Below are 57322 nucleotides of genomic sequence, written 5' to 3' on the forward strand. Positions count from 1 at the left end.
TTCCGTCTGATTCCCCCGGACCGGGCCGTCGGCGCCGCCGACGCGACCGGTCGGGAGCGGCTGGAGGACCGGGTCCACGGACGCACGCGGTAGGCGGCAGCCCCGGGCCGCCGGCGGTACGGGCCCGGCTGCGCCGCCTGGCTGGGCGGGACGCGGGGCGTCGAGCGGCGATACGACGACGGCACGCTCGACGCGGCACGGCTGGACGCCACCGACGCCGTGGTGACCGGGTGCGCCCTGGCCGTCGCCGAGACCGGGACGATCGTGCTGGACGCGGGCGAGGGCCAGGGCCGCCGGATCCTCACCCTCGTACCCGATCTGCACATCTGCGTGGTGCGGGCGCCGGACCAGGTGGTCGCCTCCGTACCGCTGGCCATGCCGCTCCTCGATCCGACCCGGCCGCTGACCTGGATCTCGGGGCCGTCCGCGACCAGCGACATCGAACTCGACCGGGTGGAGGGCGTCCACGGCCCGCGCACCCTCCACGTGGTGCTGGCCGACTCGGCGCGGCACCGGGCGAAGGGCCGTCCTCCGGTCACAGGGCGACGGCCTTCAACGTCCCCTTCGTCGTGATGAGCGCTTCCCCCTCGCCCAGCCGGCGCAGGGCGCCGATCCGCCCGGCCGCGCGGGCCCGGTCCATGACCGTGCCGTCCGCGCGCACCCGCAGGAGCAGGCCGTTCTCCCCGGCGACGACGAACTCGCCGCCGGAATCGACCACTCCGTCCGCCGCCGGCCGTCCCGTGTCCACCCGCCCCAGCTCCGTCCCGTCGGCGGGGTCCAGGACGACATGGCCCCCGCGCGCGACCCGCGGCCACACGGCGCCGCCGACGAACCGGGCGGCCTCCGGGAGCAGATCGGCGTCGTGGCGTACGAACTCCTCCACCCCGCCGGAGGACCGGTGGAGGACCGACAGCGCGCGGGGGCCGCTCCGCACCAGACATCGATCGGGGCCGATCGGGGTGAAGGCCGGGGCGAGTCCTGGTGGGCCAGGGGTTCGGGGAGCCGTCGGCGGGCCGTTTCCGCTCCGTCGCGCGGGTCGATCAGCCGGATGTCCCGGCCGTGTCCCGTCAGCACCTCCGGCGACGAGGCGTCCCACACCTCCGGCAGCGCCGTGTGCACCGGCGCCGGCGTCCGCCACAGCGGCCGTCCGCCGTCGAGCCCGAACGCGGCCTGCGGGGTGAGGCCGCGCCGGCCGCCGACGAGGACGGTGTCCCCGGCGACCGTGAGATGACCGGTGTACGGGGCGACCGGGGCGCGCCACACCTCGGCTCCCGTGCCGAGATCGAGGCAGAGCAGCGCGGTCTCGCGGCCGTGCGCCAGCAGCGGACAGCGATCGCCCGTCACGACCAGACCTCTCGGCCACGCGCGCAGTGCGACGTCCCAGCGAAGGAAGCCGTCGCTCCGGTCGAGGCAGACGAGACGGGACCGGCGCTCGTGCACCACGACGCGGTCCTCGGCCACCGCGAAGCCCGAGGCCGAACCGCGCTGGTGGAGCGGGCGCTCCCAGAGTCTTCGGACCGTCATCGGCCCATTCGACCACCCGGCGGCGACGCCTCCGGGACCGGGTCGGCGGGCCCCGTCGGCCCTCCGTCGGACGCCCGACGGACTCGGTCGCTCCCCCGCGAGCGGCCCGCCGGTACGAGGCGGCGCGCCCGGGCCTCGGGGCGGTTCGGCCGACGGCTCCGGGCGGGCCGGGGCGGGGTCAACGGCACTCGCCCCAGGGCGTGATGGCCCCGGCGTCTAGGGTGGACCGCATGACGCGACAGCATCCCTCCGCCGAGGTTCTCCGCTGGGCGGGGTCCGTCGCCGGCTCCCCCGTCGTCGCGGTCACGGGGCTGCGCGAGGGGGCGGGACCGTGGCTGCTCCGGCTGGGCGGCCCGCGCGGTCCGGCGGCCGCCGTGCTCAGGACCGGGTCGGGGCCGGGCGGGCGGCGGGCGCTGGAGACCGAGGCGGCGGCGCTGGAGTCGGCCGCCGGGCGCGGGATCGCGGCCCCCCGGCTTCTCGGCCGCGCGCTCGACGGGGAGCCGGGCGACGGGTCGGCGGCGGTCCTGACGACGGTGGTCCCCGGGAACAGCCGGATGCCGGAGCGGGTGCGTCCGGAGCGGATGCGGGCGCTCGGCGCGGCCGTGGCCGCGCTGCACGCCGTGCCGTCGCCCCCTCGGCCGGGGCTCCCCCGCCGGTCGCGACCGCTGGCGGACGTGGACTTCGCCGCCCTGCGGCGGGCCCGCGGACGGTCGTCGCTGTTCGAGGAGGCCGAGCGGGCGGTCGCGGAGTTCGCCCTGCCCGGCGAGGAGCCCGTACTGGTCCACGGCGATCTGTGGCAGGGCAACACGATGTGGTCCGGGGACACGCTGACGGGCATCGTCGACTGGGACTCGGCGGGATCCGGGCACTACGGGGTCGATCTGGGCTCCCTGCGCTGCGACGCGGCGGTCATCCACGGCGCGTGGACGGCTGGCTCCGGGCGTCGGGACGCCGCCCGGACGGACGGGTCGTCGCCTTCTGGGACGTGACCGCCGCGCTCAGCACCCCGCCCGATCTGGCCGCCTGGGTCCCGACCCTTCGCGAGCAGGGGGCCGTCCTCCCCGACCCGGCGGAGGTCACCGCCCGCCGGGACGCCTTCCTCCGTACGGCCCTGGACCGGCTGGCCGCCGACGGGGCGGGGTGACCGCGCGGCGGGGAGCCCCGGCACGTGCGCGGGTCAGCCCACGGGGAGGCCCCGGGGCTCGACGCGGAAGTCGAAGGGGACGGAGCCGGGGTCCAGGGCGGTCACACCGCTGTCGACCGTGAGGACCGCGCCGTTGACGAAGGACGCGGCCGGGGACAGCAGCCAGACGATGGCCTCGGCGACCTCGCCCGGCTCGGCGGGGCGGCCGGCGGGGAGCAGCCGGGCGGCCTCGGCGTATCCGGCGTCGGCGCCCCCGCCGCCGAGGTCGTGCTCCTCGGCGAAGCTCTCCATCCGGCGGTCGGCCATCTCGCTCCGCACCCAGCTGGGGCAGACGCTGTTCGCCCGCAGGCCGTGCGGCCCGTAGTCGACGGCGAGGGAGCCGCAGAGCCGGACCAGGGCGGCTTTGGAGGCGGCGTACGCGGCGTTGCCCCGGCCGTTGCGGAGCGCGGCGACGGAGGCGACCGCGACGACCGAGCCCCGGGTCTCCAGCAGACGCGGGAGCGCGGCGCGCAGCAGCCGGAAGGGGCCGGTGACGTTGACTCGCATCACGGTCTCCCAGTCCTCGCCGGTCAGATCGCCGACAGCGCCGCCGCGCACGACGCCCGCGTTGAGGACGAGACCGTCGAGCCGGCCGTACGCGCTCACGGTCGCGTCGACGAGTTCGCCGACGGCGTCGGGGTCGCCGATGTCCGAGGGGCGGGCCAGCGCGCCGGTCTCCCGGGCGACGGCCTCCAGCGGTCCGGGCCGCCGCCCGGAGGCGACCACATGGTGTCCGGCCCCGGCCAGCTGTCGCACCGTGGCGGCGCCGATGCCGGTCCCTCCCCCGGTGACGAGGTAAACCTTCTGGTCAGCCATGGCGGTTCAGCCTCCGAAGCGGTCGTGTCCTCGTGCCCTCGCACTCTTGGGATATGTCCGTGTGATCCTATTCGTCCTGGTCCCGGGTTCGGCCGACCCCGGCGAGGTGTGTCCCGGGGCGGCCGGGGCCCGTGCGGAGGCCGCCGGCCGTGACGGCGGTCAGCTCACCCGGCGCCGGATCCGCCACCCGGCGAACGCGGTGAGGAGCCCGGCGAGCGCCAGGTAGATCGCGGTCTCCAGCCATTGGAACGTCCAGTAGCGGTCCACGGGGTGATAGCGGACGTCGACATGGAGGTCGTGTCCGGCGAGGCAGACCGCGGTGTCGCCGAAGGTGCCGCCCGCGCCGGTCCTGGGCGGGCTGTCGAGGCAGGCGCTGAACTCGGCCCCGCCGAGGGTCTCGCCGTCGGCGGTGCGCAGCGGACTGGTCTCGGCGATCCACGCGTCGGGCGCGCCGGGGATCCTCACTCCGCCGATGACGGAGCCGCCGCCGATGCCGCCCAGGTTCCGCGCCCCGTTGACGGCTTCGGCCGTCATCGCCAGCGTGGCCCGCTCCGGCGGCACGAGGCCGGGCCGGACCACATTGGGGAAGAGGAACTGGAAGGCGAGGAACACCACGAGCGTGAGCGCCATCGCGGGCAGGGTCCTGCGCAGCAGGAGCCCGAGGACGGCGCCGAGGGTGAGGGCGAGCGCCGCGTGGCCGATCGGGACGATGTGGCGCGCGCCGAAGACGAAGGCGCCGAACTGCTCCTTGACGACGTCGTCGAAGGGGCGGGCCGCCCAGGTGAGCAGGGCGGCGGCCGTGCCGGTCACGATCACGGCGGCCAGGCCGACGAGCAGCATCTTGCCGAGGAGCCAGCGGGTGCGGGTGACGCTCTGGTTCCACACGAGCCGGTGGGTGCCGTTCTCCAGTTCCCGGGCGATCAGGGGCGCGCCCCAGAAGGCGCCGAGGAGGGCCGGGATCAGGAAGAGTCCGGCGGCGAGGAAGAGCAGGGTGTTCTGGTACTCGCCGCGGAACCTGCTCGTCGCCGGGGCGCAGTCGGCCGGGTCGCCGCAGACGGCCCGGAGTGCGTCGCGGGCGTCGCGGACGTCCCCGCCGAGATACACCGTGTACGCGGCGATCACGGCCAGCGCGCCGAGGGCGATCAGCGCCTGGACGCGGAACTGACGCCAATTCAGCCACATCATCGCTGGGTCCTCCGGGCGGTGGGGGCGGCGGCGGCCCGGGTCATGTAGCCGAGGACGAGTTCCTCCAGGGTGACGGGCTCGGTCCGATGGGGCAGGGCTTCGGTCGCGGTTCGGGAACGGGTGAGGGTGCCGGTGCCGGTTTCGGCTTCGGCTTCGGTGCGGACGAGGGCGCTGCCGTGTCCGCCGTCGTGGTCCACCGAGATCACCTCGATGCCGAGGGCGGGCAGTCGGTCCAACTCGGCGCGCGGCGCGGTGATCCGGGCGTGTCCGGCCAGCAGTTCCCGGGTGTCTCCGGCGATCTGGACCCGTGCGTCGCACAGCACGATGAGGTAGTCGCAGACCTGCTCGATGTCGCCGAGCAGATGGGAGGAGAGCACGGCGCCCGCGCCGAGTTCGCGTACGAACTCCGTGAGGTTCCGCAGAAAGCCCTGGCGGGCCAGCGGATCGAGCGCCGCGGCGGGCTCGTCGAAGATGAGCAGTTCGGGCCGCTTGGCCGCCGCGACGGTCAGCGCCAGCTGTGCTCGCTGTCCGCCGGAGAGCCGCCCCGCCTTCTGCGCGGGGTCGAGGCCCAGCAGGCCGATGCGCCGTTCGGCCAGGCCGGGGTCCCACGCCGGGTTCATTCTCGCGCCGAGCGTCAGATGTTCGGCGACGGTGAACGAGTCGTACACGGGGGTGTTCTGGGCGACGAATCCCACCCGGGCCAGATGCGCGGCGTTCGCCGCCGGACGGGACCCCAGCACGGTCAGCGAACCGGCCGTCGGCTCGATCAGCCCGCAGGTCAGATGCAGCAGGGTCGATTTTCCGGCCCCGTTCGGGCCGACGAGGCCGATGACGCGGCCGGCGGGGACGGTGAGGTCGACGCGGTCGAGGGCGAGCCTGCCGCGACGGCCGTATCTCTTGGTCAATCCCGCCGCGTGGAACGTCGGCGGGGAGTCTGTGCGGTGCATGCGGCCCATCCTGGGATTCCGCGTCCGTCGCGGCACCGGCCGAAAGCACGGTTCCGGCCGGTGTCGGCCGTACTTCCGGCCGGTGGGGCCGCGCCCTCGTACTCCGGTCAGCCCGTGCTCCCGTGTGCGGCGTGCCCCTTGTACGCCCGTACTCCTGCGGGCCCGTGTGCGTGTACACCCGGCCCCCGTGTGCGCCGCAACCGGGCGCGCCGTGTGCGTCGTACACGCGATGAGTCGTACGCCGTACGCCCGGCACCGTGCGCCAGGGCACGCCGTACCTCCAGCGCCGTCGCCGTACCTCCCTACACCGGGGCCGGAGTCGGGCCGTGCGGCGCGGCCCTGCCCGTACCGGGACCGTTCGAAAGCACGGTTCCGGCACGGCTGTTCCGTACTTTCGGCCGGTTCGCTAAGCGCGCCGCCTTTCTAGCCTGGGCGGCATGGATAGAGGGGATCGGCCGGCGGGACCGGCCGACAGGATGTTCACCGTGGGGCTCGGCGGAGTGTTCGCCCTGGGGATCGCCTTCACGGCGTTCATGTTCATGACCAGTTGGGGCGGCGTCTCCTGGGTGTTCGGCTCCGCCGTCTCGACCGTCGTGGGCTGCCTCGCGCTGACGCGCGGGCGGCGCGGGATACCGATCGTGTGCGCGGGACTGGCCGTGACGTCGCTCGCCGTCGCGGTGTCGCTGATCGCGGGGGACGAGCTGCCCCGGGAGCCCGCGCCCGTCACGGCGCTGGCGCTGTCGGTGCTGGTCGGCTCCGCGATCAGGGCGCTGCCGGCCGGACCGGCCGCCGGAATCGCCGCGGGCGGCGTCGCGGTGGCCGGGGCCGGCTGGCTGGAGGGGCCGAGCGGTGTCGCGATCCTGGCCACGGCGGGGATGACCGCCGCCCTGGTGACGGGGGCGGCGCTGCGCGCCTTCGACCGGGGCGGGCGCGCCGACGCCCCGGCGGCGCACGGCTCCCGGTCCGATCGGCCGTGATCGTAGTGCGACCGGATCTACGGCGGCATCGGTGAGCGCGGCCGGCCCCGCCGCCGCGAACGCGTCCGGGGAACCGTCCGTGGAGGCGTCCGAATCCCGGCACTCGGACCCTTCGAACGGGGCAGCGCACGGGCGGGTGTTCGGTAGCCTGATCCCTGTGATCGTTCCGGACCGATGGGCCAGGGTCGTCCCCGCCGTCGGGCTCGGCGTCGTCTTTCTGACGGCGATCGCCGTCCAGGCCCTCGCTCTCGCGCAGACCTGGGGCTCCTCGTCCTGGGCGCCCGGAGCCGTCGCCTCGGCGGCGGTGTGCGGCCTCGCGCTGATACGCGGCCGGGCGCGGACCTGGACGGCGGTCGCGGGGCTCGCCGTCGCGGCGGCGGCGGTCCTCGTACCGCTGGCGCCCGGCGTCCGGCTGCCCGCCGGGCTCGGCCCCTCCATGGCCCTGGGTCTGGCGGTGCTCATCGCGTCCGCGGTCAGGGCGCTGCCGCCGGTGCGGGCCGGGGCCGTCGCGGGCGGCGGGATGCTGGTGATCGCCGCACAGTCGGCCGTCCGGCCCGGGTCGGCCGTGGCGGCCATCGCCGCCGCGGCCTGGCTGGCCGCCGTCGCGTCGGGGCTGTCGCTGCGTCTGCTCGACGGCCGGGCGAAGGCCGCCGCCGAACGGGTGCGCCGGGCCGAACGGCTGGAGCTGGCCCGGGAGCTGCACGACATCGTGGCGCACCACATCACGGGCATGCTGATCCAGTCGCAGGCCGCCCGGATCGTCGCGCGACGCGACCCCGGGAGCGTGCCGGACTCGCTGGCCGAGATCGAGGCCGCCGGGACCGAGGCCATGGCGGCGATGCGCCGCGTCGTCGGGCTGTTGCGCGACGGCGACGACACCGACGGCACCGCCCCCGCCCCGCCCGGGCCCGAGGGGCTGGGCGCGCTGGTCGAACGCTTCGGCCGCCGGGGCCCCTCGGTGCGCCTGAACGTCTCCGACGACGGCGCGCAGTGGCCGCCGGAGGTGGCCGGCACCGTGTACCGCGTCGTCCAGGAGGCGCTGACGAATGTGCTGCGGCACGCGCGGCACGCCCGTTCCGTCGAGATCACCGTCGGCCGCGACCCGGACGGCGTCACCGTCGAGATCGCCGACGACGCCCCGCCGAACGCGGCCCGGCCCCAGCACCGGGGCGGATACGGTCTGATCGGTATGCGCGAACGCGTCCAGACGCTCGGCGGCTCACTGCGCGCCGGGCCCCGGCCCGACGGCGGCTGGTCCGTGCGGGCGACCCTCCCCGTCCCCGCCGGAGAACCCCTGTGACCATCGAGGTTCTGCTCGCCGACGACCAGGCGATGATCCGCCGCGGACTGCGGCTGATCCTGGAGGACCAGCCCGACATCGCCGTCGTCGGGGAGGCGGCGGACGGCGTGGAGGCGATCGCGCTGGCCCGACGGCTCCGGCCGGACGTGTGCCTGGTGGACATCAGGATGCCCCGGCTCGACGGCCTCGACGTCACCCGCGCGCTGGCCGGACCGGGGGCGGTCGACCCGCTGCGGGTCGTCGTGGTCACCACCTTCGACCTCGACGAGTACGTGTACGGGGCGCTGCGCGGCGGCGCCGCGGGCTTCGTCCTCAAGGACGCCGGGCCCGCCCTGCTCGTCGAGGCCGTCCGCGCCGCCCACAACGGCGAGGCGCTGGTCTCGCCGTCGGTCACCCTGCGGCTGCTGAAGCATCTCAACGAGAGCGGTACGAGGCCCCGGCCCCGCGCCGGGCGGTCGCCGCAGCTGTCCGGACGGGCGCTGGAGGTGGTGCGGGCCATCGCGCGCGGCCGCACCAATCAGGAGATCGCCGCCGAGCTGTTCATCTCCCTCAGCACGGTCAAGAGCCATCTGTCGGGGATCCAGACCAGGCTCGGGGTGCGCAATCGGACCGAGATCGCCGTCTGGGCCTGGGAGAACGGCGTCGTGGCGAGCACCTCCGAGTAGTGCGGCCCGCTCGCGCCGGAGCGTGCCGCCGCGGACGGCCGCACGGTCGGGGGCCGGACGGCCGTGGCGGCCGTGGCGGCCATGGCGGCCATGGCGGCCATGGCGGCGGTCAGCCGGCGGCGGCCGGTACGGAGGTGTCGACGGCGAGCGACACGGCCAGCGCCCCGAGCACCGTGCCCATCAGATAGCGCTGCGCCTTCAGCCAGACGGGACGGCGGGCGAGGAAGACGGCGATCGAGCCGGCCGCGAGCACGATGGAGAGATTGACGGAGACGGCCACCACGATCTGGCAGGCGCCGAGCAGAAAGCCCTGGAGGAGGACGTGACCGGCGTCGAGATCGACGAACTGCGGGATGAGGGAGAGATACATGATGGCGATCTTCGGGTTGAGCAGATTCGTCATCAGCCCCATCGTGAACAGCTTGCGCGGGGAGTCGTGCGGGATGTCCTGGGGGGCGAAGACGGAGGCCCCGCCGGGCCTGAGCGCGTTCCAGGCCAGATATCCGAGGTAGAGCGCACCGGCCAGTTTGATGACGGTGTACAGCTCGGGCACGGCGACGAAGAGCACCGACAGACCGAGGTTGGTGGTGAGCAGATAGACCATGAAGCCGACGGCGACGCCGCCGAGGGAGACGACTCCGGCCCGCCGTCCCTGGGTGATGCTGCGGGAGACCAGATAGATCATGTTCGGGCCCGGGGTGAGGACCATCCCCAGGGCGATCGTCACCACACCGAGCACCGCGCTCGTCTCAACCATGGAAGCCTCGCTTTCGCCCCAGCGCGCCGCGCCGCGCCCGCGCGGGGTGCGCGACGACGGGGCGGTCGTCCCGCAGCACCTCGCGGAGGTCGTGCGCGATGTCGTGGAGAAGGTGACGGGTGAAGAAGCCGACGGAGAGCCGGTCGTCGGCGAACCGGTGGTCGGCGCGGGCCCAGTCGTCGGCGGTGAGCGTGTCGAGGCGGTCGGCGAGGGAGCCGGCGGCGCGGCCCAGTTCGGCGGCGACCCGCCGGGCGTCCTCCTCGCCGACGGACTGCCGCGCGCATCCCTCGCCGGTGACCCGCGGCGCGGGCCCCTCGCCGACGGACTGCCTCATGCCCTCCTCGCCGACGGACTGCCGTACGCCCTCCTCGCGCGCCGCGCCCGGCGGCCCCTGGCCGCCGTCAGGCAGTCCCTGGCCGCCGTCAGGCCGCCCGGGAGGGAGCGCGCCGGCGCCCAGCGTGGCGTCCAGGCCCTGCTGGAAGACCAGACACATGTCCCGTATGTGGCGGCCGTGTTCCAGGGGCGACCAGGAGAGCGCCCCGACGCCCCGGTCCGGGGTGCCCGGATCCGTCAGCGCCCGCTGCCACTGGGCGGCGTACTCCCGGAGCAGCTCCGCCGCGGTCTCCCGGCGGAATCCCCGCCAGAGGGCATTGCACCGATTGCACGGAGGGAGGGTGAGCAGAGCGTCGGTCCAGCGAGTCGTCGCGGTCGTACCCATCGACCGGTTCCTTTCCGCGCGTTCACGCGTCTCACTCAGGCCGCGCAGAGCCGGGGCCGGAGCATTGCCGAGTGTAAATCAGGCTATCGGCTCGGGGCAATCTCCAGTATTGCCCTCGGTGCAATCTCGTGCTTGGATGCCCTACGGGGACGAGGACGTCCAGCCGCGGTCGGGCGGCCGCCCGCTCCGCCGCGAGGAGGAACGCCATGAGTGACTACCGACGCGTCGCCGACACGGTGGCCGAGGAGATCCGCTCCGGACGGCTGCGGGCGGGCGACCGGCTGCCCCCGCAGCGGGAGTTCGCCCGCCGGCACGCCATCGCCAACTCCACCGCCACCCGCGTGTACCAGGAGCTGGCCCGCCGCGGGCTCACCGTCGGCGAGGTCGGCCGCGGCACCTTCGTACGCGCCGCCGACCGGCCGGCCGCCTCCCCGCTCACCGAACCCTCCGGCACCCGGGTCGACCTGGAGCTGAACTACCCCGAGGCGCCGGGGCAGTCCGCGCTGCTGGCCGCCGGGCTCGGTGAGCTGCTGCGCCCCGGCGCCCTGGAGTCCGCGCTGCGGCCGGTGGGCGCGGCCGGCACCCCCGCCGCGCGGGACACCGCGGCCGATCTGCTCGCCCGCGGCGGCTGGCGGCCGGATCCGGCGCGGGTGCTGCTCGCCGGAAACGGCCGGCAGACGATCGCGGCGGTGATCGGCGCGCTGGTGCCGCCCGGAGCCCGGCTGGGCGTCGAGGAGTTGACGTACCCCGTCGTCAAGGCGATCGCCGCACGGCTCGGAGTGGTCCTCGTGCCGCTTGCGCTGGACGAGGCGGGAGTGGTACCCGAGGCCGTCGAGGAAGCCCATCGGGCCGGCCCGCTGCACGCCGTCTACCTCCAGCCGACCCTGCAGAACCCGCTCTCGCTCACCATGCCGGAGGAGCGGACGCGCCGACTCGCCGATGTGCTCACGCGCTTGGGGATCTACGCGATCGAGGACTCCATCTGGGCCTTCCTCAGAGACGATCTGCCGCCGCTCGCCGCGCTGGCGCCGGAACGGACGGTCCTCGTCGACAGCCTGTCCAAGCGCGTCTCCCCCGGCCTGACGCTCGGATTCGCGGTGGCCCCCGCCGCGGTCGTCGGCGGTGTCGCCGCCGCACTGCGCTCCGGCGGCTGCACCCCGATGCGGTTCGCGCTGGAGGCCGCGGCGCGCTGGCAACGGGACGGCACCGTACGGGCACTGGTGCGGGCCAAGCAGCGGGAGGCCGCCGTACGCCAGTCCATGGCGGGGGAGTTGCTCGGCGAGTTCACCACACGGAGCGATCCGCGCTCGTACTACCGCTGGTGGGAACTGCCGCGCCCCTGGCGGGCGGACACCTTCGTGGCGGCGGCCGCGCGCCACGGCGTCGCGGTGACCCCGGCGGCGGCGTTCGCCGTGGGCCGCCACCGCGCCCCGAACGCGATCCGGATCGGTCTCGCCTCGCCCCCGGCCGAGGTGCTGTCCCAGGCGCTCACCACGCTCGCGGAGCTGGCGCGGTCCGCACCGGACGACCTCGTCACCGACTAGCCACCACCCGCACCGCACGGACGGCACAGACCGTCCCGACCGCCCGGACCGCCCGCCGGAGCCCGCGATTTCGCCGGTCCGGGCCGCCGTCCGCCGCTGTCGCCGGGCGGGCGCGCAGCCGTCCCGCCGGCCGCCGCGCCGGCCCGGAGAGCCACCCCCGTTCCCTCTGTACGCCCAGGTCAGGGCGGTGGCGAAGCCACTCCCCCACCGCCCGCTCGCCCTGCGGAAGGGCCCTGGAAGGCGGTCGGCAATACCGCGATTCCCCCGGCCGCGCGCCCGGCCGAAGTCAGGCACTCCGACCCCGTGACGGGCCTCTCGCGTCCATCACCCCAGGTGGGAACGGATCCGGCGGGGTCGGGGCGCATCATCCTCATTCACTACATCAGGTGAAAATGGGTGACTTCCCCTCGCGGAGCGCGACCTCAAAGGGTCACCATGCAGTGACGGCACGTTATGCGTGTCGGTCATTCCGTTGTCGGCACTCGCCGTGCAACGTCGGTTGACCCGACCGCTCGCTGAGCGGCGGCCTCCTTGGAGGAAACATGTCCATGCAGACCACCACCCGCACCGTGCTCGCCGACCTCGACGAGCGCACCGCCGTGCACACCCTGATGGCCGAGCCCGAGGCCACGGTCAGCGGCGCTCCGGTGTACGCGCCGGAGGCGGCGTTTCTCCTGCTCGCGGCGCTTCTGCTCTCCCCGAAGCAGCCCAAGAAGTAATCCCCTGCCTAACCCTCGGCACCTCTGATCACTTCAAAAGAAGGCGAGTCACCAATGTCGCACACGGGCTCCGCACCGTCGTCTGAGTACGGAGCGGCGGTGGAGAGTCTGGCCGGACGCGTCCTGCGAGCCCTGCGGGGCGCGGAGGATTCTCCGGGCCTGGCGGTCCACGTGCAGGACACGCTGGACACCAAGGCGGCATTGGCCGCGGTGCGGGTGCTGGGACCTGATGTCTTCGCACCCGCGCTGCTGGCCTCCGTGCCCTTCTCGCCGACCGACCGTGAAGTGGTCGCGGAGGCGCTGCGCGTTTTCCCGCCCGCCCCGGACGACCCGCCCGAAGCGGCTCGTCTGGGCCGGGCGACCCTCTCCCTGCTCTCCCAGTGCGGCGACGGCACCGTCATCACCCTGGAGACGCCGCGCCGCACCCCGCCCGCACAGGGCGCCGCTCCCTCCGAGGAGCCGCACTGGCGCGCATGGACGCAGGAGATGGCGCGGCTGTCCCCGCTCGCGCTCCCCGGAGTCCGCGGGGACGTCACCGAGCAGGCCGAGCGCCGCCTGCTCGATCTGTACCGGGGAATGACCCGCTCCATGCTGCGCCGCGACTATCCGACCGCGGCCCGGCTGGCCCGCTGGGTCGCCCTCGCCGACCGCGGCGACGGCGCACGGCCCGGCATGGACATCGAGACCGTGGTGACACATCTCGAACTGTGCGGAGCCGTCGGCGCCAGAACCATTGTGGACACCACCATCGCCGGCCGGATCATCGCCGGGCGGCAGAACCGGAAGGGACGCTCCGCGTGAGCACATCGACGGCCGGAGCACCGGCGAGCAGTCGCCGGATCGCCCACCAGATGGTGACGCGTGCACTCAGCTGGCTGCACACCAACTTCGACCGGGGCGCGCTCCCCCCGGAGTCCGAGGCCGCCCTCAAGGACCCGGACGGCTTCTACAAGCCGCTGGGCGAGCTGGCGCTGGCCGCGTCCCTGGTGCTCCGCGAGGGGATGGCCTCCGCCGGAGAGCGGCAGGAGGCCCGGGATCTGCTCGACTTCGGCTGGACCCAGCTCGGCTCCGGCGATCTGCTCTACGAGCGGCAGATGCGGTTCCCGATGATGACCGACCCGCTGGAGATGTACACCCACTTCGCGCGCGCCGGCTATCGCCATGAGCGGCTCCACCGGCTCGTGGCGCATCTGGGCGGGCTCGACTCGCACCGCGGCGCGGAGATGATGCCCAACCGCCGGATGGCCGTGGCGAACGCGGCCCGGGTGGCGGAGGTGGAGCGCCGGACGGACTGGCCGAAGCTGATCGAGGCCACCTGGCTGGGGCACACCCCGGAGCCGTGGATGATCGACTGGATGACGGCGTACTGCCTGACCCACACCGTCTTCCACGCCACCGACTGGGGGGCGGACCCGGAGGGGCTGCCCACCCATATCCAGGACTATCTCGCCGACTGGCTCCCGGTCTGGATGGACATCTGGGCCGAGATCCACGAGTGGGACCTCCTCGCCGAGCTGGTCATCGTCGACGCCTGCCTGCCCCAGCCGCAGTGCCCGCCGGAGATCTGGGAGAAGCTCGCGGCCGCCCAGCACGCCAACGGGCTGGTCCCGCGCGACGGACAGCCGGTGGACGAGGACCCGGACGAGGCCTTCCTCGACAATCGCCACACGACCATCGTGGCGGCCATCGCGGGCACCCTCTCCCTCTCCCGCCACGGCGAAGCCGTTGCCCGCTGACCACGCCCTGTCGCCGGCCCAGCTGCTGGAGCCGGTCGCGAAGGCCGCCGACAGCCGGGCGTCCACCGTGATCTCGGTGTACGCGGACGGTGAGACGACGACCCTGTGCCGCGGGTTCACCGACCGTACGGCGGGCGTCCCGGTCACCGACCGGACCCGCTTCGAGCTGGGTTCGGTGACCAAGACCTTCACCGCGCTGCTCTTCGCCGACATGGTGGCGCGCGGCGAGGCGGGGCTCGACGAGCCGTTGAGCGGCCGGGTGCCGCGCTGGGCGCTGCCCCGGGGCCGGGCGGGTTCGGGCATCACCCTGGAGCATCTGGCCACGCACACCTCGGGGCTGCCCCGGCTGCCGCCCGGGCTGCTGCGCACCGCCGTGCCGGCCTGGACGACGAATCCGTACGGCGCGTATCCGGCGCACCGGCTGCTGGACTCCCTGGCCCGTACCCGGGTCCGGCGCGCGCCGGGCGTGCGGGTGCACTACTCCAACTTCGGGGTCGGTCTGCTGGGTCATCTGCTCACCGCCCAGGGCACCACGGGCTATGGCTCGCTGCTGGGCGCGCGGGTGCTGAAGCCGCTGGGGCTCACCGACACCACGGCCGACGCCGACGAGCCCCAGGCCACCGGCCACTGGCACGGCAGACCCCGGCCGCCCTTCACCATTCCCGCGCTGCCGGGGGCCGGGGCCGTGCGGTCGAGCGCGCGGGATCTGCTGCGCTATCTGCGCTGCCACATCGCCCCGGACGCGTCCCCCGAGCCGGGTGGTCCGCTGCGTACCGCACTGCGCGAAGTGGCCCGGCCGCGCTCCCGGGCGCCGGGCGGCCCCGAGCTGTGCCTCGCCTGGACCCGACGGCCGCAGCCCACCGGCGATCTCTTCTTCCACCTCGGCGCGACCCGCGGCTTCACCACCTTCATCGGCTTCAGCCAGAATCCCGCCGTCGCGGTGGTCGCTCTGACGAACATCTCGCCGACCGTGACCAGCCGGTTCACCCAGGCGGGGTACGACCTGCTGCGCCGGGTCGCCGAACGCTCGGGCGGCTGAGGGCGGCTGAGGGCGGCTGAGGCGGTTCAAGGGGACGGGAGCGCGGCCCGGCGTCAGCGGGTCCAGTACGCGAGATCGCGGAAGCGGCACCCCTCGCGCCCCGCGCCATGGTGGTGGACACCGTTCTTGAAGTGGCGGGTCGCCGGGCCCCGGTCGGCGGCGGTGTGCACCAGCACATCGTCGAACCACCAGCCGGCGGTGGGGTCCGCCGACGCGCTCGCGGCGGAGTGCGCCGGGCACGTTCCGATGCCGCCGGACGTCAGACCGAGACCGGTCAGCAGCGTACGTCGTAAGAACGTCAGGGGAGTCCTCGGGTCGGCGCCCTCGTCCCGGGCGGAGTCGGCCCCATCCTCCCCCGGACGTCACCGGGGCGGCCCCGCACACTCCGGTCCCGGCGCGCGGTCGGTCCCCATCGCACGCGCTGCGGGCCGGCGGCCGTGTCCCGGCCGCCGGCCCGCAGCGCGGAACCGGGAAGAGAAGGCGTCAGAGACGGACCTTCCAGCTGATCGTGGAGTTGAGGGTGGCGGCGATCTCGGGGTCGCGCACGGAGGGGGTGCGGTCCTCGGCGGTCACCGACAGCTTGTGCGTCCGCAGATCGAGCAGCCGGAGCGTCAGATCGGAGATCCGGACCTTGCTGCGGCCGGCGAGATGGCGCAGCTCCTTGCCGTCCAGATACCAGCGGACCGTGAGCTGACGCCCATCCGCGCCCGTCAGCCGGGAGACATCGGCCTTGGCGGTGTGCCGCAGCCGCAGAGTGCGATCGGTGGGCGTGATCGCGGTGGCGACCTCGGCATGGCGATAGAAGCCGGCGATCATGGCCTCGACGCCCGGCAGATTGAACGGCTTGTCGACGGAGCGCATCAGGGAGTTGTCGGTGGGCCGGTTGAGGCCCTTCACGAAGTAGCCGCCGCCCTCGAACGCGCCGATCGTGCCGCCGTCCGGCGATGGCTCGCCGAGCCAGCGGTGCCACTTGACCCGCTGGGCGGCGATGTCGCCCGCGGACAGGGTGGAGATGTTGCGGTCGGCGGGCTCGGGGCCGGTGAACTGCTCGTACCCCGGGTAGCCGGGGTAGAAGTACTCGTCGGCGAGCTTGCCCAGCGAGTGGCCGGTCTCGTGGATGGCGACCTGGCCGGACTTCTCATTGCCCGCCGAGGCGGTCGAGATGCCCTCGTACCCGAGGGTGGGGCTCGGCTGGTTGTAGCCGGCGCCGCCGTACTTGGCGCTGTTGGCGAGGACGATGACGAGATCGGCCTCGGGCGCCTTCGCCACATAGCCGTCGACCTTCTTCTGGTCGATGCAGAGCAGCCGCTCGATGCCGTCGCACCAGAAGTAGGAGCCGAGCGCGGTGTCCCGTACGGTGTCCGCGCCGGGGTCGCCGGAGACTCCGGACTCGCGCGAAACGGCGTCGACGGCCCAGACGTTGAAGAGGTTCCGATATGTGGTGTACGGCTCGACGGCCGCCAGCTCGGCCCACTTCTCCCGGGCGTCGGCGTGGAATCGGGGCAGCTCAGCGGCTGTGTAGCCGTCACCGACGACGACGATGTCCAGCCGGTCGGCGGTCGAGCCGTTGTTGAGCAGTTCGACGACCTGTCCGTCGTCGGCGCGCTGCGCCGCCGAGAGCCGGGCGCTGGGGCGGCCCTGGCCGGCCGCCGGTACGGTGGTGTGGCCGGATCCGGCGACGGAGCCGCGCTCGGGGCCGGGTATCTCGACCTCGACCTCGGCCGCGCCGGCGGGCGGCGCCGGATCGGCGGCCGCACTGCCGGGAGCGACGGCGAGAACGGCGGTGACAGCGGTGGCCAGACCGGCCGCCGCCATGGCTCTGCGCAGACCTGCGCGCATGGAATCCCCTCCAGGGCATAAGACTTAAGTGACGCCGTAACTCCGATGAATCGATGACTTAAATTAGGGTGCGCCCAAGACATGCGCAATGGGCCGCTCTCCCTGAATACTGAGGAACTCGGACCACCAGGGGGTTTCCATGGACGAACCGGCCGACATAGGCCGCCGTATGCGGCGGCTGCGGAAGCAACGCGGCCTGACACAGAGACAGCTGGCCAGCCCTTCGTACACGCCCGCGTATGTCTCGACGCTGGAGTCCGGGAAGGTCAGACCGTCCGAGACCGCGCTGCGCTTCTTCGCGGAGCGGCTCGGCAGCTCGGTCGAGGAGCTGACGACGGGACGCCCCGCCCATCTCGCCACCGAGCTGCGGCTCGCGCTCACCGACGCCCAGCGGGAGCTGGCCGCGGGCGCCGCCGACGAGGCCGCCGTCCGCTACCGGCGGCTGCTCACCGACGCGGAGCATCTCGACCTCGCCCCCGAGCAGGCCGAGGCGCTGCTCGGACTCGGCGAATGCGCGCTGGAGACGGGCGAACTGGACGACGCCCGAAGGCACTTCGAGACGGCGGAGGCGCTGCTGACCGAGCTGCCGCTGCCCCGGCGCGCCCGCGCGATCCGCGGCCGGGCCATCGCGCATCTGCTCGCCGGGGAGCTGCGCTACGCCTGCTATCTCCTCGAATCCACCATCGACGAACTCGGCGCCAGCGGTCTGGCCGACCCCGAGGCGCTGGTGCTGCTGTACGCGGCGGTCATCGGCCCGTACATCGACATGGGGGCGCACGCGCGTGCCGCGCACGCCGCGGAACTCGCGCTGGCGCTGGCCCCGCAGGTCGACGATCCGGCGCTGGTGGCGGGCATGCACCGGCAGGTGGCGCGCACCTTTCTCGCCGAGGGCCGGGCGGCCGACGCCGACGCGTCCCTCGCCAAGGCCCAGGCGATCTACCGTCAGCTGCGGCTGCGCACCGATCTCGCGCACTGCCACTGGATGCGCGGCTATGTCCTCGCACAGAACGGCGAACTCGACCGTGCGGAGGGCGAGTTGCGCACCGCGCGGGACATGCTGACCGCGAAACGGGCCGCGCTCTACGCCGCCCAGGTGGAGGTGGAGCTGGCCGATGTGCTGCGCCGCCTCGGACGTTTCGACGAGGCGGCGGGGCTGGTCTCGGAGCTGCTGGAGCTGGGCGACCGGCACGGCGCGGTGCACGCGGGGGGCGCGCACCGGCTGCTCGGGCTGATCGCCGAGGAGCGGGGCGAGTCGGAGGCCGCGGAGGAGCACTACGTCCAGGCGCTGGCGCTGCTGGAGCGCAGCGGGGCCAGCGGCGATCTCGCGGATCTCTGCCGGCTGCTGGGCGATCTGCTGCGCCGGGGCGGGCGGACCGAGGCCGCGCTCGACGCGTACCGCACCGGACTGGGGCACCGGGCCGCGCCCGGTACGACGACCCTCGGTCCTCCCCCGGCGACGCCGCCGTTCCGGCAGCGCTGAGGGTCCGGCGGGGGAGGACGACGGGGACCGGCCCCGCCCGTGACCGTACGGGCGGGGCGGGTGCCGGCCGGCGTCGGATCAGCGGACGTCGACCCGGTCGCTGCCGCTGGTCGTGCCCAGACGCGAGGAGGTGGCGTCGAGCACGGACTTCCAGCTGCCGTCCTTCTTGGCGGTGAAGTACTTCCAGAAGGCGCCCTTGCCGTTGGTGCGCGCGGTGCCCATCTTGCTCCAGCTCTTGGCGCCGTCGGCCTTGAACCAGATCGACATGGTGTGGCCCGAGGTGTTGGACCACTTGCCGTCCAGGGTGCGCAGGGTGCCCTCGACCTTGATCTGACGGCCCTTGCGGACCGGCTCCGGGCTCGCGTTGAAGCCCTTCACCTCGGTGCGCAGCTTGACGTCCACGTAGTCGGAGCCGCTGTTGACCGGGGCGCGGTCGGCGGTGCCGGCGTAACGGGCACGCCAGTCGCCGTCCTTGGACGCGGTGGCTCCGGCGGAGAAGACGCCCTTGGTGTCGGTGGTGGCGCTCGCGGCCTTGGTCCAGGTCTTGGCGCCCTTGGCGCGGAACTCGACCACGACGGGCGTCTTGGGCAGTGCGCGCCAGGTCTCGTCGGTGGCGCCGACGGCCTGGAGGGTGCCCTTGACGGTCAGCCGGCTGCCCTTGGCGACCGGCTCGGGGGTCGCGTTGAGACCGGTGATCCGGCTGGGGACGGCGGTGACGGTGAGGGTGGCGGCCGAGGTGGTCTCGGAGCCGACGGTGTTGGTGAACACGGCGCGATAGCGGGTGTCGTTCAGGGCGGTGGTCGCCTTCACCGACAGCTTGGCCGAGGTGGCGGCGGGGACGGCGGTCCAGGTGGTGCCGCGGTCGGTGCTGCGCTCCCAGCGGACGGAGTCGTCGCCGTCGGCGGCGGCGGTGAAGGTCGCCGTGGCCCCGGAGCGCACCTTGCTGGAGCTGGGCTGACCGGTCACCTTGAGGGCGCCGAAGGACAGCGGGGCGGCGACGTCCTGGGCGCGCGAGGGCATCCAGGTGGCGTCCGCGCTGTTGGAGTTGAAGCTGGCCACGAAGCAGGCGGTGGTGCGGCAGTCGGTGGTGTTGCCGCCCGAGGCGAAGGTCTCGCCGATCTTGAGCTTGGTGGTGAAGGTGCCGTCGGCGGCGACCTGGCGGATGTAGGCGGCGTTGCCGAAGACGCTCGGGAAGGTGTTCCCGGGCAGCTTGACGGTCTGGGCGAGATAGACGCCGCGGCCGGGGTGGTAGCCGGTGCCGGAGACGGTGACCTCGGTCTCCGGGCCGAGGCCGTTGACCTGGCTGACGGTGAGCGCGGGCACGGTCGCCGCGCCGGAGAGCGCGAGGTTGTCCAGTGCCGTGCCCGTCGGGTACATCGGACGGCCTTCGAGGGCGAAGATCTTCGAGCCCTCGGAGGTGAGGGCGGCGGTGATCTTCTTCCAGTCGAACGTGCCGCCGGTGAGCGTGCCCGCGGGGGCCGTCAGGGTGGCGATGGGCACGTCCTTGGCGGAGGCGGTGGCCCCTTCCAGGACGGAGTCGACGTTCATGTAGAGCGTGCCCTTGCCGTCCACCAGCTTCACCCGGAGGGCGGAGAGGGTCAGCTCGTCGATCTTGTGCTTCGGGGCGGCGTAGGTGACCGATCCGCCGAAGCGCACCTCGGCGTCGCGGCCGGCCGGGTCCACCGTGCCGTGGGCGACGGGGTAGGAGATCACGCCGTCGGCGGTCTGAGCGGCTCCGCCGGCCGTGGTGACGGTGCCTTCGGCGATGCCGGTGATGTAGCGGTGCCAGGAAGCCTTGAAGCCCCAGCCGGCCTGGCCGGTGACCATGATCGGAGCGGCGGCGCGGAAGGTGCCGCTCCGGGGGGCCTCGGCCGCGTCGGCCGTGACGGCGACGGCGCTGGGCGCGGCGGTGGCGGGGACGGCCAGGACGCCGGAGCCGATCGAGACGGCGGCCAGCGCCGCGATGGTGGCCAGACGGGTGTTGCGGGACATGGACATGCGCTGCATGTCTCCTTCGGGGAGAGGGGCACACGGGAGTGCGGGGGGCGCGCGTCCAGGGCATGGGCGCACACGGAAGACCGGACTTGTCGGAGTGGGGGACCCGAAGTCAGCACTGATCATATTAGGTGAGCCTTGCCTAAATTGTCACTGGCCGCGTTCTCGGGACGGAAGACCCCGGTCCGGGACGGAACGGACGAGGGGTCGGCGGGGCCGACGGTGGGGTGCGCGCGAGGGCCGGCGGGCTCCGCCACGCGGCCGGAGGGGTGCGCGGCACACCCGGAGCGGGCTCTACCCGGCGGCCGGAGCAGGTGCCACAGAATGGCCGAGCGGTACGCCGGGCACCCGGAACAGGCTCCGCAGAACGGCCCGAGCAGTACGCGGGACGCCCGGAACAGGCTCCGCAGAACGGCCCGAGCGGTACGCGGGACGCCCGGAGCGGGTTCCGCAAGGCGGCCCGAGGCGTACGCGGCACACCTCGAACGGGCGGTTCCACACCACGGCCCGAGCGGTACGCGGGGCAGGCGGAGCCATGCGCGGCACACCCGGAACAGGCTCCGCGGCACAAGCCCGGGCGGCATCCGCGCCGCCCCGGGGCCGGAGCGGCGGGCCCCGGGGCGGGGTGGGTGCGCGGCCGGAGGCGAGCCGGGTCAGGATCCGGCGAGTTCGCGGACGAGGGCGTCGACCTGCTCGGCCTCGATGAGGAATCCGTCGTGGCCGTGGGCGGACTCGACGACGCGCAGCCGGTCGGCGCCGGGGATCTGCGCCGCGAGCCGGCGCTGCTGCTCCAGGGGGTAGAGCCGGTCCGAGTCGACCCCGGCGACCAGGGTGCGGGCGCGGACCCGGCGCAGCGCCGCGGCCGTACCGCCGCGGCCGCGCCCGACGTCGTGGCTGTTCATCGCCTCGGTCAGCACGACATAGCTGCCCGCGTCGAAGCGGCGCACCAGCTTGGCGGCGTGGTGGTCGAGATAGGACTCCACCTGGTAGCGGCCGCCGCGCCAGGGATCCTCCGTACCCTGCGCCGAGCGCCGGAAGCGGGCGTCGAGTTCGGCCTCGCCCCGGTAGGTCACATGGGCGAGCCGCCGGGCCAGGCCCAGTCCCCGGTGCGGGCCATGGCCGGGGGCGGCGTCGTGGTAGTCGCCGCCGTGCCAGTTGCGGTCCGCGCGTATGGCGTGCAGCTGGACGCTGGACCAGGCGATCTGGTCGGCGCCGGTCTCGGCGGGGCAGGCGAGCAGCAGCAGCGCCTCCGTACGCCCGGGATGGGTGACGGCCCATTCCAGGGCCCGCATCCCGCCCATGGATCCGCCGATCACCATGGCCCAGCGGTCGATGCCCAGCCGGTCCGCGAGCAGGGCCTCGGCGGCGGTCTGGTCACGGGTGGTCAGAAAGGGGAAGGAGCCGCCCCAGCGGCGTCCGTCGGGGCGGCGGGCGGCGGGCCCGGTGGTGCCCTGGCAGCCGCCGAGGACATTGGGGGCGACCACGTACCAGCGGTCGGTGTCGAGGGCCCGCCCGGGTCCGATCAGCCCCTCCCACCAGCCGGGTGTGGGGTGACCGGGCTCGGCGGGGCCGACGACATGGCTGTCGCCGGTCAGCGCGTGGAGCACGAGTACGGCGTTGGAGGCGTCGGGGCGCAGCCGCCCCCAGGTCTCGTACGCCAGCCGTACGCCGGGCAGTCGTCCGCCGGCCTCCAGGGCCAGCGGCTCGGTGAGCCGGATCCACTGCCGCCGGCCGGGCGGGTCGCCCTCCTGCCAGGCCCCGGTGGCGGGCGGCAGGGGGGCGGACCGCCCGGCGGCTTCGGTGCGGGTGTTCAGGAGGCGGCCTTGGCAGCGCGGAAGCCGGTCTCCAGATCGGCCTTGAGGTCGGCGATGTTCTCGATGCCGACCGAGAGCCGGACCAGCCCGGGGGCGGTGCCGGTGGCGGCGAGCTGCTCGGGGTCGAGCTGGCTGTGCGTGGTGGAGGCCGGGTGGATGATCAGGCTGCGTACGTCGCCGATGTTGGCCAGGTGGCTGAAGAGTTCCACCGCGTCGACGAACTTCTTGCCCGCCTCGACGCCGTCGCGGAGTTCGAAGGCGAGCACCGCGCCCGCGCCCTGCGGCAGATAGCGGTTCGCCGCCGCGTGCCAGCGGTTGGAGGGCAGTCCGGGATAGTGCACGGCGGCGACCTCGTCGCGCTGCTCCAGCCACTCGGCGAGTTCCTGGGCGTTGGCGGAGTGGCGCTGGATGCGCAGGCTGAGCGTCTCCACGCCCTGGAGGAGGAGGAAGGCCGAGTGGGGCGCGATGGCGGGGCCGATGTCGCGGAGCAGCTGCACCCGCAGTTTGACGGCGAAGGCGCCCGGTCCCAGCGCGGGCCAGTAGCGCAGTCCGTGGTAGCTGGGGTCGGGGGCGCTGAAGTCGGGGAAGCGTTCGGCGTGCGCCCCGAAGTCGAAGGTGCCCGCGTCCACGACGACGCCGCCGAGGGTGGTGCCGTGGCCGCCGAGGAACTTGGTCGCCGAGTGGACGACGATGTCGGCGCCGTGCTCGATCGGCCGGAGCAGATACGGGGTGGGCACGGTGTTGTCGACGATCAGCGGCAGACCGGCCTCGTGCGCGGCGTCGGCGACGCCCCGGACGTCGAGGACGTTGCCGCGCGGGTTGCCGAGGGTCTCGGCGAACAGGGCCTTGGTGGTGGGGCGGATGGCGGCGCGCCAGGCGTCCAGGTCGTCCGGGTCGTCGACGAAGGAGACCTCGATGCCGAACTTCGGCAGGGTGTGGCGGAAGAGGTTGTAGGTGCCCCCGTACAGGGAGGTGCTGGAGACGATGTGGTCCCCGGCCTGGGCCAGGGTCAGGATGGCGAGGGTCTCCGCCGCCTGTCCCGAGGCCAGCGCGACCGCGGCGACGCCGCCCTCCAGTGCGGCGATCCGCTGTTCGAAGGCGTCCTGGGTGGGGTTGTGGATCCGGGTGTAGATGTTGCCGGGTTCGGCGAGGGAGAAGAGGTCGGCGGCGTGCTGGGTGTCGCGGAAGACGAACGACGTGGTCTGGTAGATCGGCACCGCCCGGGCTCCGGTGGCGGGGTCGGGGGCGGTGCCCGCGTGGACCTGCTTGGTCTCGAAGGACCAGCCCGTCCGGGGGGTGGCGGGGGGTTCGTCGGGGGTGTGACCCGCGGCCACCGAATCGATGGGCTGGCTCATGGCGCTCCTTCGGACGAGGGTGAGGGATGCCGGCGGGACGCTCCGGGGTCCCGCTCGCACGCAAGGTAACGACCGGAGGGCGGAGCGTGGAAGATCCCGCCCCGGATCGCCACATTTCCGCAACACGGGTGCAATATTCGGTGTCCGCGTCGTATATGTGTACGAGGCTGGCGGCCTCGGGGCGGCCGGACCGCTCGCGGGTGTCGCGCGACGGGGTGCGTACGAGGAGCGCCCCCGGACATGGGGGAGCGCCGTGGCCCGCCTGTTCGCGGGCCACGGCGCTCGGGGTCTCGCCGCGCCGTCTACTGCGGGAAGGTCGCCCTCAGGGAGATCTCCCGCGCGGAGCGGGTGGTGATGCCGCCGGAGCCGCCGGAGAGCAGCACGCTCTTCTTGCCGCTGTCGGAGATCAGCAGATCGGCGTCGCCGTCGCGGTCGAGGTCGCGCAGACGGATCTCCTGGCCGAAGCGGGCGTTCTTGGCGGCGCTGCCCGGTACGCCCGCGGTCTGGCGGGTGAACCACTGGGAGCCGGCGCCGGTGAGGCCCTTCTTGCCGCCGCGCAGGATGTGGACGCCGCCGGCCGCGGTGGCGGCGCCGACCTTCTCGCCGGGTGCGCTGATGGCGAGGTCGGGGTAGCCGTCGCGGTTGGTGTCCCCGGCCGAGACCTTCAGGCCGAAGTCGTCGCCCGCGGTGACGCCGGTGGCGACGCCGTCGGTGGCCTGGTTGATGTGGCGGGTGGAGACGGGGCCATTGGCTCCGCCGCGGAGCACGGCGAGCGATCCGGCGTTGCCGTCGCGGGGGCGGTCGCCGACGGCGAGGTCGCCGTAGCCGTCCTTGTCGAAGTCGGCGATGACGCCGTCGGCGTCGTAGAAGGTGGACTTCTGGTTGTAGTGGGTCAGGGCGCCGGGGGCGAGGGAGCCGCCGCGCAGGTACCAGGCGGCCTGGGTGTGCTGCCCCACGCCCTCCAGGAAGCTGTCGCCGAGGACGTAGAGGTCGGTGGTCTTGTCCTTGTTGACCTTTCCGGCGACGAGCTTGGTGGGCTCGATGAAGTCGTAGCCGTTCGAGGGCGAGTGCCGGGTGATCTTGCCGGTGCCGCCGGACTTGGAGAATCCGCCCCGGTAGATGTAGGTGGTGATGTTGTCGGAGACGGCCAGGTCGACCTTGCCGTCGCCGGTGAAGTCGCCGGCCGCGAGCGCGGTGCCGAGCCGCTCGGGGGTGTAGCCCTTCATGACGGGGATACGGCTGGCGGAGGATCCCAGGCCGGACTTGGAGCCCCAGACGATGGTGATCGCGCCCTGTTCGTAGGCGTCGCCGACGGCTTCGGTGCGGTCGCCGACGGCGAGGTCCGCGTATCCGTCGCGGTTGAAGTCGGCGGGGGCGAGGGTGGCGCCGAAGGCGTCGCGGTAGCCGCCGGTGTTTCCGGCGGAGCCGGGGATGCCGGGGCTGTTCTGGGTGAACGTCTTGGTCTTGGTGCCGGGTCCCTTGGCCGTGCCGTAGGTCACGGTGAAGGAGCCCCAGGTCCCGGTGGCGAAGTCGCGGTGCCCGTCGCCGTTGAAGTCGTCGGCGTGCTTGGCGGGGGCGGCGGCCGCGGTGCCCGCCGTCAGGCTGAGCAGCCCGCCGGTCATCGCGACGGCCGCGGCCGTCGCGACGACGAGGCGAAGGTTCTTACGCATGGACATGCGAGTCTCCTGCTGCATGCGGGGCCTTGCGGCTGCCCGCGATGGTCTGGGTCGCCCGTCCGGGCGGGGCCGCGTGGGGGTGGCGGGCCTGAGACCGCCGACGCCGGCCGCGTCGGAGGCGCCGGGGCGGTGCCGTGGCTTTCAGGGACGGGTACAGAGAAGACTCGCCGCAGGGGGCAACGGTTGTACGTCTGTCGAGAATTCTTTCGGACAGTCTTCGGGGACGGGGACGGGGACCGGGGCCGGAGACCCGGCCGGGCGCGGTGGTCGCGGCGGCGGCCGGGCGGGCGGGGCGGTGGTCGCGGCCGACGCCGGGCGGGCGCGGTGATTCCGGCGGGCGTCCGGCCCGCTCGCGCGGCCCCGGCGGGCGCGCCCGCGCGAAAGCACCGGCCGGGCGCGGCCGCACACGTCGCCGTCAGGCAACCGGCCCAGATCGCCGCCGGCCAACCCGCTCAGGTCCCCGCCGGCCAACCCGCCCGGATCGCCGCCAGGCAACCGGCTCAGGTCCCCGCCGGCCAACCCGCCCGGATCGCCGTCAGGCAACCGGCCCGGGTCCCCGCCGGCCAACCGGCTCAGGTCCCCGCCAGACGACCCGCTCGGGTCCCCGCCGGACGACCCGCCCGGGTCCCCGCCGGCCAACCCCGCTCAGGTCGCCGTCAGATACCCCGCGAGGGCGTCGCGGCTGCGCTTCAGCCCGTCGATGCGCTCCTCCGTGGCCATCAGTTCCTCGCCCAGGACGGCCCGCAGATCCACGCACATGTCGAACTCGGGGCGCTCGCCCCGGGCGCACGGCAGCACCGCGCGGATCACTTCGGTGGACAGCCCGGCGTCGAGCAGGGCGCGCACCTGCCGCACGGTGAGCACCGCGTCCTCGTCGTAGTCGCGGTAGCCGTTCGTGCCGCGCCGGGCCTCCAGCAGCCCCTGTGCCTCGTAGTACCGCAGCAGCCTGGCGTTGACGCCCGTACGGCGGGACAGCTCCCCGATCAGCATGCGCGCTTCCCTCTCGATCTTGACCTTCGCACCGGTGTCAAGGCTTAACGTCAGCCCGTGAGCAGGCATTCCGGCTCCGGGGGCGCACGGCGCGGCGAGGGTCGCGCCGTGGTCCCGGCGGCCGGGCTCGTCCGTCCGTCCACGCCCTTTCACCGCTTGGAGTCATGACATGAGCGCTTATGTCACCCATCGCAATGGCCGTCCCGCGACCGCCGGGGAGCTGGCCCCGCTCGCCTTCGCGGGTCATGCCCACTTCACCGCCATACAGGTGCGCGGGGGCCGGGCCAGAGGGCTCGATCTCCATCTGGAGCGGCTGCGGAGCGCCTCCGTGGAGCTGTTCGGCCGGGCGCTGCCCGAGGACCGGGTGCGGTCCTGGCTGCGGGAGGCGGTGGCGGCCGGTCCGGCGGACCTCTCCCTGACGGCCACGGTGTACTCCCCCGCGGGCGAGTTCACCGTGGCCGGGGACGGGGTGGAGCCCGAGCTGCTGGTCCGGACCGGACCGGCCGCCTCCGGGCCGGCGGGCCCGCTGACGCTGGCGGCGGCGCCGTACGAGCGGTTCCTGCCCGCCGTGAAGCACGTCGGCGAGGTGGCCAAGACGCATCTGCTGCGGGAGGCGGCCGGCCGGGGCTTCGACGACGCCGCCTTCGTCGACCGGCGGGGCCGGCTCAGTGAGGCCTCGATCTGGAATCTGGCGTTCTGGGACGGGGCCGAGGTGGTGTGGCCGGTGGCGGAGATGCTGGGCGGCACCACGATGGCCGTGCTCCGGCAGCAGCTGGAGCGGCTCGGCGTCCCCCAGCGCGACCGGGAGATCACCCTCGACGATCTGCCCGCCCTGTCCGGGGCCGTGGTGATGAACTCCTGGACGCCCGGGGTGGCGGTCCACCGGATCGGCGCGGTGGAACTGCCCGCCGCGCCGCTCTTCCTGGAGACGCTGCACCGGGCCTTTTCGGCCGAACCGCTCACGTCCGTGTGATGCCGGGTACGAGCGGTTCCCCGGGCGTACAGTGAGGCCCATGCGTTCGACAGTGCTGTCGCCTCCCGTCGCCTAGCGCGGGTCGCCCGGTCGAGCGCGCCGGTCCCGGTCCGGGGCCCGCGCGCCGACGGGCCGTGCCCGCAGACGGGAGACCCCGACTTCTCACTCCGTCTGGAGAACGCACTGTGCCCAGCAATGCCGTGAAGACCTCCGCCCCACCGCTGGAGAGGCACCGGGCCGTCCGGCGCGGCCTCGTGTATCTCGCCGTCGCCGGCACCACCTGGGGCACCACCGGGGCCGCCGTCGATGTCATCTACCGCTCCAGCGACCTCGGTCCGGTCGCCGTCTCGTTCTGGCGGTACGTCAGCGGGCTGGCGCTGCTGGTCGCGGCGCTCGCGCTGCGACCGGCCCGTACCGTCCCCGCCTCCCCCGCCCTCGGGACGCCCGCGCCCGCCCGCCGGCGGGTCCTGCTGCTGCTCGGCACCGGCGTCGGGCTGGCCGTCTTCCAGACCGCGTACTTCGGCGCCGTGCAGGAGACCGGGCTCGCCGTCGGCACGATCGTCACCCTCGGGGCCGGGCCGGTGTTCACCGCCGTCGGCGGACGGCTGTTCCTGGCCGAACGGATCGGACGGACCGGCGTGGTGGCCGTCTGCGGCGCGCTGGGCGGGCTGGCGGTGCTCGTGCTGGGCGACCGGCAGGGCGTCGTCGATCCCCTCGGGGTGGCGTACGCGCTGCTGTCCGCCGCCGGTTACGCGGTGGCCACCCTGCTGGCCCGGTGGACCGGACGGCACGGCGGCGGGGAGAACCCGTACACCCTGACGATGTGGTCCTTCGGGATCGGCGCGGTGCTGCTGCTGCCGTTCGCCTGGGCGGAGGGGCTTCTTCCGCACACCGGCCACCCCGGGCGGGTGCTGCTGCTGATGCTGTACATCGCGGCCGTCACGACCGCGCTCGCCTATCCGCTGTACTTCGCGGGTGTGGCGGCGGTACGGGCGACGACCGCCGCGGTGGTGATGCTGATCGAGCCGGTCAGCGCGGCGGTGCTCGCGGTGACGCTGCTGGACGAGCGGCTCACGGCGTCGACGGTGGCGGGCACCCTGCTGCTGTTGTCGGCGGTGGCCGGGCTCGCCCTCGCGGAGTCCCGGCTCGCGCGGCCCGCACCCGCGTAACACCCCGCCGCGGCGCGGGGCGCGCCCGTACGCGCGCGCCCCGCGCCGCTCGAAGCGGTCAGGTCCACCAGATCAGTTCATCGCGGTCGTCGAGCGCGGTGAAGCAGGTCAGCAGCAGCCGGCGGTCCCCCGGAGCCGCCGGACCGCCGCCCAGCACCGCGTGGGCGAGATTTCCGTTGATCACGCACAGATCGCCGGTCTCGACCGGGACGACGAGCGCGGAGTGGCCGTCCAGCAGCTCCGGGGGGTAGGGGAAGCCGCTGTGGGTCAGTCCGAGTCGGGCGCGGGAGTCGTCGTCCGGCTCGACGTTCCAGAGCTTGATCTGGCCCGTTCCGGCGGGCACCCGGGGGTAGACGTTGACCGCCATCACCCGGCGCAGCCGCTGGATCTCGAATCCCCTCTGGAGCGGGTCCCCGAGCTGGGCGAGATCGTCGTGGGGCATCAGCTGATAGTCGCCGGTCCTGTTCCAGCACACGGCCTTGGAGTCGCCCGCGTCGCGTCCGCCGTGCCGGGCCGGCCGCGCCCCGGCGAGCCCCCCGTCGCGGGCGAGGGCGGTGCGGAACGCGGACACGGGGTCGGCGGCGCCCCGGTAGAGGCCGCGTACGGCGTCGGCGGAGTGCGCCGCCTCGGTGAGATAGGCGTCGGTGGTCTTCTCGATGTGGGAGGCGCCGACGAGATAGCCCTCGACGCCGTCCTCGCCCTCCCCGTACCGGGGGCTGCGGCGGGTGGAGGCCCAGAAGTTCTCCACGATCCGCCGGCAGTCCGCCTCGGGGACGAATCCGCCGACCAGACAGGCGGCCAGCTCGCCCCGCAGCACGCCCAGCACGGCGGGGACGTCGAGCCGGCCGCCGGTGGTGCGGTGGACCCGGAAGCCGCCGGGCGGCAGGGCGCGGCCGGTGATCCGCGGTGCGGCCGTGTCCGCCGCTCCCGCGCCCGGTCCGGGGCGGTCGGGGTGCGGGCTCACGGGGTTCCTCCGGTGTGGGCGCCCGGGCGGTGCAGCAGCGGGCGGCGGCGGTGCAGAAAGCCGAGCATGGCGGGGACGGGGCTGACGATCCGTGAGCGAGCGTCCAGGGCGGCCCGGTGGCGCTCGCGCACGGACGGCAGCCGGGACCAGTGCGAGCCCGGGCTGAGGTGGTGCTCCTGGTGGTAGCCGTCGTTGAAGGCGATCAGGTTGTACAGCCGTCCGTAGTGGCTGACGGAGTCCGCCGTGCGGTCGGTGGGGTCGGCCCCGTAGTGCCGGTAGTAGTTCTGCACGTTCACCATCGTGAGCGCGGCGAAGAAGGCGGGCAGGTAGCACAGGAGCGTCCACTGCCAGGAGATCGTCGCGAAGAGCGCCAGGGAGAGGCAGTGGGCGGCCCGGTCGGCCCGTATCTGGCGCAGTTCCCGGGTGCGGCGCGGCTCTCGGCGGGAGGCGAGGGCGAGGAGTCCGGTCTCGCGTTCGCCGACCCGCCAGAGGCGGAGCGTGCAAAGGGTCTCCCGGCCCCGGTCCGCCAGCGAGTCCAGCGCTCCGCGCAGCGCGTAGGAGAGGAGGGGGGCGTGTTCCCCGTCCGCGCCGTCGCGGTAGGTGGAGGAGGTGTCGCGGGTGGTGCCGTCGGGGCCCTGGGCGTCGTTGTTGAACCGGTGGTGGTTGCGGACGTGGGTGAGGTGGTAGGCCTGCACCGACTGTCCGATGTTGGCCGAATTGAGCACGGAGACGAGGGCGTTGAGCCGGGGCGAGCTGAACCAGGGCACATGGGTGAAGAGATGGGAGACGACGATGATGTTGTACGCCGTCACGACGGTCAGCAGGACGAATCCGCCGGCGCGGGCGGCGGGGTGGGCGTTCTCCCACGCGGTGGCGAGCCAGACGGTGACGGCGAACTGGGCCACGCTGTAGGCGAGGAGCAGGGCGTCCCGGGGGGTGTGTTTCCACAGCGGCGTTCTCGGCATCAGAAGTACGCCTCCAGGGTGCCGCGGCGGCGCACGTCCAGGGTGGCGCAGTGGAAGGAGCCGCCGAAGCTGTTGAAGTTGCGGAAGTCGCAGGGGATCGGGGTGAGGCCGAACTTCCTCATCGCCGTGATCATGGGCTCGTCCTGGCGCTCCACGACGACCCGGTCCTCGTCCAGCATGAGGACGTTCATATTGATCCATTTGCTGGTCATGTACAGCGGATGGCTGTCGGGGATCACCGGCCGGGGGGCGGTCATGACGTCCCAGCCGGTGAAGAGCTTGGGGACCTCGGGCACCCGGTCGGGGTGGATGAGCAGCTTTCCCGGGGCCAGCGGGACGAGGGTCGCGTCGATGTGCATGGGGTGCGGGTCGCGGAACTCGAGGACGTGGACGCGGTAGGCGTCGCCGAGGTGGCGGCGCAGCCACTCGATGCCGAACTCGTTGGTGACATTGCTCTTCTGGGCGATGATGTCGCGTCCGCAGCGGATGAAGTCGGCGGCGTCGAAGGTGGGTTCGAACTCGGTGACGACGAGCCGGGGCGGTCCGGGGGCGTCCTCGCCGGGGTCGGTCCACTCCTGGTCGTACTGGGCGTCCTTCAGCTCCGGTTTGGGGCCCGCGCTCCATGTGGCGCCGCCCCGGAAGTACTCCTTGAGCAGGGGGCGGTAGGCGAGGGACTCGAAGTAGCGGGAGCGCCAGGCCATCGGGCACTCGATGATGTCCTCGCCGACGACGAGCAGGGCGTCGCGGGGCATCGCCGCGTACATTCCGGTGCTGGTCCAGTCCCAGGTGCGGTACGGCTCGCGGTGGGGCAGCGGTTCGGGCCGGCGCACCGTCACCCCCTCGCTCCGCAGGATGTGGACGAATTCCTCCAGCTCCCGGTGGGCGGCGGCGATCCGTTCGGGGGGAAAGGGGCTGCCCGCCCGGCGGCGGAAGGTGTCGTGCTGGTCCTGGGGGAGCACCGGCGGGAGGGCCTCGTGCCAGGGCGGGAAGGTCGCCCCGTCGACGATGCCGACGATCACCTCCTCCAGCGGATCCCATTCGGTGTGGGAGCAGACCGGGCTTCTCGGCAGGTCCGGTGGGAGCGCTTCCCCGTGCGTCTCGGTGTTCACGATCGGTCTCCTCGCGCGGCGGTCGTGGAGTGCGGGGCCGTCGCGGGGAGGTCCTGGCCCGCGGACGGGACGGACCGCCCCGCGGACACCGGGAGTACGTGTCCCGCGCCGGGGCGTGTCAACCGGCGGTTGGGGGGACGCACAGGGAACGTGTCCGAAAGGGGCGGGTGCGGAAGCGGTGGTTCCGAGGCTTGCGGCGCGCACGGCCGGGCGGGCGAGGCAGGGCGGGCACGGCAGGGCGTCGGGGGCGTTTCCCGGGCAAGGGGTGGGCGCGGCCCCGGCCCCGGCGTCGGCGGGCGGCCGTCGGGGGGATCGGGGCGCGGGCGCGCCGGAGCGGGCCCCGGGGTGCCTCCCGGGGCCCGCTCCGATCGCGCGCGGTTCAGCGGGCGGAGTGCTCCCGCTCCGTCGCGGGCCGCTCGAACTGGGTGCGGTACAGCTCCTCGTACCGGCCTCCGGCGGCCAGCAGTTCGGTGTGGGTCCCCCGTTCGACGACCCGGCCCTCCTCGACGACGAGGATGAGGTCGGCGGCGCGTACGGTCGACAGCCGGTGGGCGATGACCACGGCGGTGCGGCCCGCCAGCGCCTCGTTCAGGGCCTCCTGGACCGCCGACTCGGAGGTGGAGTCGAGGTGCGCGGTGGCCTCGTCCAGGATGACGACCCGCTGACGGGCCAGCAGCAGCCGGGCGATGGTCAGCCGCTGCCGTTCGCCGCCGGAGAGCCGGTAGCCGCGTTCGCCGACGACGGTGTCGAGGCCGTCGGGGAGCGAGGCCACCAGACCGTCGAGGCGGGAGCGGCGCAGGGCGTCCCAGATGTCGTCCTCGGTGGCGTCGGGCCGGGCGAGGAGCAGATTGGCGCGGACGGACTCATGGAAGAGGTGGCCGTCCTGGGTGACCATGCCGAGGGTCTCGCGGATCGAGTCGGCGCTGAGATCGCGGACGTCGACGCCGTTCAGCCGTACGGCGCCCGCGTCCGTGTCGTACAGCCGGGGCAGCAGCTGCGCGATGGTGGACTTGCCCGCGCCCGAGGAGCCGACCAGGGCGACCATCCGGCCGGGTTCGGCCCGGAAGGACACATCTCGCAGGACGGGGGCGCCGCCGCGCCGGTCGAGGGAGGCGACGTCCTCCAGGGAGGCGAGGGAGACCTTGTCGGCGGAGGGGTAGGCGAAGGAGACGCCGTCGAACTCGACGGACACGGGCCCGTCCGGGACCCGGCGGGCGTCGGGCTTCTCGTCGATCAGCGGCTTCAGATCGAGGATCTCGAAGACCCGCTCGAAGCTCACCAGGGCGCTCATCACCTCGACCCGGGCCCCGGCCAGCGCGGTCAGCGGGGCGTAGAGGCGGGTGAGGAGCAGGGCGAGGGCGACGACGGCCCCGGGGTCGAGTGCGCCGCGCTGGGCGAAGTGGCCGCCGAGCCCGTACACCAGGGCGAGGGCGAGCGCGGAGACCAGGGTGAGCGCGGTGATGAACGCGGACTGGACCATGGCGGTGCGGACGCCGATGTCGCGGACCCGGCGGGCTCGGGCGGCGAACTCGGCCGACTCGTCGGCGGGCCGTCCGAAGAGCTTGACGAGGGTCGCGCCGGGGGCGGAGAAGCGTTCGGTCATCTGGGTGCCCATGGCGGCGTCGTGGCTGACCGCCTCGCGCTGGAGGCCCGCCATCCGGGAGCCCATGCGGCGGGCGGGGACGACGAACACCGGCAGCAGGGCGAGCGCGAGAAGGGTGATCTCCCAGGAGATGCTGAGCATCACGGCGAGGGTCAGCAGCAGGGTGACGAGGTTGGAGACCACCCCGGAGAGCGTGTTGCTGAAGGCCCGCTGGGCTCCGAGGACGTCGTTGTTGAGCCTGCTGACGAGCGCGCCGGTGCGGGTGCGGGTGAAGAAGGCGACCGGCATGCGCTGGACATGGTCGAAGACCGCCGTGCGCAGATCGAGGATGAGGCCCTCGCCGAGGGTGGCCGACATCCAGCGGGTGAGCAGTCCGAGCCCGGCCTCCACGACGGCGATGACGGCGATCAGCACCGCGAGCCGGGTGACCGTGCCCGACTCGCCGCCCCGGACGATCGCGTCGACGACCCGTCCGGCGAGGACCGGGGTGGCGACCGCGAGCAGCGCGGTGACGACGCTGAGGAGCAGGAAGCGGTTGAGCTGCCGGCGGTGGGGGCGGGCGAAGGAGGCGATACGGCGCAGGGTGGCCCGCGAGAAGGGCCGCCGGTCCTGCTGGGCGTTCATCGCGCTGTGCAGCGATGACCAGGCGGTGACTTCCATGTCCATGAGAGGTGCCTCCGGAAAGGGGTGTGGGCCGGTGCTCGGATCCCGTCGGCCGATGTGGCCCGGGGCGCAGACAGAACGCTAAAACCACAACCAAACTTGAGGTCAAGGATCCGATCACGGCGGCCTCCGGGGCCGGGGGCCGCCGCCGCCCGGGACGGCTGTCCGCCCGAGGCCCCGGGGGCGGTCCGCGGCGGTGCACTAGGCTCCCGCCATCCGAGACGAGACGATCGTGGGGGGCCGCCGTGCCGATGCTGAACTGCGCCGTGCTGGACGACTACCAGGGCGTGGCCCCTTCCCTGGCCGACTGGCCGAGGCTCGCTCCCCGGGTCGACGTCTCCTTCCTCTCCCGGCACATCGGGTCCGAGGACGCGCTCGTGGAGGCGATCGGCCACTGCGAGATCGTGGTGGTCATGCGGGAGCGCACCCCCTTCCCCGCCGAGCTGTTCGCCCGGCTCCCCCGGCTGCGTCTGCTGGTCACCTCCGGCATGCGCAACGCCTCCGTCGACCTCGCGGCGGCGGCACGGCACGGCGTCACCGTGTGCGGCACCTCCAGCGCCTCCGAGCCTCCCGCCGAGCTGACCTGGGCGCTCATCCTGGGACTCGCCCGCCAGGTGGTCCCCGAGAACAACGCGCTGCGCTCCGGCGGCCCCTGGCAGCACACCCTGGGGGCCGATCTGCACGGCCGCCGGCTCGGACTGCTGGGCCTCGGGAAGATCGGCCGTCAGACGGCCCGGATCGGGGCCGCCTTCGGGATGGAGGTCATGGCCTGGAGCCCGCGTCTCACCCCGGAGCGCGCCGCCGAGGGCGGGGCGGTCATGGCCGCCTCCAAGGAGGAGCTGCTGGAGAGCAGCGACGTGGTCTCCGTGCATCTGGTGCTCGGCGACCGGACCCGGGGGCTGATCGGCGAGGCGGAGCTGCGGCGGATGCGCCCCACCGCCTATCTCGTCAACACCTCCCGGGCGGCGATCGTCGACCAGGCGGCGCTGCTGAGGGCGCTGCGCGAGGGCTGGATCGCGGGGGCGGGGGCCGATGTCTTCGAGACGGAGCCGCTGCCCGCCTCGGACCCGCTGCGCACCGCGCCCAACTTCCTGGGCCTGCCCCATCTCGGGTATGTGACGCGGCGCAATTACGAGGGGTACTTCGGCCAGGCGGTCGAGGACATCGAGGCGTATCTCGCCGGGGATCCGATCAGGCTCCTGGGCTGAGCCCCGCGCCCCCGGACCCGGGCGAGCGCCCCCGGCGCGACCCGGCGGGCCGCCGGTCCCGTCCGGAGCGGGTGATCGGTCCGCCCGGCCCGGGCCCGACCGGTACGCCCCGAGGCCCGGCCCGTTCGGTTCACCCCGGGTCCCGGCCCGCCCGGAGCGAACCGCCCGGCGACCGCGGCGCGCCGGGTCGGGCTGCCCGCGCCGCAGCCCCAGAACACGATCACGGAGTGTCATATTCGCACCGTAACAGCGGGGTACGACACTCCGGGGGCGTCCGGATCCGCCCCGGCGAGGGGTCCGGGGCCAGGGCTGTTGCAAAGTCGCATGATCTCGTGGGCGCCCCTGGGTCGAAGTTGCCTCGACGCATGCCCGTTGCCCCCTAGCGGTGTTACCGTCGCGCCATGTCCAAGATCGAGATTGACGCGATGGCCGCCGAGTTCTTCGGAGCCTTCGACAACCGCGGCGGCAAGGCCGCGGACGTGGCCCGGATCCGCCGGCTGGTCATTCCGGGTGGTGTGATCGTGCTGGCCGGGCCGCAGTACACGGTCTACACCGTGGACGAGTTCATCGAGCCGCGCGAACGCCTGCTCGCCGACGGCCGGTTGGTCGAGTTCTCTGAGTGGGAGACCTCCGAGCGAACCGAGATCGCGGGCGACATCGCGTCGCGCTTCGGCCAGTACCGGAAGGCCGGCATCCTGGACGGCGAGCCGTTCGAGGGCGGCGGGACCAAGACCATCCAGTTCGTCCGCACCCCGGAGGGCTGGCGGATCGCGGCGTTCTCCTGGTACGACCAGCCCTGAGGGTCCGCAGGTCGCGGCGGTCCAAGGAGCGCGGGCTGGGCCGTCACGCACGCAGCGAAGCTCCGGTTGAACGGGGGTGACCTTCCCAAGTCGCCTCGCACCACCGGAGCTTCGACGTGTCGTCAGTCTGCCACCGTCTGCCTGATCAAGCCGCCCGCTCTGGAGGACACCGCGGGGTTGTCGCTGGTGGAGCGGTTGCGGCTGTCGCCGGATCCGCGTCGACGTCGAGGGGTGCGTCACCCGTTCGTGGCGGTGCCGCTGGTTGCCGCCTCCGCGGTTGTCGCCGGCGCACGCTCGTACACGGCTATCGGCCAGTGGTCCGCCAACGCGCCGCGGCACGCCCTGGCCCGCCTGGGTGCCCGGGTCGCAGGGTCGTTGAGTGTGCGCGTCGCGCCGAGTGCCGCCACGATTCGGCGGATTGTCGGCCTGGTCCGCCCCGGCGGACTGGCCGATCCGACCGGCGCTGATCCCGCCGGCTCGGACTCGGTGGCGCTCGACGGCAAGGCCGCCCGCGGCTCCCGACACGGCCAGACGCCCGCCGCCCACCTGCCGGCCGCGATGACCGGCGACGGCCGAACCGTCACCCAGCCGCGGATCTCCGAAAAGACCAACGAAATCACCCGCTTCGCCGCGCTACTGGCGCCCTTCGACCTGACCGGGGTCACCGTCACGGCCGACGCCCTGCACACCCAGCGCGCGCATGCGCGCTTCCTGGTGGACGAGAAGAAGGCGCACTGCCTCTTGGTGGTCAAGGCCAACCAGCCCGAACCGCACCGCGGGCTGCGATCACTGCCGTGGAAGGACGTCACCGCCCGCCGCTACGACCGGGAGATCGGCCACGGCCGCCGGGAGACCCGAGTGACCAGGGCGCTCACCGTGACCGACCTCGGCCTCGACTTCCCCCACACCGCCCAGGCTGTACGCATCCTGCGCCACCGCACCGACCGCATGACCGGAACCATCAGCCGCCGGACCGTCCACGCGGTCACAGACCTGAGCTCGCATCAGGCATCGCCCCAGCGGCCGGGCAAACTCGCCAGGTCGCAGTGGACCATCGAGAATCGGCTCCACTTCGTCCGCGACACCACCTTCGCCGAGGACGCCTCGAAGATCCGCACCGGCCATGGCCCCGAAAACACGTCGACCCTACGCAACCCGGCGATCAACGCGCTCCGCGCCGCCGGACACCGCGACATCGCGGCCGGCATCCGGCACGTCTCCTACGAGCCCCTCACCCGCCCGCTTGACCTACTGGGCATCGTCTGACCAGCGCGACTACAAGATCATCGCACTTTGCGACGGCCCTGGGTCCGGGGCGGCGGCCGGAGGCGGGATGGGCCGGGTCTCGCGGGGCCGGGCCCCCCGGACGGAGGACGGCGGCCGTTGAAACGTCCCTTTCCGGCCAACCGGGCCCGAGGCGTCCCTCGCGCCCCGCCTCCGTTCGGCGCGTTTTCCTCGTGGAGCCCGAATGTCCTGTGAAGCATTGGTGAATTCGTCTGTTTATTCATCGCGTGATATCGCTCTGACCACCGTGAACGACAGAAAGCGCTTCCCACGGAAAATGATCAATGGCTGACCGAAACACTCCCTTGACCCTGCGGCGGACTGCCACCGAAACTCGCAGAGGCACTCACACATCAGGAGCCACAAGCACACACGCAGGCCAATGGCCCGGCGCGAGACCGATAATGCACGGGGTGTGTGGCGGGGGATCTTGGAAGAGCGGGCACGGAATATTCAACAATGGCATGCCCTCTTCGCCCTCCTCCTCATCTCTTGGTGCGCGAAGGGAATGGAGGGGGAATGCCTGCGCACATGGGCGGTCCCGGCGTATACATCGAAGAAGTCCCCAGCACCGTCCGCACCGTCGCCCCGGTCACCACCTCGGTGACGGCGTTCGTGGGTCACACCCGCAGGGGCCCGCTCAACCGGCCCGTGCGGATCACCAGCTTCGCCGAGTTCGAGCGCCGCTTCGGCGGGCTCACCTCCCGGGGCGCCGTCGGCCACGCCGTGCACCAGTTCTTCGGCAACGGCGGCACGGTCGCCGTGATCGTCCGCGTCGCCCGGGCCGGCACCGGCGAGGAGGCGTCCGTCGCCCTGGACTCCACCGAGGGGCACAGCTCCTGCCCGGTGCTCGAAGTGCGCGCCAAGGAGCCCGGGATCTGGGGCTCGGGGCTGCGCGTGACCGTCGACCACGACACCGCCGCCCCGGACCGGACCTTCAACCTGCGGATCCTCGACGTCCACGGCGGCGCCCGTGAGTCCTTCACCCAGCTGTCGACGGACCCCGGGGACACGCGGTTCGTGGAGACGATCGTCAACGCGGGATCGTCCCTGGTCCGCGTCAAGAAGCTGGACGACGGCAGACCCGATCCCTCCGGCACGGTCTCCAAGCCCTTCGCGGACCCGCTGCCCGGCCTCGGGGTCGAGCTGAAGGTCAAGATCGGCGAGGTGGAGCGGGAGTTCACCCTCCACGAGCCGCAGCACGACGGCGAGCCGCCGACGACGGTGGCCGAACTCGCCCTGCTGCTGGAGCGCAAGCTCCGCGCCCTGCCCGACGCCCCGGGCGAGCACGCCTACGCGGGCGTCCAGGTCACCCCCTTCGGCCGCCGGCTCCAGGTCGTCGCCGGCTCCACCGACCCGGCCGACGTGGTCCGTTTCATCGGCGAGTGCGCCAACGACCTGGGCCTGGAGGCCTCCGTCAATCCGCCCGTCTTCCCGCTCTCCGGCGGCCGGGACGGCGAGCCGCCGGGACCGCGCGACCTCATCGGCAGCGAGACGGACAAGACCGGGGTGCAGGCGCTGCGCGACGTCGACGACCTCAATCTGCTGTCACTGCCCGAACTCGCCGCGTACGACTCCACCGAGGACATGCTCACCGTCCTCTCCGCCGCCGAACAGCTCTGCCGGGAGCGGCGGGTCCTGCTCCTCGTGGACGCGCCGTCCGCCTGGGTCAATGTGGACGCCGCGCGCGCCGGGATCGGCGCCTTCGACTCCGTGCGCAGCGACCACGCGGCCCTGTACTTCCCGCACGTACAGCTCAACGACCCGCTGACCGGACGGCTGCGCCCCTTCCCCCCGTCGGGCGCGATCGCGGGCGTCGTCGCCCGGACCGACGCCGAGCGCGGTGTGTGGAAGGCCCCGGCGGGCACCGACGCGCGGCTGACGGGGGTGCGCTCGCTGACGGTCGCGCTCACCGACCGGGAGAACGGGCTGCTCAACCCGCTGGGCGTGAACTGCCTGCGGTCCTTCCCGGTGATCGGCCCGGTGGTGTGGGGCGCGCGCACCCTGGAGGGCGCGGACGTCTTCGACAGCGAGTGGAAGTACATCCCCGTGCGCCGGCTCGCGCTCCATGTCGAGGAGAGCCTCTACCGGGGCCTGCGATGGGTGGTCTTCGAACCGAACGGCGAGCAGCTGTGGCAGCAGATCCGGCTCTACGCCTCCTCCTATCTCAACGATCTCTTCCGGCAGGGCGCGTTCAAGGGCAGCACCCCCCGGGAGACGTACTACGTGAAGTGCGACAAGGACACCACCACCGCGGGAGACATCGAACGCGGACTGGTCAATGTCGAGGTCGGAATCGCCCCCGTCCGGCCCGCCGAGTTCGTCGTGGTGCGGATCCAGCAGCTCGCGGCGGACTCCGACTTCTCGTAACCCGCGGAATACGGATCACGAAGGACACCGATGGCAGAGTTCCAGATCAACGCCCATCGTTTTGACCCCTACAAGAATTTCAAGTTCCTGGTTCTGTGGGACGGTCGGACCGTCGCGGGCGTCAGCAAGATCAGTCCGCTCAAGCGCACCACCGAGGTGGTCAAACACCGGCACGGCGGTGACCCCAGCTCGCCGCGGAAATCACCCGGCCGTTCGGAATTCGAGGGGATCACGCTCGAACGCGGGGTCACCCACGATCCGGAGTTCGACCGGTGGGCCAACAAGGTCTGGCAGGTCGGCGCGGGGCCGGGATCGGAGGTCTCGCTGCGGGACTTCCGCAAGGACATCATCATCCAGGTCCTCAACGAGGCCGGTCAGGTGGCCGTCTCGCACAAGCTCTACCGGGCCTGGGTGAGCGAGTACCAGGTCCTCGGGGAGCTGGACGCCAACGCCAACGCGGTCGCGATCCAGAGCGTCAAGCTCGAATGCGAGGGCTGGGAACGCGATTACGAGGTGGAGGAGCCCGTCGAGCCCTCGTTCACCCACCCGGCGTGAACACCGCCCGCGGACCGGAGGAGTGAGCGATGACGCCGACGGGGCCCGCCGAACTGCTCGCCGCCTGGGAGAGCGGACAGGACCGGCCCGACCGGGAGCGCTCCTGGCTGCTCCACCGGGCGGCCCGGCCCGGCGCGGGCGAGAGCGAGCTGCTGGCGGCGCCCGCCGGTGAGCGGGAGGCGGACCTCTTCGCGCTGCGCCGGGCCCTGTTCGGGGAGCGCATGCAGGTGTGCGTCGGCTGCGGCGCGTGCGGTGAGGCGATGGAGTTCGACCTCGACGCCACGCTCCTGGGCGAGGGCCCCGACCGGCGGGACGGACCGCTGCGGGTGACCGAGGGCGATTGGACGATCGAGTTCCGGCTGCCCACGGTCGCCGATCTCACGGCGGCGGGCGAGGTCGCCGACCCGGTCGCGGCACGCCGGCTGCTCCTGGCGCGCTGCACGCTCTCGGCGCTCCGGGACGGCGCGGCCGTGCCGCTGGAGCGTCTGGCGGGGCTGCTGCCCGAGCGGGTGGAGCGCCGGCTCGCCGAGGCGGCGGCGGAGGCCGATCCGGCGGCCGGGGTGACGCTGGACGTGGCCTGCCCCGAATGCGGCGACCGGACCTCGGCCGAGCTGGACATCTCCTCCTACCTGTGGGCCGAACTGGACCACTGGGCGCGGGACCTGCTGCTCGATGTGCATCTGCTCGCCTCCGCCTACGGGTGGAGCGAGCCGGAGATCCTGGCGCTCAGTCCGCTGCGGCGCCGCTACTACCTGGAGCTGTGCGCGGATGCCTGACTACTTCGACCGGCTGCTCGCCCGGTACGCGCGGCCCGGCCCGGAGGCCGGCGCGGCGGTACGGGCGCGTCCGCGGCTGCCCGGACCGTTCGAGCGCGCCGAGGCGGTGCGGACCGCCCCGCCCGCGCCCGGCGAACCCGCCGCGCTGATCCCGTACGCCCCTCCGCCGCCCGTCCCTCCCGGTGCGGTACGCCATGAACACGAGGTGTGCGCGGATCCGCCGGCGGCGGTACGGGCCGGGGCGGCGCTCCCCGGCGGCGAGGCCCCTCCCCCGGCGTCCGCCCCCGCGAGCCCCTCCGTGCCGGTACGGCGGAGCGCGCCCCGGGACACGGCCCCCGGACCTCGGCCGGAGCCCGTCGGCGACGACCCGCCCGTGTACCGCAGGCCCGCGCCCCCGCGCGGGGCGGACACCCCACGGCGTACCCCCGCCCCGGCGGAACGCGCCGCTCCCGCGCCCCCGGCCGCCCCGGCGCGGACCGGCCCCCGCGCGAGCGACGGCGCGGCGGTACGCGCCACGGCGCGCGGCGGCGGCGGACGGCGCGCGCCCCGGGCGGCCGAGCGTGTGGTGCACATCCGGATCGGCCGGCTGGAGGTCAGCGCGGCCGCGCCGCCGGGAGCGGCCCGTCCGGCCGACGGCCGCTCCGGGGCCGCCGGGCGGCCCGCTCCCGCGCTGACGCTGGACGACTATCTGGCGCGCGGCGAGAGGAGGGACTGACCCATGAGCAACGCACTCGCCGTCGCCACGGTCACCCAGGCGCTCGCCCTGCTCATCGAGAGCAGTCTCGGGCCGGAGATGGACATCGCGGTCAAGGTGGAGACCCGTAGGCCCCCGGCCGAGCCGCCCGCCGAGCCGACGGTCAACGTCTTCCTGTACCAGGTCGCCCCGAACGCCTCGATGCGCCATCAGGACCTGCCCACCCGCTCCCGCGACGGATCCCTGCTCAAGCGCCCGGCCGCACCGCTGGACCTGCACTATCTGATCAGCGCGTACGGGGAGGAGGCCGAGCTGGTCGGCCAGCGGCTGATCGGCTGCGTGGTGCGGACCCTGCACGAGGTCCCCGTACTCCCCCGGGAGCTGATCGAACTCGCGGAGGAGCGCCCGTATCTGGCGGGCGGCGATCTGTCCCGGTCGCCGCAGCGGGTCCGGTTCACGCCGACGGCGATGGACGTCGACGAGACCTCCAAGCTGTGGGGGATGCTGCACCAGACGCCGTACACCCTGTCGGTGGCGTACCAGGCGTCCCTGGTCCTCGTCGAGGGCCGCGAACGGCCCGCCGAGCCCCGGCCGGTGGAGCGCAGAACGGTACGGGTACGGCCCGTCGGCGCGGGCGCTCCCGACTCGCCCCGGGAGGCGCGGGTCCAACCCGCCGAGGCCGCCGAGGCCGCCCGGGCCGTTGAGGCGACCGAGCCCGCCGGGCCCGCGGCCGCCCCGCGCGCCCGGCGGACCGCCGCGTCCGCGTCCGGGTCGACGAAGAAGACCGCCCGGCGCACACCCGCCCGGCCCCGTAAGTCCCCCGGCGAGAGCGCGGGCGCGGACCGCGAGGAGAGCTGAGGCACGGTGCGCGACACGGGGGCGGGCGAGGACATGACCGGAGCGGACGGCGGGACGGCGCGGTCGGAGGCGACCGGCGGTGCGCTGGCCGCCGCCGTCGCCGCCGTGCTGGCGCGCGTGGACGCGCACGCCGCCCGGGCGCGGCGCGGCGGGGGTACGGGGACGGCGGAGCACGACGGCGGCGCGGGCCCGGGGCCCGCCGGGCCGGCTCTCGGCGACCCCGGCGCCTCGGACCCGTACACCGATACGCGCGCCGCACCGGACCCGTACACCGACGCGCGCACGGGCCCGGACGCGGGCGCCGGCGTCGGCGTCGGCGTCGGCACTTCCACCGCTCCGGCCGGCGCGGCGTCCGTGCCGAGGACCCTGCGCGCGCTGGCCGACTGCTTCGGGCTCACGCCCTTCGAGCGGGAGATCGTCCTGCTGGCCGCGGCCGCCGAGCTGGACCCCACCGCAGGAGCCCGCTGCGCGGCCGCGAGCGGCGCGCCGGAACGGGCCCATCCCACGTTCTCGCTGGCGCTCGCCGCCCTCGCCGATCCGCACTGGAGCGCGCTGACGCCGGTGGCCCCGCTGCGCCGCTGGCGGCTGGTCGAGCTGGACGACGAGACCCGGCTGACCACCTCCCGGCTGCGCCTGGACGAGCGCGTACTGCACTTCCTCGCGGGCTCCCCCTATCTGGACGCCCGGCTCCACGGACAGCTGCGCCGGACGGCCCCGCCCGGCTTCCTCCCCGCCTCCTACGAGCTGGCGGCGGCGCGGGTGGCGGACGTCTGGTCGCGCGCCCGGCAGCCGGCCCCGCTCCGGGTCGAGCTGGTGGGCGGCGATCCGCGCTCACGTGCCGACATCGCCGCCTCGGCGGCGCGCCGGCGGGGGCTCGGGCTGTACACGATGACCGCCGACGACATCCCGGCCGACCCCGTCGAGCGGGACCGGCTGGCCCGGCTCTGGCAGCGGGAGGCGATCCTGCTCCCCGCCGCGCTGCTGGTGGAGACGGGCGGCGGCACGGGACGCGAACAGGCCGCCGTGACCGACGCGTTCGCGGAGAGCGCGGCCGTACCGCTGGCGGTGGCCGGCGACGATCCCCGGCAGAGCACCCGGCCGCGCGGCGAGCGGGTGACCGTGCCGCTCCTCGACGCGGAGGAGCAGCTGGAGGTCTGGCAGGACGCCTTCGCGGACGTCCCCCGGATGCGCCGGGCCGATCTGCGCGATCTCGTCGCGCAGTTCTCCCTCCCCCCGCATCTGATCCGTTCCGCGGGCGCGACCGTCGTACGGGATCTGCCCGGCGAGGACGCGCCGGACCCCGCCCGGCTGGCGTGGCGGGCCGGGCTCGCCGAGGCCCGTATGGGGATGGACGGGCTGGGGCGGCGGATCGAGCCCCGGGCGTCCTGGGACGATCTGGTGCTTCCCGGGCGGCAGTCGCGGATCCTGCGCGAGATCGTGGCGCATGTGCGGCAGCGCTCCACCGTCTACCAGGAGTGGGGGTTCGCGGCGACGCTGCGGAGCGGTCTCGGCGTCACCGCGCTGCTCGCGGGCGGCTCCGGCACGGGGAAGACGCTCGCCGCCGAGGTGATGGCCGGGGAACTGGGCCTGGACCTCTTCGTCATCGATCTCTCCCAGGTGGTCAGCAAGTACATCGGCGAGACCGAGAAGAATCTGCGCAAGGTGTTCGACGCCGCCGAGCGCGGCGGGGCGCTGCTGCTCTTCGACGAGGCGGACGCGCTGTTCGGCAGGCGCAGCGAGGTCAAGGACAGCCATGACCGGTACGCGAATCTGGAGGTCAGCTATCTGCTGATGCGGATGGAGGCGTACCGGGGGCTGGCGGTCCTGACGACCAATATGAAGCAGGCCCTCGACACGGCGTTTCTGCGCCGCATCCGGTTCGTCGTCGACTTCCCGTTCCCCGGCGAGGACGAACGCGCCGAGATCTGGCGGCGGGTGCTGCCCGCGCGCGCCCCGACGAAGGGCATCGACTGCGGGCTGCTGGCCCGGTTGACGGTGGCGGGCGGCTCGATCCGCAACATCGCGCTGTCGGGCGCCTTCCTGGCGGCGGAGGAGGGCGACCGGCTCGGGATGCGGCACATGCTGGAGGCGGCGCGTACCGAGTATCTGAAACTGGACCGCTCACTCACCCCCTCGGAGGTCCGCGGATGGGTGTGAACGAGGAGCCCCGCACGGTACGGGTGGACATCGGCGAGCTGGTGTTCGACGGTTTCGGCCGGCTGGACCCGGAGCGGGTGTCGGACGCGTTCCAGCGCGAGCTGGCCCGGCTCGTGCGCGAGCGGGGCGTGCCGGTCGCCGCCGACGGCGACCGCGCCCTGGAGGCCCTGGCGGGGCTGCCCCCGCTGCCCGCGACGACCTCCCCGGCCCGGCTGGGCGAGGCCCTGGCGCGCGCGGTGCACTCGGGGCTCTCGGGGCTCTCGGGACGGGGGGATCCGCGATGAGCACGCGCTCCTCCGCCGCCGCCGCGCGGGACGACCGGGCCGCCGCGACCGGCCGGCGGCGCAAGCGCGGGGATCGGTCCGCCTCGCGCGCCCCCGAGCCGAAGAACATCGTCGCCGGGGCAGGTCAGCCACTGGATCCCAGCGTACGGGAGGAGTTGGAGGAGCGGCTCGGCCATGACTTCGGCCGGGTGCGGCTGCACACCGACCGCGACGCGGGCGCGCTCGCCGAACTGCTGGGCGCGGACGCCGTCGCCGTCGGCCAGGACATCCTCTTCCGCGAGGGCGCCTACCGTCCGGGCACCGCCGACGGCGTCCGGCTGCTGGCCCATGAGCTGCTGCACACCGTGCAGAACCCCGACGGCCTCGGCGCCCTGCGCGCCGGGCGCGATCCGGGCTCGGTCAGCCTGCCCCAGCAGACGGTGGAGCGCGAGGCCGAGTCGGCGGCGGCCGACCTGGTACGGGAGGACTCGCGCGCGCCCGGGACCGGGCCGGCCGAGGTCGGCACGGACCGGCCGACGCCGGGCTGGCTGCGCTACGCGACGGTGGACGCCGACCGCCGCCGGCTGGAGGAGATCGACCCGGCGACGCTGCTGGACCGGCTGGCAGGCGGGGTGCTGCGCTCACTGCGCGGCGATCCGCAGGACCGTTCGAAGCGGGTGCGGGTCCAGCTCGCCCGCCTCTCCGAGGAGATGCGGGACGCCGTACTGGACCGGCTCGAATCCCGGCTGCTCAGCTCGGAGCACGAGCATCTGATCGCGCTGGTGGAGGAGACCGAGGAGGCCGGTCTCCCGTCACAGGACGCGCTGGAGGCTCCGGCGGCGGTGCCCGGGGCGGTGGAGCTGCTGGAGGCGGAGCGGGAACGGGAGCAGGAGCAGGAGCGGGACGGCGAACGAGAGCGGGAGCGGCAGCGGCAGCGGGAGCAGCAGGGGCAGGAGGACGCGGGCGGTCGTCGGGGGGACGGGAAGTCGCCTCCCCGGGGCGGCGGTTCGGAGTCCGGGCGCTCGGGCCGGGGCTCCTCGAAGGGCGGGCGCGGGGCGGCGGACGCGTCTTCCGCTTCGGCCTCCGCTTCGGCCTCCGCTTCCGCGACCGCGCCGCCGCCGCGTACGACCTCACGGCCCGAGGGCAGCGGTGGGGCGCGCGGAGGGGAGTCGGCCGGAGGCGAACGGTCCGGGGGCGGGGCGGCCGGTCCCGCGACCGCTCCCGGCAAGGAGGAGTCGGCGGCCAGGAACCGGCCCGGCGCGGTCGAGCCGCTGGTCGCCGGGGGGCGGGCGGCCGAGGAGGAGAAGCGCGGGCCGGGCGCGGGAGCCGAACCCCCGGAACCCCTGCGCACCGCCGATCCCGGCTCCCGCAGCACCCTGGACGGAAAGCGCCTCCAGGACGAGAAGGCGGCGGACGAGACCCCGTTCGACGCCGAGACGGCCGGGGCGCGCGAACTGGACGACCTTGAGGGTCCCGACGCCGAGGACAGCGCCTGGGACATCGAGCTGAAGCCCGAGGACTTCCTCCCGTCGGCCGATCCCGACGTCTCCGGGGTGCCGACGGCGGACCGGATCACGCCCGGTTCGAGCGCGCCCCAGTCCACGCCCACCTTCCCCGCGCCCCCGCCGACCAGGGCCGAGGAGGTACAGGCGCGCCGCGCCGAGGAGGACGCCGAGGAGTCCGCGCGATCGGTCTCCTCCGCGCGAAGCGGTGACGGTACGCCGGCCTCGCCGGACGTCCCGGCCGCGGCGGCGTCGGCTCCCGGGGCGGACCGGCCGGCCGTACGGGATGCCTCCCGCGCCCGCGACGCGGAGCGTCCGGACGTTCCGGAGGCCGCGGAGCGGACCGGGGCCGGGCCGGAGCGATCGGCCGGCGAGGAGGACCGGGCGAGCGCCGATCCCGAGCGGGATCCCGCCGGGGAGGGCCGGGAGCCGGATCGGGCGGCTGCCTCCGACGGCGCGTCGCGGTCCCCGGAACAGGCTGCCGGGGCGGGCGCGTCGGAAACGTCCTCCTCCGCCGGGGCGACGGGATCCGCGTCCTCCGCCGGAGCGACCGGATCGGCGTCCTCCCGTACGACGGAGCCCGCCGCCTCCACGTCGGCGGGCGGAGAGAGCGACGCCTCGCCCGCGCGGGACAGCCATGTGTCGGGCGGGGGCGGGAGTCCCGGTTCCACGGACGCGCCGACGGCCCCGCCGGCCTCGCGGACTCCGGAGAGTTCGGCGACCTCGGGCGCTTCGGAAGGCTCGGGCGCTTCGGAGGGCTCGGGCGAGCGGACCGCTCCCGCCGCCCGGAAGCCGGCCCGCTCACGGCAGGCCGGGCCGGCACCCCGTACCCGGGGCGGCGGCGGAGGCTCCCGCAGCGCCTCGGGCGGCGGAGGGGGCGGCGGCGCACGCTCCAGGGGGGCAGCCGGTTCGCGGCGGGAGCCCGCCGCGCCCAACCTCTCGAAGGTGTCGCCGGAGGCCGGGCTGAGCAGCGCCGCCCAACTGAAGCCGCACCGGGCCCTTCAGGCGCTGGGCGGGGTCACCGGCGCGGTCGACCGGACCGTCGGCGACGACCACCGGGCGCTGCGGAGCGCGCCGCCCGCCATGGACCGGCCCTCGGGCGCACCCCGGACTCTGCACGGCGCGCCCCGGACCTCGGCTCCCGGGCAGTACTCCGCCGATCCGGCCGCCCAGGTCGACGCCCCGGCGAAGGAGGACGCGAAGGTCGAGGGCGACAAGGCCCCCGAGGGCGAGATCCCGGGCATGGACATCGAGGAGCCGAGCACGCTGGAGGGGCTGCTGGCGGGCGGGGCGCAGCTCGTGGTCGGCGCGGTGAACAAGGTCGCCGGCCTGCTGGGCGCGGACGAGGACGTCATCGACTCGGACGCGGTGGTGCGGTGGATCCTCGATCTGCCGACCGAGGACGAGATGCTCGCCAAGGCGTCGGTGGGCACGGCCGAGGGCGTCGGGCTGGAGGGCGAGACCGGCGGGCGCGCCGGCGAGCAGGGCTCGGAGGTGGACGGCAAGAGCGGCGAGCTGCACGGGGCGGGCCGGGACGACGCGGCGCGTCCCCTGGGCGAGAACCAGATCTGTCCCGATGTGCCCGGGGAGACTCTGACCTCCCAGGTCCCCGGTCCTGCGGGCCGGGGAGGGAGCGGCGGCGCGGGCGGGCCCGCCGGTGGCCGGATTCCGCCCGAGGCCGTGTCCGAGGTGGCCGAGCACGAGCGCGGCCCCCAGCTGCGGTCCGCGTACGACGACGGCCGGCGGGCGATGTCGGAGCGGCGGCAGCTCAAGGACCGGGAGACCCGGGAGTCCCAGGAGAGCCATCGGCGGCGGGTCCGGACCGAGATCGACGCCAACACCGCGAGACAGGCGTCCGAGCGGGAGAAGACCGCCGCCGAGGTGACCCGGCAGCGCGAGCAATGGCGCGGCGAGCAGGACACGGAGCTGAAGAGCCTCGGCACGAAGAAGACCGAGAAGGTCGAGAGGATCCGCGAGGACGTCAAGGAGCGGGAGAAGAAGACCGACGAGGACGTCGAGGAGCGCCGTACCCAGGACGAGGAGGGCATCGGGAAGGAGGACACGAAGGCGCGGGAGGAGGCGGTCAGGGAGCGCGACTCGGCGAAGAGCGAGTCGGGCAACTGGCTCTCCCGGGCGATGGACTGGGTCCGCGACAAGCTCGTCGCGCTCAAGAACGCGATCGTGGGGCTCTTCCGGCGGGCCCGCGAGGCGGTCGTCAAGCTGATCACCGACTTCAAGAACACGGTGATCCGCTGGATCAATGAGGCCCGGCAGTTCATCATCGACAAGTTCAAGGAGTTCACCGAGGCCCTGATCCAGCTCGTCAAGGATCTCCTCGACGCCGTCCTCAAGATCGCGGACCGGATCCGCAAGCTGATCATCCGTATCCGCGATGCCGCGATCGCCCTGGTCAACCGGATCGCCACCGCGCTCAAGCGGATGATGACCGATCTCCTCAACCGGATCGGCAAGATCCTCAGCGGGATTCTCGACGCCCTCAGGGAGGGCCTGCGGCTGGCGGTCGAGGCGGTGAGGAGCGCGGTCGGCGCCATCATGGACTTCGCCCTGGGGCTGCTCAACGCGCTCGGCGAGTGGGCGATGATCGCCGCCGACATCCTGGTGGATCCCGGCGCCTGGCTCGGCGGCGCCAAGGACTCGGCGGTGGACGGCGCGCAGAACCATCTCTTCCGCGAGGTCACCTCGGCGGTGAAGAACTGGTTCAACGAGAAGATCCAGGAAGTGCTCGGTCTGCCGAAGCAGATCTTCGACGCGCTGCTCGACGGCGGGGTGAGCAAGGAGCAGATGGCGAAGGAGGCGTGGGACGCCGCGCTTCCGCAACTCCCTCTCATCATCGGCGAGATCGTCGTCACGAAGATCATCGCGAAGCTGATCCCGGGCGCGGGGTGGGTCATGGCGATCATCGACGCGCTGAAGTCCGCGTGGGGTGCGCTGAGCGAGATCCTGAAGGCTTTCGGGGCCTTCATGGACTACCTCAAGGCGGTGAAGGGCGGGAGCGCGGGGGTGCTCTTCGCGAAGGCCGTCGCCTCGGGGGTGGTGGCTCTGCTGGAGCTGGCGTACGAGGCGCTGCTCAGCGGTGTCGGCAAGTACGTCAAGCGCGTCGGCGACCGTCTGCGCGGGGTCGCCGCAGGCCTCAAGAAGCCCGCCGACAAGTCCCCCGACCGCCCCACCACCCCCCAACCCCCCACCCGCTCCCACCCCACAGACCGCCCCACCACCCCGCCGAAGCCCCAGTCCCCCGCGCCGACTCGCGACCACGCCACACCCCCGCCCCGCCGCCCGGCCGACCGGGACCGTGACCGGTACGACGATCGCCGTACCGACGACCAAGATCGCACTCCGAGCCGCCCGGACACCTATCAAGACCGGGACCGTACCCCCACGCGTCACGACACCAAGGCCGCCAAGCCGCGCCCGAGGCATCGCACCCGCTCCGCCGCCGACCGGGACAGAAGAACCGTCGACGCGGCCCGCAACCGCAATCGCCGCGCCCAACGGGACCTGGTCCGCGGCAACAACCGCGACAGCAGGCGTCGGCGAGAACCGGACACCGACTCGCGAAGGACGCGGGAGGCATACCGGCTCCGGAGGGATTTGCTGCGGGAGCAGCGGCGGCGACGTGAGGAGCAGAAGCAGCGGCGACGTGACGACAGGCGCAGGAAGGAGAACTCGGAGCGGTCCAAGGAGGACCGGCTCGCGCGAATCGTCGCCAGAATTCGTCCCAGACTGCGGAGCATGTTCCGGCGGGGAACCACAGGCATCGTCCTGAGTTCAACGCTCGGCGCACTGCGGACTTGGTACCGGCTGACCGGCCTCCAGGCCCAGGGAATTCCGCATTTCAATGTACGCGCATCTCTCAATCCCGAAGCACTCGCAGGCGGCGGGTTCAAGCTGACGGCAGCAGAGATCCGCGCCCTGGTGCACGAAATTTCCCAGGAGCTGCTGAACCATTCCGACATTCAGCGACGAGCCCTGCGCATGCGACGCTCAAAATCTGGAATCCTCAAAAACTTCCGCCTGTCGCAACCGGTGGTGGTTTCAGAAGGGGCTGACATTCCTGCCGCTGTGCGATATCTTCGGGAACGCGGAAGCAGTCTCAATATTTCCACGCCAGGCAATAGGGTCCAAACCCTTCCACCCTACAATCCGCCACCCTGGAAAGATGAGTCATACATTTTCGGACGAGAGAATGAGAGGATCCTCGAACTGAACTCACCGGGATTCTTGAATGCGTTCACTCGCGGCGTATTTTCCTACCCCGAGATCTCCTCGAAGCTTGGCAAGAGTGGACTCGCAGATCGCCAGATCGCAAATTACGTACGCACCTACGTAAGAACCGGAAAGCTCCCCAAGGGCCTCAGCCGAAGGAACAGGCGGCTACTGCGCAACACAGCCTGGCTCATGCTGGTACGAGAATCGGTGCGCAATCCGGCAAATGTAGGATTCTCCGCCATGACTATGGACCTCCTCAGGCGCGACCGCGCACACGGCGGGATGACCTGGCACGAAGCCCTTGCCGAATACGAAGGCACAGCGACAACCGGGCGGCGGGGAAGATTCCCGATGTCGATGGCCAAGGCCATGAGGGCCGTGCGAGGAGTTTCAGCGGAAGAAAGCGGACAACACCCAGGAACGACTTCACAGGGAGGAACTCGGGCCGAGCGCACAGAGCTGGTGCGACGCGAAGAGCTGCTCGCAACACAGTGGGCAAACGCCGTCACGGGAAACCAGGGGATCATCGGCGAAACCGAGGAATCGGCGTTCGAGGAAGGGCGAGACAAGCTGAGAGATGCTCTCGCAAAATTCTATGGAACATAATTGAGGAACAATCAATGCCGCACACAAAACAGAGAATCGTACTACACCGCCAGGTCACACCGGACGACATTCAGGACGTAGCTTGGGATCTTGACTGGAATGCCATCGAGGTCGGAATCCGCGACTCGGGCTCCCTGGTGGACGTCTGGAGAACCAATGACGGAGAAACTGATATTCGTTTCGTCCAGGATTTCCCCATTGGGACGTGCTACCTCTTGGTGAGCGGCCGGGGAGTCGAATCCGTGACCGAGAACATCAGGAGCCGTGCCTTCACATGGACGTTCACCGAAGCCCTTTCCTTCACTCGACGGGCAGCGGGGCGGGACGACACCTTGGCAGGCATCTATGCGGTCGCCCTCTCCGCGGATTCCACTGATCGGGACGCCGCTGTGGAGCTATTGCACTCCATGACGCGCAGCCCGGATCCAGGTATCCGTCAGGCGGTGGTCATCGCTACTGGGTATCTGGGCTGGCCAGAACTCATCGACCTCGTGGAGGAGATCCACCGCACCGACGCCGTGTACGAGGTGCGTGCCAACGCCGGCGTCCTGTTGGACGGACTGCGCCGCCATGACACGTCGACCGACGAGGGATAAATGACCCGCTACCCCGACACCCCCAAACCCCTCCGCTCCGGCATCGTCCTCCTCGACCCCGACCGCGGCACCCCCCAACGCGTCATCGTCCTCCAGTTCAACCCCGACACCCTCGAACGCTCCCTCTCCCCCCAGTCCGCCGGCGGGTCGGGGGACGCTTCCGGCGGAGGGAGCGGTGGGGATCGGAATGAGGCGTTGAGGTTGAAGGGGCCCGCGCAGGAGACGTGGAAGTTCACGGCGGAGATCGATGCGACGGATCAGTTCGAGGTGGCCGCGCCGGACGGGATTCATCCGCAGCTGGCGACGCTGGAGATGCTGGTGCAGCCGACGGCGGCCCAGTTGCGGGAGGCGATGCGGCTGAGTGAGCGGGGCGCGATCGAGATCAGTCCGATCGAGATGCCGCTGACCCTGTTCACCTGGGGCAGCAAGCGGGTGATGCCGGTGCGGCTGACCGAGCTGTCGATCAATGAGTCGGCGTTCGATGTGCGGCTGAATCCGATACGGGCGTCGTTGAGCGTCGGCATGAAGGTGCTCACGGTCAGCGATCTGCCCGCGGGGCACCCGGGCGCCGAGCTGTATCTCGCGCATCTCGCGCAGAAGGAAAGGCTGGCCCGGACGGCGCGCGCCGGGAGTCTGGGCGCGCTCGGGCTGAGCGGGGCCGACATCGGGACGGGGAGGGTGTAGCCGGAATGGCCGAGTACGACAGCCCGCTGGACGCGGTGCCGGGGTCGCACCCGTATCCGCGCTCCAGCCGGTATCACGACACCGGGATCGGGGTGCACCGCACGGCGGACGGCACCGAGGTCCGTTACGCCCGGCGGCGGCTGCTGCCGCCGCTGCCGCGGGATCCGGAGGAGGAGACCGAGCCGCACACGGTGAGCGACGGCGAGCGCCCCGACCATTTGGCGCAGCGGTACTTCGGGGATCCCGGCCAGTGGTGGCGGATCGCCGACGCCAATCCCGTACTCGATCCGTACGAGCTGACGGCCGAGCCGGGCCGGGTGATCGATGTGCCGCGGCCGGGCTGGGCGGGCGACGAGGCGTACGGAGGCCCCCGTGGGTGAGGAGACGGTGGGCGGCGGGCCGATCCATCTGCTGCTGCGCATGGGGTCGGGGCTCCCCCGGCCGGTGCCGCGGGCGGTGGGCGAGGCGCTGCTGTCCGCGCAGATCACCAGCACCGCGGGGGAACGCAGCGGGTTCCAGCTGGCGTTCGATCTGACGAAGAAGGGGGCGATCGTCCAGCGGCTGCTGCCCGAGGGGTTCTTCGACCCGCGCACCCGGGTCGTCGTGTCGACGGTGATCAGGGGCACGACCACGGTCCTTCTGGACGGGCTGATCGTCCGTCAGGAGGTCGGGGCGAGCAATCAGCCGGGGCGGAGCACGCTCACCGTCACCGGCGAGGATCTGACGCTGCTGATGGATCTGGAGGAGCGGACCGACCGCTTCCCGAATCTCTCCCCGGCCCAGCGGGTGAGCCGGCTGCTCGCGCGGTACGTGGAGTACGGCATCCGGCCGGAGGTGGTGCCGGAGCAGATCGCGCAGCCGCCCCGCCAGGAGCTGCGGGTGGACTGCCAGACCGGCACCGATCTCGGCTACATCAACGAGCTGGCCCGCGCCAACGGCTACACCTTCTATCTGGAGCCTGGTCCCGTTCCCGGGCGTTCCCTGGCGTACTGGGGTCCGCAGCGCCGGCTGGGGCGGCGGCAGCACGCGCTGAACGTGAACATGGACGCCCAGTCCACGGTGGACCAGCTGACCTTCGCCTACGACGGGGCGGCGCGCGAGGAGCCGCAGGCCCGCTGGCAGGATCCGCGCTCCCGGGAGTCGACGCTCCTCCCCCAGCCGGACATCGGCCCGCTGCGGCCGCCGCTGGGGCTGCGCGCGAGTCCGGCGCTGAAGCGGAGGCGGCTGCCGGGCACCGCGAAGAAGGGGCTGGAGCAGGCGCGGGCGGAGGCCCTCGCCCGCGCGGCGACCTCGGCGGACGCGGTCTCGGGCTCGGGGTCGCTGGACGTCGGCCGGCACGGGTATGTGCTGCGGCCGCGCGAGCTGGTCGGGGTGCGGGGGGCCGGGGTGACGTACGACGGGGACTACTACGTCAGTTCGGTGACCCATCACCTCACCCCCGGTTCGTACCGGCAGAACTTCACGCTCTCCCGCGAGGGCCTGGTCGCCAGGAGCGGCACCGTACGTCCCTAGGAACGCGTCGCAGACCCACAGGAGTCAGCCCGTATGGCGCCAGCAGCGAACAACCGCTTTCTCGGCAAGTTCCGGGGCCGGGTGGCGGACAACGACGATCCGCTGCGGATCGGCCGGATCACCGCCCATGTGCCGGATGTGCTCGGTGACGAGGTGTCGACCTGGGCGATGCCGTGTTTCCCGTTCACGGGCGCGCGGTCGGGGCTGTACGCGGTCCCGGCGGAGGGGGCGGGGGTGTGGGTCGAGTTCGAGCAGGGGGATCCCAGTTTCCCGATCTGGACGGGGTGCTGGTTCGGGGACCGGAGCGAGCTGCCGGCGGACGCGCTGGCGGGTGCGGAGCGGGACGCGCAGCCGGTCGTCATCGAGACGCGGGGCCATCACCGGATCGTGCTCTCCGACGACCCCGAGACGGGGATTCTGCTCCAGGCCCCGGGGCCGGGCGGCCGGGGGCCGTCCGTACGGATCAATCGGGACGGGGTCCACATCGACAACGGGCAGGGCGCGTCGGTGAGCGTGTCGGGCGACCGGGTCGACATCAACCGGGGCCGGCTGACCGTGCCCAAGAAGCGTTAGCGAAGAGCGGGGAGAGAATTCTTGTCCGGGAAAGTCATCCACGCGGGGACCCTGATCGGCTGCCCGCACGGCGGCCGCGTCGGCGTCGCGCCCGCGCCGTCGCCGGGCGTTCTGCTCGACGGCCGCCCCGTCGCGGGGTCCGCGCTCGTCCATCCCGTCACCGGCTGCCGTCATACCGTCGACGGGATTCCGAGGCCCTGTGTCGGGGTGCGCTGGTCCCCGGCGGCCGACGGGGTGCTGGTCGACGGTGCGCCGCTGCTGCTGGAGAGCACGCAAGGGATGTGTCACACGGCGGCGGGGACGCCGCAGGGGCCGCCGGTCGTGGTGGGCGCGGCGCACCGGGAGGTGGCCTGCGGATGAGGGCGAGGCCGGTACGCGACGACATCGCCTTCCCGTTCCGCGTCGACGCGCGCGGCCGGACGGCGCACGCGGACCATGACGCGCATGTCCGCGATCTGATCGAGCAGTTGCTGTTCACCGGCCCCGGCGAGCGCGTGGCGCGCCCCGACTTCGGCTGCGGGCTGCTCGATCTGGTCTTCACCCCGGCCGGCCCCGAGCTGGCGTCCGCGCTGGAGCTGTCGGTGCACGCGTCGCTCCAGCGCTGGCTCGGCGAGCTGATCGAGGTCGAGGACCTGGACGTGGTGAGCGGGGAGAACGCGGTGAGGGTCCGGCTGTGCTACACGGTGCGTGCCACCGGGAGCCGGCGCGACGAGGTGTTCGAGGGGAGTGTTCCGGTATGAGCGGCACCGATGGCGGCGGCGGTACGGAGGTGCTCTGCCGTACGGATGTGAGGCGGGCGGCGGTGCGCGGGGCGCGGCTCGGCGGGGTGGACGCGGTGGAGGCGGGCGACGACGGGCTGACGCTCACGGTCACCTTTCTCGGCAAGGCCCCGGAGGGGCTGGGGCCGCGCAATGTCCGTATCGACGGCGGCCGCCGGATCACGGGGATCGAGGCGGTCGAGGTCTCGGTGGAGCGGGAGGAGGATCCGGAGCTGGACGACCGGCTGCTGGTCACGGTCGACCGCACCGGGGACGCGTCGGTGCACCGGCTCTCCGTCGTGGACACCGATCCGTACGGGCGGCCGGGGACGGAGCCCTTTCCCGGTTTCGACCAGCGGTACTTCTCCGCCGAGTTCCTCTTCCGGCCGGACCGGCCCTCCCCCTTCGACTGCCGGGACGAGGGCTGCCGGGAGGAGGGGCCCGGGAGCGGCGAGCACGGGGACGGCGGCCACGGTGACGGCGGCCACGGGTGGGACGACCGGGGCTGGGACGACCGCGGGGACGACTGCCGGGGCGAGGGCCCCGGAGCGGCGGGGCGCCGTCCCCCGCCCGTCGTGGACTACACGGCACGCGACTACGACGCGCTGCGCGCCCTGATCCTGGACCGGCTGGCGCTGACCGCGCCGGGCTGGGTGGAGCGCAACCCGGCCGATCTGGGCATGACGCTGGTCGAGCTGCTCGCCCACACCGCCGACCGGATCTCCTATCAGCAGGACGCGGTGGCCACCGAGGCGTATCTCGACACCGCGCGCCGCCGGGTGTCGGTGCGCCGCCATGTGCGCCTGATCGACTATCCGATGCACGACGGCTGCAACGCGCGGGCGTTCGTCGCCGTCGAGACCGCCGGGCGTCTCACGCTGCCGCCCGGCTCGTTCCGCTTCGCGGCCGTCGACGCCCGTGCGCGGCGGCGGGAGGGCCCGGAGGCGGGCCCCGTCGTCGACGACGGGGAGCTGGCGGCGCTGGACGAGCACGGATCGGTGGAGGTGTTCGAACCGGTCGTCGCCGGGGAGCCGTTGGTGCTGCGCCCCGGGCACAACACGGTCCGTTTCTGGACCTGGGGGGAGGAGGTCTGCTCGCTGCCCCGGGGGGCCACCGCGGCGACGCTGCGGGACGAGTGGACGGACCGGGCGCGCGGGGCGCGGCTGCTGGAGCTGGGGCCGGGCGATCTGCTGGTGATCGAGGAGGTGCGGGGGCCGCGCTCGGGGACGCCGGGGGACGCCGATCCGGCGCGCCGGCAGGCCGTGCGTCTCACCTCGGTCACCCCGGCCGTGGACCGGCTGGCCGGCCAGCCGGTGCTGGAGGTCGCCTGGGCGCGGGAGGACGCGCTCGCGTTCTCCCTCTGCCTCGCGACGCGCGGCGGCCCGCGCTGCCGTCCCGTGGCGGATGTGAGTGTGGCGCGCGGCAATGTCGTCCTCGTCGACCACGGGCGGTCGCTGACGTTCGGCGGCGGCCCGCCGGAGACGGTGACCGTGCCGCCCGCGCCTGCCGTCCTCGGCTCCTGCGCCCCGTGCGGCGGCGGCTGCGGGTGCGGACCCGGGGAGGGCCCGGGGGGCAATGCCACGGCCGCGCTGCTCACCGCCCGGATCGACGGTACGGAGGGCGGGCGGGCGCTCACCGCCGACCAGGTGCGCGAACTGTTCGCCGTGGTCGGCCAGGAGGAGACGGGCCGGGCCGGGATCGGTCTGGAGCTGTCGGGCCCGCGGCGCGAGAAGGTCGTGCCGGGCGGCGCGTACGCGCAGGCCGAGGCGTTGCGCACGCTGCTGGCCCAGGTGGTGTATCCGGGGATCGTGCCGCGGCTGCGGCCGGTGCTGCGGCGTTCGCCGGTGGTCCAGTCGGTGCCGTTCCCGCTGCCGCGCCATGTCTCGGCCGGTCAGTCGCGGCTGCTGGCCGCGATCCCGGGGCGGATCCGGCTGCGTCTGGTGGAGCTGTGGCGCGGCGCCCGTGACGGCGACGGACTCGCGGAGCCGGAGATCGCCGAGCTGGCCGTGGTGTTCGGACTGCGGCTGCTGGAGCGGGTCGAGCTGCGGCGGGATCCGGTGCGGGCGCTGCGGGAGCTTCTGCACGGCGCCGAGCGGCTGTTGGCGGGGAAGCTGCGCCGGCTGGAGGTGCTGACGGCCCGGGCGGCGGCCGGCACGGTGCTGGACGGATCGGTGGCCCGGGAGATCGCGCG

The 57322-nt window shown here is 73.4% G+C and carries 48 protein-coding genes and 2 pseudogenes (1 of these 50 cut by a window edge); 33 read left to right on the plus strand and 17 right to left on the minus strand.

The features are described 5' to 3' along the window. Positions 1-192: 192 nt before the first annotated feature. Positions 193-573: pseudogene (locus ACF089_RS20795) on the plus strand (lactate utilization protein C); the annotation flags it as partial. Here ACF089_RS20795 and ACF089_RS20800 read toward each other — a convergent pair. Next, positions 536-934 (minus strand): hypothetical protein, encoded by a 399-nt coding sequence (locus tag ACF089_RS20800; RefSeq protein ID WP_392028955.1) that lies wholly within the window; start codon positions 932-934, stop codon positions 536-538. The pseudogene ACF089_RS20795 and the gene ACF089_RS20800 sit on opposite strands and share 38 nt — an antisense overlap. Before the next feature lie 164 nt (positions 935-1098). Continuing rightward, positions 1099-1524: pseudogene (locus tag ACF089_RS20805) on the minus strand (PQQ-binding-like beta-propeller repeat protein); the annotation flags it as partial. Between the two features lie 230 nt (positions 1525-1754). On the opposite strand from ACF089_RS20805, the gene ACF089_RS20810 reads away from it, so the two are divergent. Next, entirely contained in the window at positions 1755-2513 is a 759-nt protein-coding gene (locus ACF089_RS20810; RefSeq protein ID WP_392028568.1) for a phosphotransferase enzyme family protein, read from the plus strand. After that, on the plus strand, positions 2510-2668 hold the full coding sequence (locus tag ACF089_RS20815; protein ID WP_392028570.1) for a hypothetical protein: 159 nt from the start codon (positions 2510-2512) through the stop codon (positions 2666-2668). The genes ACF089_RS20810 and ACF089_RS20815 overlap by 4 nt, the downstream gene beginning before the upstream one ends. Before the next feature lie 33 nt (positions 2669-2701). On the opposite strand, the gene ACF089_RS20820 is transcribed toward ACF089_RS20815, so the two are convergent. From ACF089_RS20820 to ACF089_RS20830, 3 genes are all read right to left on the minus strand, one after another. Then, a complete protein-coding gene (locus tag ACF089_RS20820; protein ID WP_392028572.1) occupies positions 2702-3523 on the minus strand; it encodes an SDR family NAD(P)-dependent oxidoreductase in 822 nt (273 codons plus the stop codon). A gap of 159 nt (positions 3524-3682) precedes the next feature. Continuing rightward, positions 3683-4708 carry an ABC transporter permease subunit gene (locus ACF089_RS20825; RefSeq protein WP_392028574.1) on the minus strand — a complete coding sequence of 342 codons (1026 nt, stop codon included), beginning with the start codon at positions 4706-4708 and terminating at the stop codon, positions 3683-3685. Further along, positions 4705-5655, minus strand: coding sequence for an ABC transporter ATP-binding protein (locus ACF089_RS20830; RefSeq protein WP_392028575.1), 951 nt, complete (start codon positions 5653-5655; stop codon positions 4705-4707). Before ACF089_RS20830 ends, ACF089_RS20825 begins: the two co-directional genes overlap by 4 nt. Before the next feature lie 437 nt (positions 5656-6092). On the opposite strand from ACF089_RS20830, the gene ACF089_RS20835 reads away from it, so the two are divergent. The 3 genes from ACF089_RS20835 (at position 6093) to ACF089_RS20845 (ending at position 8597) form a co-directional block, all read left to right on the plus strand. Next, positions 6093-6632 carry a metal transporter gene (locus ACF089_RS20835; RefSeq protein ID WP_392028577.1) on the plus strand — a complete coding sequence of 180 codons (540 nt, stop codon included), beginning with the start codon at positions 6093-6095 and terminating at the stop codon, positions 6630-6632. A 157-nt stretch (positions 6633-6789) separates the two neighbouring features. Then, positions 6790-7932 carry a sensor histidine kinase gene (locus ACF089_RS20840; RefSeq protein ID WP_392028579.1) on the plus strand — a complete coding sequence of 381 codons (1143 nt, stop codon included), beginning with the start codon at positions 6790-6792 and terminating at the stop codon, positions 7930-7932. Continuing rightward, positions 7929-8597, plus strand: a complete 669-nt coding sequence (locus ACF089_RS20845; RefSeq protein ID WP_392028581.1) for a response regulator — start codon at positions 7929-7931, stop codon at positions 8595-8597. Before ACF089_RS20840 ends, ACF089_RS20845 begins: the two co-directional genes overlap by 4 nt. Before the next feature lie 109 nt (positions 8598-8706). On the opposite strand, the gene ACF089_RS20850 is transcribed toward ACF089_RS20845, so the two are convergent. Next, a complete protein-coding gene (locus ACF089_RS20850) occupies positions 8707-9354 on the minus strand; it encodes a LysE family translocator (RefSeq protein WP_392028583.1) in 648 nt (215 codons plus the stop codon). Then, the gene (locus tag ACF089_RS20855) at positions 9347-10072 is read right to left on the minus strand and encodes a DinB family protein (protein ID WP_392028585.1); all 726 of its coding nucleotides are present in this window, start codon (positions 10070-10072) and stop codon (positions 9347-9349) included. The genes ACF089_RS20850 and ACF089_RS20855 overlap by 8 nt, the downstream gene beginning before the upstream one ends. Positions 10073-10278: 206 nt before the next feature. Between ACF089_RS20855 and ACF089_RS20860 the strand changes: the two genes are divergently transcribed. The 5 genes from ACF089_RS20860 (at position 10279) to ACF089_RS20880 (ending at position 15110) form a co-directional block, all read left to right on the plus strand. Then, complete coding sequence (locus ACF089_RS20860; protein ID WP_392028587.1) at positions 10279-11616, plus strand: PLP-dependent aminotransferase family protein; 1338 nt, start codon at positions 10279-10281, stop codon at positions 11614-11616. 548 nt (positions 11617-12164) lie between these two features. Beyond that, positions 12165-12335 (plus strand): hypothetical protein, encoded by a 171-nt coding sequence (locus tag ACF089_RS20865; RefSeq protein ID WP_392028589.1) that lies wholly within the window; start codon positions 12165-12167, stop codon positions 12333-12335. 99 nt (positions 12336-12434) lie between these two features. After that, on the plus strand, positions 12435-13136 hold the full coding sequence (locus tag ACF089_RS20870; RefSeq protein WP_392028591.1) for a hypothetical protein: 702 nt from the start codon (positions 12435-12437) through the stop codon (positions 13134-13136). 50 nt (positions 13137-13186) lie between these two features. Continuing rightward, entirely contained in the window at positions 13187-14071 is an 885-nt protein-coding gene (locus ACF089_RS20875; RefSeq protein ID WP_392028925.1) for a DUF6895 family protein, read from the plus strand. Continuing rightward, entirely contained in the window at positions 14061-15110 is a 1050-nt protein-coding gene (locus ACF089_RS20880) for a serine hydrolase domain-containing protein (RefSeq protein ID WP_392028593.1), read from the plus strand. The genes ACF089_RS20875 and ACF089_RS20880 overlap by 11 nt, the downstream gene beginning before the upstream one ends. Positions 15111-15593: 483 nt before the next feature. Here ACF089_RS20880 and ACF089_RS20885 read toward each other — a convergent pair whose 3' ends face one another. Then, positions 15594-16949 (minus strand): M64 family metallopeptidase, encoded by a 1356-nt coding sequence (locus ACF089_RS20885; protein WP_392028595.1) that lies wholly within the window; start codon positions 16947-16949, stop codon positions 15594-15596. Positions 16950-17088: 139 nt separating this feature from the next. Here ACF089_RS20885 and ACF089_RS20890 point away from each other — a divergent pair, with 139 nt between their 5' ends. Then, positions 17089-18429: a tetratricopeptide repeat protein gene (locus ACF089_RS20890; protein WP_392028597.1), complete on the plus strand. Its 1341-nt coding sequence runs from the start codon at positions 17089-17091 to the stop codon at positions 18427-18429. A 78-nt stretch (positions 18430-18507) separates the two neighbouring features. Here the strand turns inward: ACF089_RS20890 and ACF089_RS20895 are convergent, their stop codons facing one another. The 5 genes from ACF089_RS20895 to ACF089_RS20915 all read right to left on the minus strand — a co-directional run bounded on the left by ACF089_RS20895 (position 18508) and on the right by ACF089_RS20915 (position 26259). Continuing rightward, positions 18508-20427 (minus strand): HtaA domain-containing protein, encoded by a 1920-nt coding sequence (locus ACF089_RS20895; protein WP_392028927.1) that lies wholly within the window; start codon positions 20425-20427, stop codon positions 18508-18510. Between the two features lie 650 nt (positions 20428-21077). Next, complete coding sequence (locus ACF089_RS20900; RefSeq protein ID WP_392028929.1) at positions 21078-22238, minus strand: homoserine O-acetyltransferase; 1161 nt, start codon at positions 22236-22238, stop codon at positions 21078-21080. Continuing rightward, a complete protein-coding gene (locus ACF089_RS20905) occupies positions 22235-23593 on the minus strand; it encodes a bifunctional o-acetylhomoserine/o-acetylserine sulfhydrylase (RefSeq protein ID WP_392028599.1) in 1359 nt (452 codons plus the stop codon). Before ACF089_RS20905 ends, ACF089_RS20900 begins: the two co-directional genes overlap by 4 nt. A 302-nt stretch (positions 23594-23895) precedes the next feature. Continuing rightward, positions 23896-25269, minus strand: a complete 1374-nt coding sequence (locus ACF089_RS20910) for an FG-GAP and VCBS repeat-containing protein (protein ID WP_392028601.1) — start codon at positions 25267-25269, stop codon at positions 23896-23898. Between the two features lie 645 nt (positions 25270-25914). Then, positions 25915-26259: a MerR family transcriptional regulator gene (locus ACF089_RS20915; RefSeq protein WP_392028931.1), complete on the minus strand. Its 345-nt coding sequence runs from the start codon at positions 26257-26259 to the stop codon at positions 25915-25917. 169 nt (positions 26260-26428) lie between these two features. Here ACF089_RS20915 and ACF089_RS20920 point away from each other — a divergent pair, with 169 nt between their 5' ends. Further along, positions 26429-27232: an aminotransferase class IV family protein gene (locus tag ACF089_RS20920; protein ID WP_392028603.1), complete on the plus strand. Its 804-nt coding sequence runs from the start codon at positions 26429-26431 to the stop codon at positions 27230-27232. A 185-nt stretch (positions 27233-27417) separates the two neighbouring features. Continuing rightward, positions 27418-28401, plus strand: a complete 984-nt coding sequence (locus tag ACF089_RS20925; protein ID WP_392028605.1) for a DMT family transporter — start codon at positions 27418-27420, stop codon at positions 28399-28401. Between the two features lie 58 nt (positions 28402-28459). Here the strand turns inward: ACF089_RS20925 and ACF089_RS20930 are convergent, their stop codons facing one another. The 4 genes from ACF089_RS20930 to ACF089_RS20945 all read right to left on the minus strand — a co-directional run bounded on the left by ACF089_RS20930 (position 28460) and on the right by ACF089_RS20945 (position 33708). Then, complete coding sequence (locus ACF089_RS20930) at positions 28460-29365, minus strand: hypothetical protein (RefSeq protein ID WP_392028607.1); 906 nt, start codon at positions 29363-29365, stop codon at positions 28460-28462. Beyond that, entirely contained in the window at positions 29362-30330 is a 969-nt protein-coding gene (locus ACF089_RS20935) for a fatty acid desaturase family protein (RefSeq protein WP_392028609.1), read from the minus strand. Before ACF089_RS20935 ends, ACF089_RS20930 begins: the two co-directional genes overlap by 4 nt. Beyond that, positions 30330-31439 carry an amidinotransferase gene (locus ACF089_RS20940; protein WP_392028611.1) on the minus strand — a complete coding sequence of 370 codons (1110 nt, stop codon included), beginning with the start codon at positions 31437-31439 and terminating at the stop codon, positions 30330-30332. The genes ACF089_RS20935 and ACF089_RS20940 overlap by 1 nt, the downstream gene beginning before the upstream one ends. A 379-nt stretch (positions 31440-31818) precedes the next feature. After that, positions 31819-33708, minus strand: coding sequence for an ABC transporter ATP-binding protein (locus ACF089_RS20945; RefSeq protein WP_392028613.1), 1890 nt, complete (start codon positions 33706-33708; stop codon positions 31819-31821). 248 nt (positions 33709-33956) lie between these two features. Between ACF089_RS20945 and ACF089_RS20950 the strand changes: the two genes are divergently transcribed. The 19 genes from ACF089_RS20950 to ACF089_RS21040 all read left to right on the plus strand — a co-directional run. Further along, complete coding sequence (locus ACF089_RS20950) at positions 33957-34913, plus strand: D-2-hydroxyacid dehydrogenase family protein (protein WP_392028933.1); 957 nt, start codon at positions 33957-33959, stop codon at positions 34911-34913. Positions 34914-35314: 401 nt separating this feature from the next. Continuing rightward, positions 35315-35713 carry a DUF4440 domain-containing protein gene (locus ACF089_RS20955; protein WP_392028615.1) on the plus strand — a complete coding sequence of 133 codons (399 nt, stop codon included), beginning with the start codon at positions 35315-35317 and terminating at the stop codon, positions 35711-35713. Positions 35714-35899: 186 nt separating this feature from the next. Further along, positions 35900-36979, plus strand: a complete 1080-nt coding sequence (locus tag ACF089_RS20960) for an ISAs1 family transposase (RefSeq protein ID WP_392028935.1) — start codon at positions 35900-35902, stop codon at positions 36977-36979. Positions 36980-37516: 537 nt separating this feature from the next. After that, a complete protein-coding gene (locus ACF089_RS20965) occupies positions 37517-39367 on the plus strand; it encodes a phage tail sheath C-terminal domain-containing protein (protein WP_392028617.1) in 1851 nt (616 codons plus the stop codon). Between the two features lie 30 nt (positions 39368-39397). Next, on the plus strand, positions 39398-39922 hold the full coding sequence (locus ACF089_RS20970) for a phage tail protein (protein ID WP_392028619.1): 525 nt from the start codon (positions 39398-39400) through the stop codon (positions 39920-39922). 29 nt (positions 39923-39951) lie between these two features. Then, positions 39952-40698, plus strand: coding sequence for a hypothetical protein (locus ACF089_RS20975; RefSeq protein WP_392028621.1), 747 nt, complete (start codon positions 39952-39954; stop codon positions 40696-40698). Beyond that, positions 40691-41413, plus strand: a complete 723-nt coding sequence (locus tag ACF089_RS20980) for a hypothetical protein (RefSeq protein ID WP_392028623.1) — start codon at positions 40691-40693, stop codon at positions 41411-41413. Before ACF089_RS20975 ends, ACF089_RS20980 begins: the two co-directional genes overlap by 8 nt. 3 nt (positions 41414-41416) lie before the next feature. After that, on the plus strand, positions 41417-42250 hold the full coding sequence (locus tag ACF089_RS20985) for a DUF4255 domain-containing protein (RefSeq protein WP_392028625.1): 834 nt from the start codon (positions 41417-41419) through the stop codon (positions 42248-42250). Positions 42251-42283: 33 nt separating this feature from the next. Then, complete coding sequence (locus tag ACF089_RS20990) at positions 42284-44407, plus strand: AAA family ATPase (protein WP_392028937.1); 2124 nt, start codon at positions 42284-42286, stop codon at positions 44405-44407. Beyond that, entirely contained in the window at positions 44398-44691 is a 294-nt protein-coding gene (locus ACF089_RS20995; protein WP_392028627.1) for a hypothetical protein, read from the plus strand. Before ACF089_RS20990 ends, ACF089_RS20995 begins: the two co-directional genes overlap by 10 nt. Continuing rightward, complete coding sequence (locus tag ACF089_RS21000) at positions 44688-51008, plus strand: DUF4157 domain-containing protein (RefSeq protein WP_392028629.1); 6321 nt, start codon at positions 44688-44690, stop codon at positions 51006-51008. The genes ACF089_RS20995 and ACF089_RS21000 overlap by 4 nt, the downstream gene beginning before the upstream one ends. Before the next feature lie 14 nt (positions 51009-51022). Beyond that, positions 51023-51604, plus strand: coding sequence for a HEAT repeat domain-containing protein (locus ACF089_RS21005; protein ID WP_392028631.1), 582 nt, complete (start codon positions 51023-51025; stop codon positions 51602-51604). Beyond that, a complete protein-coding gene (locus tag ACF089_RS21010; protein WP_392028633.1) occupies positions 51605-52288 on the plus strand; it encodes a hypothetical protein in 684 nt (227 codons plus the stop codon). It begins immediately after the preceding gene. A gap of 5 nt (positions 52289-52293) precedes the next feature. Next, positions 52294-52668 carry a hypothetical protein gene (locus ACF089_RS21015; RefSeq protein WP_392028635.1) on the plus strand — a complete coding sequence of 125 codons (375 nt, stop codon included), beginning with the start codon at positions 52294-52296 and terminating at the stop codon, positions 52666-52668. Then, on the plus strand, positions 52661-53800 hold the full coding sequence (locus ACF089_RS21020) for a hypothetical protein (protein WP_392028637.1): 1140 nt from the start codon (positions 52661-52663) through the stop codon (positions 53798-53800). The genes ACF089_RS21015 and ACF089_RS21020 overlap by 8 nt, the downstream gene beginning before the upstream one ends. Positions 53801-53833: 33 nt before the next feature. Beyond that, the gene (locus tag ACF089_RS21025) at positions 53834-54373 is read left to right on the plus strand and encodes a phage baseplate assembly protein V (protein WP_392028639.1); all 540 of its coding nucleotides are present in this window, start codon (positions 53834-53836) and stop codon (positions 54371-54373) included. Between the two features lie 21 nt (positions 54374-54394). After that, positions 54395-54733: a hypothetical protein gene (locus ACF089_RS21030; protein ID WP_392028641.1), complete on the plus strand. Its 339-nt coding sequence runs from the start codon at positions 54395-54397 to the stop codon at positions 54731-54733. Beyond that, positions 54730-55113, plus strand: coding sequence for a GPW/gp25 family protein (locus ACF089_RS21035; protein ID WP_392028643.1), 384 nt, complete (start codon positions 54730-54732; stop codon positions 55111-55113). The genes ACF089_RS21030 and ACF089_RS21035 overlap by 4 nt, the downstream gene beginning before the upstream one ends. After that, a protein-coding gene (locus ACF089_RS21040) for a putative baseplate assembly protein (RefSeq protein WP_392028645.1) crosses the window boundary here: on the plus strand, positions 55110-57322 show its 5' portion. It continues 1087 nt past the right edge of the window; only the first 2213 of its 3300 coding nucleotides appear in the window; the start codon lies at positions 55110-55112; its stop codon lies off the right edge, out of view. The genes ACF089_RS21035 and ACF089_RS21040 overlap by 4 nt, the downstream gene beginning before the upstream one ends.

Source organism: Streptomyces sp. NPDC014894 (assembly GCF_043080985.1).
In the GTDB taxonomy this organism is placed as follows: Bacteria; Actinomycetota; Actinomycetes; order Streptomycetales; family Streptomycetaceae; genus Streptomyces.

Excerpts from the sequence above, each read along its gene's own strand:
- ACF089_RS20810 (WP_392028568.1), top strand. The coding sequence starts at position 1,755 with ATGACGCGACAGCATCCCTCCGCCGAGGTTCTCCGCTGGGCGGGGTCC.
- ACF089_RS20820 (WP_392028572.1), bottom strand. The coding sequence starts at position 3,523 with ATGGCTGACCAGAAGGTTTACCTCGTCACCGGGGGAGGGACCGGCATC.
- ACF089_RS20825 (WP_392028574.1), bottom strand. The coding sequence starts at position 4,708 with ATGATGTGGCTGAATTGGCGTCAGTTCCGCGTCCAGGCGCTGATCGCC.
- ACF089_RS20830 (WP_392028575.1), bottom strand. The coding sequence starts at position 5,655 with ATGCACCGCACAGACTCCCCGCCGACGTTCCACGCGGCGGGATTGACC.
- ACF089_RS20835 (WP_392028577.1), top strand. The coding sequence starts at position 6,093 with ATGGATAGAGGGGATCGGCCGGCGGGACCGGCCGACAGGATGTTCACC.
- ACF089_RS20850 (WP_392028583.1), bottom strand. The coding sequence starts at position 9,354 with ATGGTTGAGACGAGCGCGGTGCTCGGTGTGGTGACGATCGCCCTGGGG.
- ACF089_RS20855 (WP_392028585.1), bottom strand. The coding sequence starts at position 10,072 with ATGGGTACGACCGCGACGACTCGCTGGACCGACGCTCTGCTCACCCTC.
- ACF089_RS20860 (WP_392028587.1), top strand. The coding sequence starts at position 10,279 with ATGAGTGACTACCGACGCGTCGCCGACACGGTGGCCGAGGAGATCCGC.
- ACF089_RS20865 (WP_392028589.1), top strand. The coding sequence starts at position 12,165 with ATGCAGACCACCACCCGCACCGTGCTCGCCGACCTCGACGAGCGCACC.
- ACF089_RS20875 (WP_392028925.1), top strand. The coding sequence starts at position 13,187 with ATGGTGACGCGTGCACTCAGCTGGCTGCACACCAACTTCGACCGGGGC.
- ACF089_RS20885 (WP_392028595.1), bottom strand. The coding sequence starts at position 16,949 with ATGCGCGCAGGTCTGCGCAGAGCCATGGCGGCGGCCGGTCTGGCCACC.
- ACF089_RS20890 (WP_392028597.1), top strand. The coding sequence starts at position 17,089 with ATGGACGAACCGGCCGACATAGGCCGCCGTATGCGGCGGCTGCGGAAG.
- ACF089_RS20895 (WP_392028927.1), bottom strand. The coding sequence starts at position 20,427 with ATGTCCATGTCCCGCAACACCCGTCTGGCCACCATCGCGGCGCTGGCC.
- ACF089_RS20905 (WP_392028599.1), bottom strand. The coding sequence starts at position 23,593 with ATGAGCCAGCCCATCGATTCGGTGGCCGCGGGTCACACCCCCGACGAA.
- ACF089_RS20910 (WP_392028601.1), bottom strand. The coding sequence starts at position 25,269 with ATGTCCATGCGTAAGAACCTTCGCCTCGTCGTCGCGACGGCCGCGGCC.
- ACF089_RS20915 (WP_392028931.1), bottom strand. The coding sequence starts at position 26,259 with ATGCTGATCGGGGAGCTGTCCCGCCGTACGGGCGTCAACGCCAGGCTG.
- ACF089_RS20920 (WP_392028603.1), top strand. The coding sequence starts at position 26,429 with ATGAGCGCTTATGTCACCCATCGCAATGGCCGTCCCGCGACCGCCGGG.
- ACF089_RS20935 (WP_392028609.1), bottom strand. The coding sequence starts at position 30,330 with ATGCCGAGAACGCCGCTGTGGAAACACACCCCCCGGGACGCCCTGCTC.
- ACF089_RS20945 (WP_392028613.1), bottom strand. The coding sequence starts at position 33,708 with ATGGACATGGAAGTCACCGCCTGGTCATCGCTGCACAGCGCGATGAAC.
- ACF089_RS20950 (WP_392028933.1), top strand. The coding sequence starts at position 33,957 with ATGCTGAACTGCGCCGTGCTGGACGACTACCAGGGCGTGGCCCCTTCC.
- ACF089_RS20955 (WP_392028615.1), top strand. The coding sequence starts at position 35,315 with ATGTCCAAGATCGAGATTGACGCGATGGCCGCCGAGTTCTTCGGAGCC.
- ACF089_RS20965 (WP_392028617.1), top strand. The coding sequence starts at position 37,517 with ATGCCTGCGCACATGGGCGGTCCCGGCGTATACATCGAAGAAGTCCCC.
- ACF089_RS20970 (WP_392028619.1), top strand. The coding sequence starts at position 39,398 with ATGGCAGAGTTCCAGATCAACGCCCATCGTTTTGACCCCTACAAGAAT.
- ACF089_RS20975 (WP_392028621.1), top strand. The coding sequence starts at position 39,952 with ATGACGCCGACGGGGCCCGCCGAACTGCTCGCCGCCTGGGAGAGCGGA.
- ACF089_RS20980 (WP_392028623.1), top strand. The coding sequence starts at position 40,691 with ATGCCTGACTACTTCGACCGGCTGCTCGCCCGGTACGCGCGGCCCGGC.
- ACF089_RS20985 (WP_392028625.1), top strand. The coding sequence starts at position 41,417 with ATGAGCAACGCACTCGCCGTCGCCACGGTCACCCAGGCGCTCGCCCTG.
- ACF089_RS20990 (WP_392028937.1), top strand. The coding sequence starts at position 42,284 with ATGACCGGAGCGGACGGCGGGACGGCGCGGTCGGAGGCGACCGGCGGT.
- ACF089_RS20995 (WP_392028627.1), top strand. The coding sequence starts at position 44,398 with ATGGGTGTGAACGAGGAGCCCCGCACGGTACGGGTGGACATCGGCGAG.
- ACF089_RS21000 (WP_392028629.1), top strand. The coding sequence starts at position 44,688 with ATGAGCACGCGCTCCTCCGCCGCCGCCGCGCGGGACGACCGGGCCGCC.
- ACF089_RS21005 (WP_392028631.1), top strand. The coding sequence starts at position 51,023 with ATGCCGCACACAAAACAGAGAATCGTACTACACCGCCAGGTCACACCG.
- ACF089_RS21010 (WP_392028633.1), top strand. The coding sequence starts at position 51,605 with ATGACCCGCTACCCCGACACCCCCAAACCCCTCCGCTCCGGCATCGTC.
- ACF089_RS21015 (WP_392028635.1), top strand. The coding sequence starts at position 52,294 with ATGGCCGAGTACGACAGCCCGCTGGACGCGGTGCCGGGGTCGCACCCG.
- ACF089_RS21025 (WP_392028639.1), top strand. The coding sequence starts at position 53,834 with ATGGCGCCAGCAGCGAACAACCGCTTTCTCGGCAAGTTCCGGGGCCGG.
- ACF089_RS21035 (WP_392028643.1), top strand. The coding sequence starts at position 54,730 with ATGAGGGCGAGGCCGGTACGCGACGACATCGCCTTCCCGTTCCGCGTC.